Source organism: Streptomyces sp. NBRC 110035 (assembly GCF_000829695.1).
GTDB lineage: Bacteria > Actinomycetota > Actinomycetes > Streptomycetales > Streptomycetaceae > Streptomyces.
The window spans coordinates 341,952-399,358 of sequence record NZ_BBNN01000016.1 but is presented as its reverse complement, the minus strand read 5'-3'; the positions used below and the strand labels follow the sequence as shown (position 1 = coordinate 399,358).

Sequence of the window (57,407 nt, the reverse complement as noted above, 5' to 3'; positions counted from 1 at the left end):
GATGTCGAAGGCCACCTCGATCTGCGGGACGCCGCGCGGGGCCGGGGGCAGACCGGTCAGGTCGAAGTCGCCGAGCTTCTTGTTGTACGCCGCGATCTCGCGTTCGCCCTGGTAGACCTGGATGCCGACCGAGGGCTGGTTGTCGGTGGCGGTGGTGGTGGTGGTGAAGGTGAAGGTCTCCGAACGCCGCGTCGGGATGGTCGTGTTGCGCTCGATCAGCGTGGTCATGATGCCGCCCTTGGTCTCGATGCCCAGGGACAGCGGGGTGACGTCGAGGAGCAGCACGTCCTTCACGTCGCCGCGGATGACGCCCGCCTGGAGTGCCGCGCCGACGGCGACGACCTCGTCCGGGTTGACGCCCTTGTGCGGGCGGTCGACGTTCGTCACGGCCTGCCGTTTGGCCACCTCGCCGACCAGCACCTCCCCGTTCTTGGCGAAGGCCACGACGGAAGGGGTCGTTCTGGCGCCCTCCGCGTTCGTGACGACCGTGGACTCACCGCCTCCAGCACGGCCACCACCGAGTTCGTGGTCCCCAGATCGATTCCGACCGCACGTCCCATCGCTGTCCCCTTCCGCCAGGGCACCCCCCTTCGGACTTCCGGACTTCCAGCAGAAAACTTGAGCGCGCTGTTGTCAATAGTGCGCCCGGGTCGTTCGTCACCCGCCCTCAACCGCCCCCTGCGCGCAGTTCCACGGCGCGGCGGGGGCGGTCGGTGACCAGTACGTCCACGCGCGGGTCGGTGAGGAAGGCGCGCATCGGAGCGGCGTCGTTGACCGTCCACACCATGGTGAACAGTCCGTTGCGGGCCGCCTCGCGCAGCGCCCCGCCGCGGGCGAGCCGCTGGTGCACCGCGATGCCGTGGGCGCCGCAGGCACGGACCCGCCGCATGGGCAGCAGTTCGCTCAGCCGGGTGCGCGCCAGCCGGGCCCGCGGGACCCCGGTGCCGTCCCGGCCGAGGGAGAGCGCGGTGCGTACGCCGGGGAAGGCCGCGGTGATCGCGGCGACGGAGCGGTCCTCCAGGCTGGTGGCGACGAAGCCGTCCCGGCCGAGCAGGGCGATCGCGCGGTCGATCAGCTCCCGCTCGTGACCGGTCTCCTTCAGGTCGAGATGCCCGACGAGCTTCCCGGTGATCAGTTCCATGACGTCGTCGACGACGGGAACGGGGTACGCGACACGCGCGCAGAGTTCGGCGTGGGTGAGGGTGGCGAGCGGCGGGCCGGTGCGTCCCGCACGGGCGTCGTGGTGGACGACGAAGAACCCGTCCGCCGTGCGCCGTACGTCGAACTCGACGTACTCCGCGCCGGACCGCAGGGCGTCCTCGTAGGCCTCCCGGGTCGCGGGCGCGGCGTGTTCGGAGCCTCCCCGGTGCGCGGAGACGGCGGGCCGTGACGTCATGCGGGGCGGCTCCCTGTCCTCGGGGTCCTCGGGATCTCCCTCTTCGGCTCCCCGGGGCGTCGGGGCAAGGGACGCGGACACCCGCAGGCCGCCCCCTGCGGGGCGGCCTGCGGGTGTCCGTACGTCCTCCACGTGCAGGGCAAACGGGTCAGGAGAGCTTCGCCGTCAGGGTGATCTCGGTGCCCTTCAGCGCCTGGCTGACCGGGCAGTTGACCTTGGCGTCCTCGGCGGCGGCGAGGAAGGCCGCCTCGTCCAGGCCGGGGACGGTGGCCTCGACGGTGAGGTGGATGCCGGTGATGCCCGTACCGGGCACGAAGGTGACGTCGGCGGAGGTCACCAGGCGGGTCGGCGGGTTGCCGGCCTTGTCGAGAATGTTGGAGAAGGCCATCGAGTAGCAGCTGGAGTGCGCGGCGGCGATCAGCTCCTCGGGGCTGGTCCTGCCGTTCGCCTCCTCGGCGCGCGACGCCCACGTGACCGGCTGCTCGTCGATGCTGCCGGAGGAGTCGAAGGTGACGACCCCGCTGCCCTTGATGAGATTGCCTTCCCAGACGGTGTGTGCGGAGCGCGTGGCTGCCATGACGCATCCTTTCGAAGAAGTCCGGCCGTGTGTGCGGCCGGGGAGGAAAGCGGTCGGGAGACTCCCGGGCCACCGGGTTCCCGGCCCTATCCGATCACACTACGGCTCGACGCGGTCGTAGGACCGGCGCCCTCACGGTGAGGGAGGGCGGCGGCGCCGCCGCGCCTCCGTGCGGGCCCGTCACACGGGTGCGCCCGGACCGTCCACCGCCGAGCGTGCCGTGCGGAGACGACGCATCGAGCGGCGGCGCATCCAGACGGCCCACCAGCAGAATCCGAGCGTGCCGGCCGCGAAGGCCACCGAGGGGACCACGGAGCCGCTGACCACGCCGAGGACGAGCAGGCCGACAGCGACGAGCCCCATCAGGGCGAGCCAGTAGGGGAACCACCGGCCCGCGCGCTGCATGCGGCCGAGCTGGTCGTCGGCCAGCCGCCGCACGGCCGCCCGTTCCTCCGGGTCCTGCGGCACCTCACCACGCCGTATCCTGCGGTGGAGGTCGGCGACCGCTCCCGGCCCCACGCCCGCGGCCCGTACGGCACGGCGACGCTGGACGGCCAGGACCGCCACGGTGACACCGGTGTAGAGCGCGCCGTGCGCGACCCAGAGCACGGGATGCTCGTCCCTGCGCAACAGGGCGGCGATCCCCACCCCCGACAAAAAGACCACCATCGCCTGGGCGGAAAGACTCCGGTCGAGCCAACGCTTGACGGCGGGCACGGCACGTACCTCCTCGGACGGTCGGGACAACCACGATCCGCCTTCATGTACCCCGTGTCCGGCGGCACATGGGCGGTCTGTCCCGCCGGACGGGGCTGGGGCCGGTGGCGGAAGGGGCACCTGCCGCGCGACCCGCTCTCGCCGCAGGCCTAGGCCGCCTGTTCCCGGTCCTGCTCCGGCTTCGGCACGGAGTCGTCCGCCTCCTGCAGCCAGCGGCGCAGTACGTGGTGGACCTGCTCGGCGCCGGCGAGTTCCTCCCCGTCGGGGACCGGCGGGGACAGGACGACCGGGGAGAGCAGGAAGGGACGGGACTGGTCACCGCCGAGGCCGCCGTGGGAGCCGATCTGTTCCTCGAAGGCGAGCACCTCGCCGTCGGCGGGGTCGTGGAAGGAGTTGACCATGATGTCGGCAGTGTGCGGGAAGGAGTGGGTGCGGCGTACGGTGTCGGCGGCGCCCGGACCGAACACGTCGAGCGGCCCGGGGTCGTCGTCGAGTTCGTCCAGGGGGATCTCCGCGCCGTGCGCGCCGAGCACGACGCCGTCGTGCCGTTGGCTGCGGACGAGCAGGAAGCCGATGCCGGGGTGGTTGGCGAGGGTCGGCAGCAGGGCGGGGTGGCGGGCGTCGATCTCCTCCTTGGTCATCCGGTGCGGCACGTCCGGGAAGGAGACCAGCCCGAGGTTGCCGGAGGCCAGGACGAGGGGCTCGGAGCCGCGCGAGGGGCGGTGCTGCTCGATGTGCTCCTCGACCGGGCGGTGCAGCGCCGCCCGGACCGCCGCGCGGGCCTCGGCGCCGCTGTGGGTGCGCCGGGCGCGGCGCGGCACGGGCAGTCCGCAGCCGGCCCGCACCAGGTCGCCGAGGGTGAGGCCGTAGCGGGAGCGGAAGGTCTCTCCGGGGCTCTGGCCGTGGTCGGAGAGGACCACGATCCGGTAGGGGCGGGGGGCGTGTTCGGCGACGTGCTCGACCAGGGCGAGGGAGCGGTCGAGGCGTTGCAGGACCTTCTCGGCGTCCCGGCCGGCAGGCCCGGAGTGGTGGGCCACCTCGTCGTAGGCGACCAGGTCGGCGTAGACCGAGGTACGGCCGGCGAGCAGGTCGCCCATGACGGCGGAGACGACCACGTCCCGTTCGACGACGGTCGCGAAGGCCCGTATGAAGGGGTAGAGCCCGCCGCGGGAGACGCGCGGGAGCTGTCCGGTCCACCGGGCGCGGGTGGACTGGCCGATCTCGCGGATCACCTCGGCGGCGAAGGACAGGGCGGTGCGCACGGCGTTGGCCGGGTCGGAGAAGTAGGCGAAGTAGCCGGAGCGGGAGCGGTTCTCGCGGCTGCGGCGGCGGGCGGCGATGGACAGCACCAGGGCCTGTTCGTCGGCGCCGCCGCTGAACAGGTTGCCGCGGCTGGCGCCGTCGTCGGCGAGCAGTCCGGGGTGTCCGGCGTACCGGACGGCCCGCTGCTGGAGTTCCACCGCGCTGGTGGGGCGGTTGCAGACCATCACCTCCCGGCGGTCCTTCTCGTACCAGCGGAAGGCGGGGACGTCGTGGTTGCTGCCGTGCAGGATGCCGAGCTGGCTGGCGCCGGTCTGGCTGGACCAGTCGGTGCGCCAGGGAGTGAGCCGGTGGGAGTGGGGAAGGCCGGCGTCGTCGGTGCCGAGCCAGCGGGCGACGGTCGGCATCAGGCCGTCGCCGACGGCACGCAGCAGGACGTCGTGGCCGACGCCGTCCAGTTGCAGGAAGACGGTGCCGGGGGTGGCCGGGACGGGCGGTGTGGTGCGGCGGCGGCGGTCGGCGAGGCGGTAGAGGCGGCGGCGGTAGGCGTCGTCGTCGCGCACGGCGAGGGCCGCTCCGGTGGCGGAGGCGACGGCGGACATCACGGCGGCGACCACGACCGCGGTCTCCCAGGCGGCGGTGCCGCGCTCGACGGGGTTGAGCCGCAGCGCCACCAGCAGGAGCGCGCCGTTGAGGAAGAACACCAGCAGGCCGAGGACGAGCGCCGGTACGAGCAGCAGCAGGCGCACCAGCAGCGGCCACACCAGTGCCGACAGCAGGCCGAAGGCGCCGGCGCCGAGCGCCGCGGTGACCGCGATGTCGGTGGCGCTGTCGCCGTCGGCGGAGCGCAGCCGGAAGTCGGGGAGGATGCCGGCGAGCACCAGCATGGTGAGGGTGGCGACCGCCCACACCGTGACGCTCCGCCCGATCTGACTGGCGATCCGCCGCCACCGCACGCCACTCACGTCCAGTCCACCTCACGTCCCGGCCCGTCTGCCGCCAGGGCGGCCTGCGAACCGGCCCCCGTCCGTACCCACACCCTGCCACAACGCCCGGACGTACCGTTTCGTCTCCCACAACCCGCGGGCGGCGCCCCGGAGCCGGGCGGGCGGGTCTCAACGGCCGTCGTAGCCCGCGGTCGGCATGGACAGGCGGCGGTGCACCCGGGCCTTCATCGCGGCGTCGTACAGCGGTTCGGCGTGGCCGACGGTCTCCACGCGCACCCCGCGCCGCGCGCATTCGGCGGTGAACTCCTCGACGCAGGACAGGGCGCTCTCCAGCACCCGGCGGCTGGGGGCCACGAACAGGTCGGAGCCGGGCCGCACGCCGTCCCACAGCACGCCGTGGTCGGGGCGCAGGCCGCGCACCAGCAGCTCCCGGGTCACCACGTACCCGCGCTCGTCGGCCCAGCGGGCGCACATGGCGTGCTGGCTGCGGGAGTCCACGAGGAAGGGATCGGCGTCCAGTTCCTCCAGCGGCGTCAGACTCGCGATCGCGATCACCCGCACCGTCCCCATGGCACCCCCTCACCTCCGGACCCGGCCGCCGACCCTACTCCTGCGCGTAGGCTTCGGGGAGTCGCAGAAGGAGGCGGAGCGGTGCCGGTGGAGGTCACCTGGTGGGGTCACGCCACCTGCACGGTCGAGGATGCGCGCACGCGCGTGATCACCGACCCTCTGTTCGCCCGCCGGTTCGCCCATCTGCGGCGCCGACGCGGCGCCCTGCCGCCGCCGGATGCCCGGCACGCGGACCTCGCGCTGGTCTCCCACCTGCACGCCGACCATCTGCATGTGCCGTCGCTGGCCCTGCTCGCCCCGGGCACGCACCTGCTCGTGCCCCGGGGCGCACGCCGTGCGGTGCCGGCGCTGCGCCGGCTCACGCATCTCAGGGTGAGCGAGGTGGGGCCCGGTGATGTCCTGACGGCGGGCGACCTGGTCGTACGGGCGGTGCCCGCCCGGCACGACGGGCGGCGGCTGCCGCTCGGGCGGCACCGCTCCCCCGCCCTCGGCTACGTCATGGAGGGCGAGGCACGGACCTACTTCGCCGGTGACACCGGGCTGTTCGACACGATGGCCGAGGAGGTCGGCCCCGTCGACGTGGCGCTGCTGCCGGTGGGCGGCTGGGGCCCGTACCTCGGCGAGGGACATCTGGACGCGGTCCGCGCCGCCGAGGCGCTGGCCCGGCTGGGGGCGCGCAGCGCGGTGCCGGTGCACTACGGCACGTACTGGCCGATCGGCATGGACGCCGTGCGTCCGCACGAGTTCCACTCGCCGGGCGACGAGTTCGTGCGGCGGGCGGCCGAGCGGGTGCCCGGGGTGCCGGTGCACCGGCTGGGGCACGGGGAGAGCGTGCGCCTGGAGGTTCCACGGTGATCCTGCCCGCCGCCCTGACGCAGACGGCCGTGCCGGTGACGGTGGCTCCGGACACCACCCAGCAGGCGATCGGGTACCCCTCGCTGTTCCTGCTGGTGCTGATCGGGGCGCTGGTGCCGGTGGTACCGACCGGGGCGCTGGTCAGTGCGGCGGCGGTGGTCGCCTTCCACCGGGCGGCACCGGTCTCGATGGTGCTGGTGTTCGCGACGGCCTCGCTGGCCGCGTTCATCGGGGACACCGCGCTCTACTGGCTGGGGCGGCGCGGGATGCGGTCGCGGAACGGCTCGCGCTGGCTGAAGGCGATCCGGGCGCGGGCGCCGGAGGAGCGGCTGAGTCAGGCGCGGGAGAAACTCGCCGACCACGGCGTCTCGGTGCTGGTGCTGTCCCGGCTGGTGCCGGCGGGGCGTCTTCCGGTGATGCTGGCCTGCCTGATAGCCGACTGGCCCGTCCGCCGCTTCGTCCGCGGCAACCTGCCGGCCTGTCTGGCCTGGGCGGCGACGTACCAGCTGATCGGCGTCCTCGGCGGCTCGCTGTTCGACGAGCCCTGGCAGGGCGTGCTCGCGGCGATCGTCCTGACCGTCCTGATCAGTACGGCTCCGGGCGCGTGGCGTTACCTGCGGGGGCGGGCGGCAGCGCGATGACCGCCCGCCCCCCGGGGACGACGGGCGGGCGGCGGTGGGCGCCGGGCGGCTCCGCTCACTCCAGGACGCGGGAGCCGCCGACGGACAGGTCCCAGAGGTGCTCGCGGGGCAGGCCCGCCCGGTCCCAGGCGGCACGGACGCGGGTGAGGGGCTCCAGCACCGGTTCGGCGGAGAGGACGAACGTCGCCCAGTGCATCGGCGCCATCCGGCGCGCGCCGAGGTCACGGGCGGCAAGGACCGCCTCCTCCGGGTCGCAGTGGACGTCCCTGAGCCACCAGCGCGGCTCGTAGGCGCCGATGGGCAGCAGGGCGAGGTCGATGCCGGGGTAGCGGCGCCCTATCCGGGAGAACCAGTGGCCGTAGCCGGTGTCGCCGCCGAAGTAGACGCGCTGCCCGTCGGAGTCGGTGAGCACCCAGCCGCCCCACAGGGAGCGGCAGGTGTCGGTGAGGGTGCGCTTGGACCAGTGGTGGGCCGGCACGAAGTCGAAGCGGACGCCCTTGAGCTCGGCGGCCTCCCACCAGTCCAGCTCGGTGACGCGGGTGAACCGGCGGCGGTGGAACCAGCCGGCGAGCCCGGCCGGCACGAACACCGGGGTGTCGCGCGGGAGCCGGCGCAGCGTGGGGGCGTCCAGGTGGTCGTAGTGGTTGTGGCTGATGACGACCGCGTCGACGCGGGGCAGGGCCTCCCAGGCGACGCCGACGGGGGTGATGCGGGCCGGGGTGCCGAGGATGCGTCGGGACCAGACGGGGTCGGTGAGCACGGTGAGTCCGCCGATCCGCACCACCCAGCTGGCGTGCCCCGCCCAGGTGGCGGCGACCGTGCGGGTACCGACACGGGGCAGCGGGCCGGGGGCGTAGGGCAGTCGCGGTATGTCGGCGAGACCCTGCGGGCCGGGCCTGGTGGAGCCCTCGCGGGCGAAGCGGGCGAGCCCTTTCAGGCCGGGCAGCGGGGAGGTGAGCCGGTCGTGGAAGGTGCGCGGCCACACCCGCCGTTCGGCGAGCGGACGGGGTTCGGCAAGCGGAGGGTACGGGTCCGGGGAGGAACCGGCCACCGGGCCGGCAGGGTTCGGGCCGGCGGTGTGCGGGGCGGTGCTCGTGGTCGGCTCGGAGTGCTGCGTCATCGATCGGGCTCCCCTCGCTGGGCGTCATCGCGGAGATCGTCGAAGACCGTTTTCAGGTGGATCAACCTGCTTCGCAGGTACGGGAGTTCCAACGGCGCGGAGGACCCGAGGCATTCCGCGCGCCGCTCGGCGGTGTCGCCGAGCAGAGGCGCGGTGGACAGCCGTACGCGGGGTGCTTCGAGGTCGTCGCCGAAGCGGTGACCGCCCGCCGCGGGCATGCCCAGCCGTCCGGTGAGGAAGTCCTCCAGCTCCTGCGCGTCGCCGACACCGTGCGCGGCGAGTGCCGGGGCCAGCGGCGCGAGGTCGACGTACAGGTGCCGCCCGGCCTGCGGGGGCCGGACCAGGGCTCCCGCGGGGACCACCGCGTCGCGCGCGGCCGCGGCCACCCGGGCGTGCAGGCGGACGGTGGCCGCGACCCGCGTGGTGACCGGTTCCGGTTCGGACAGCGCGTAGGCGGCGGCCGCGGCGACCGGGGTGGCGACCCGCGCGTCGAGCGCGGTCAGGACGTCGAGCACGCGCGCGTGCAGCGCGCCGCCCGCCGCGCCCACCGGGAAACGGGCGACCGCGGCGGGCCAGCCGGGCGGGAGCAGGGCGCCCGCCAGGTCGGTGACCACGGTGACCCGTTCGGGCAGCATCTCGGCGGGGCTGAGCAGCACGGTCTCGTGCGGTGCGTGCAGGGTGTCGCGCCAGGTCTCGTCGCTCACCAGGTGCAGCCCCTCGCCGACGGCGGCCTCGAGGGTCTCGTGCAGCAGCTCGGGCGGGGCGACGGTGGCGGTGGGGTCGTCGGCGACGGAGAGCACCAGCAGACGGGGGTCGCCGCCCTCGGCACGCAGCCGCCGCACGGTCTCCAGCAGGGCGTACGGGTCGGGGACGCCTCCGCTCTCGGCGGGCGTCGGCACATGGAAGGCGGGGCGGCCGAGCAGCCGGGCGTAGGGCGCCCACCAGGCGGCGCAGGGCCGGGGCACCAGCACGCCCCCGCCGATCGCCGCGGTGAGCGCCACGAGCAACGCGGGCGCGCCGGGCCCGGCGGCCACCCGGTCCGGCGCTGCGGGCAGGCCGCGCCGGTCGCCGTGGCCGCACGCGGCGTCCAGCAGGACCGGGCCGCCTCCGACCGGCTCGGCCTCCGGGCGGGACACGGCGGCGGCGAGGACGGCGGCCAGTTCGGGCAGCACGGGCAGTCCGTCCTCGGGCAGCGCCGGCCCGAAACGGACGGGGCCGTGGCCTTCGGGGTCCGTCCGCCGCATACGCACCTCCACGCAGTGTCCGGTGTCAGTACCCACGGTTGTCAGTACCCACGGTGCCCGTCCCGCTCCGGTCCATGCCCCGGCAGGGAGGACCGGGTGCGGGGGCCGGCCGGTCGTGGAAGGCCGCCCGGGGAGGCATCAGCGGTCCGTACGCGTGCCCCTGGCCCGGTGGAGCCGGTGGGCGGCGGCGCCGAACGCACCCGCGACCAGCAACCCGCCCGCGACCAGGGCGGGGACGGAACCGGTGGATCCGCCGCCCGCTCCCGCGTGGACGCCTCCCGGAACGGTGGGACCACTGCAGTGGGCGTGCCCGGACGGAGGGCAGGGCGAAGGGGACGGCTTGTGGGAGGGGGACGGTTTGCGGGGGTGGGACGGGGACGGCGCGCGGGAGGGGACGCCGGAACCGCCCGGGTGGCGGGCGACGACGGTGAAGGTGACGCTCCACGGCTCGCCCTTCCCGCCGGGTGCGGCCGGGCACGTGCCCTCGACGGTCCACGTGGAGCCGCCGCCCTCCGTGCCGACGGCGCCGAGCGCGCCGAACGCTTCGGGGGTGAGCGCGTCGAACGCACCGTCGGCGGGGCTCGCGGGGCCCTCCGCCTCCTCGGTGTTCTCGGTGTTCTCGGCATCTCCGTCGACGGCGCCTCCGCCGGTCCCCCCGCCGAGTTCCTCGTTCGGGTCGCCGTCCAGGCCCTCGTCCCGGTCCTCGTGGAACACCTCATCGAGTTCCTCGTCGATCTCCTCGTCGAAGGGTTCGTCCTCCCGGGTCCCTGCCGTGCCCTCCGCGGCCAGGACGTCCTGGATGTCCGCGGTGCCGCGGTAGGCCGGGCCGGACTCCTCCTCGTCGGCGCCGGTGGCCTTCCTCAGTTCGACGACCTCCCCGTCGAAGGCCGCCGAGGTCGCCTCCAGGGTCTGCGGCGGGGGCCCGTCGGTCGGGTCGCAGGAGACCGAGACGGTGACGGTGCCGCCCGGGGCCACGCTGCCCGGACTGACCTCGGCGGACGGTTCCGCGGACGCGGCGGGCACGAGTACGTTGAGGACGGCACCGACGGCTGCGGCGAGGGTCAGGGCACGGGCGGTGCGGCGCATGGTGCGGGCTCCTTCGGGCGACGGCCGGGGCACGGCGTCCCGTTCGACGGCCGCGGGGGTGATCCCACGTCGGCGGGCACGGGGGTCACGCCCCGCATCCATCACAGTCCCCCGGCCACCGCATCGCGCGCGGCCGGGCCCCATTCGCGGGACGCGCACGCCCGAGCGGGTGAAACCCTGGTACGCCGGAACCCGTACGGCGGACCAAGAGCGGATCAAGAACCGCCGGGAACCCGCCCCGGTCCCGCCCGGACGGCCGGCGCGGCGAGCGTGGCACCGGCCCGGGTGCCCGCGTCGCCCGGTGGAGCGAGGCCGTCGGGGGCCCGCTCGGGCGGGACGGGCAGCAGGAGTTCCTCGTAACGGCCCAGCATCAGCACGACGCCGAGCATGAGCGACGGAATGAGCACGGCGAGCACCGCCATGACCGGTCCCTTTCCAGGAGACGCGTGGGGGGCACGTAGGAGCGAGCGAACCGGGTCTCCCGCAGCTCCCGGCGCAAACCGGCGGCGCGCGAGGCTCCTGGTGGAGGCGATGACGATCCGCCCGGCGAACCCCGTGTCGGTCTCCGCTGTCCGGGTACGCGGTGCGCACCCCGAACCATCTGGAGGGAAACATGCAGCGAGGCAGTAACCGGCTGAGCGCTCACCGCGACGACGAGATGAAGCACGAGCTGCAGGGCCTGCTGAGGTCGGGGCGCCCCACCCGGACCGAGGAGTGGAACGATCCGGAGCCGTCCGCCGAGGACGACCCGGAGGTGGCGCACGGCCCGGTGACGCCGAGCCGCGCACCGACGTCACTGGAGTCGGTGCGGCTGGAGCTGGCCAGGATCCTGGGCCGCGGGGCGTTCCCCGCGGGCCCGCGCGAGCTGATGCGCACCCTGAGCCGGCGGCACGCCCCCGACACGCTCGTCGAGGCGCTGGAGCGGCTGCCGCGACAGGCCCGCTACGACAGCGTCCAGGAACTGGCCGAGGCGCTGACCCGGTCCCGGGAGACGGAGAACGCGTAGGCGTCCGGCTCCCCCCACACGACATCCGAACAACTCATACGGAAAGGACGGAGCGCACCATGCGCATCGCATTCCTCGTCGCGCCCGAAGGTGTCGAGCAGGTCGAGCTGACCGAGCCGTGGCAGGCGGCCGTGGACGCCGGTCACGAACCCGTGCTCGTGTCGACGCGGTCCGGCAGCATCCAGGCCTTCAACCATCTCGACAAGGCGGACACCTTCCCCGTGCAGGAGGTCGTCGGCGACACGTCGGCCGACGCCTTCGGCGGGCTGGTGCTGCCGGGCGGCGTGGCCAACCCGGACCTCCTGCGCACGGACGAGAAGGCCGTCGCGTTCGTGCGGGACTTCGCCGGGCAGGGGCGGCCGGTCGCTGCGATCTGCCACGCGCCCTGGACCCTCATCGAGGCGGACGTGGTCCGCGGCAGGGAGCTGACCAGCTGGCCCAGCCTCGCAACCGACCTGCGCAACGCCGGTGCCACCTGGGTCGACGAACAGGTGAAGGTCTGCGACCACGGCCCCGGCAAGCTGGTCACCAGCCGCAAGCCGGACGACCTCAAGGCGTTCTGCGAGACGTATCTCGAGGTCTTCGCCGCGGAGGCGGACGCCGGGGCCGCCTGAGGCCGGCGGCCGTCCCGGGCAGGAGTCCGGGACGGCCGCACCGCGCCCGCACGAGGGGCCGGCCTCCCGCCCGGACGAAGGTCAGGTGCCCGGGGCCGTGGGGGTCGCCCCGGCCGCGCCGGTCCGCTCGCGGGCGCCCTCGCGGGTGCGGGCCGCCGCCACCCGGCGGCGGGGGTTGCGGCGCAGGTACTCCCCCTCCAGTTGCGCCATGCGCTCGTTGTGGGCCCGCAGCGCGCCGTTGGAGGCGTACAGCAGTGTGTCGTGACGCGTGCGGTGGATGGTTTCCAGCTCCTTCATGAGCTGCTGGTCGTCCAGGCGGTTCGGCTCGACTCCGGTCATCGTGTGCCCCGCTCGTCGTGTGCGTCCTGCGGTCCGGGTACCCGCCGGGGAAGGCCACGGGCCCCGCGTCCCTGCATCCACTCTACGAACATCCCGGCCACCGGGCCCGTTCCGCCTACCGGGCCCGTTCCACCCGGCGCTCGTCCCACACCGGTTCGGAGGTCTCCCGGACCCTGCCGTCGCTGCCGAAGACCAGGTAGCGGTCGAAGGAGCGGGCGAACCAGCGGTCGTGCGTGACGGCCAGCACCGTGCCCTCGAACGCCTCCAGGCCCTCCTGGAGCGCCTGGGCCGACTCCAGGTCCAGGTTGTCCGTCGGCTCGTCGAGCAGCAGGGCCGTGACGCCCCGCAGCTCGAGGAGGAGGATCTGGAACCTGGCCTGCTGGCCGCCGGAGAGCCGCTCGAAGGTCTGCTCGGCCTGGCCGGTCAGTTCGTAGCGGCGCAGCCGGGACATGGCGGCGCCCCGGCCCTGGGCGTGCTCCTTCCACAGGATGTCCAGGAGGGTGCGGCCCTCCAGTTCGGGGTGCGCGTGCGTCTGCGCGAAGTGTCCGGGGACGACGCGGGCGCCGAGCCGCCAGCCGCCGGTGTGGCCCACCTCCTCCCCGGCGAGCAGGCGCAGGAAGTGCGACTTGCCGGAGCCGTTGGAGCCGAGCACGGCGACCCGCTCCCCGTAGAAGACCTCCAGGTCGAACGGCTGCATCAGGCCGGTGAGTTCGAGCTGCTCGCAGGTGATCGCACGGACTCCGGTCCGGCCGCCCTTCAGGCGCATCCTTATGTCCTGCTCACGCGGTGGCTCCGGTGGCGGGCCGGCCTCCTCGAACTTGCGCAGCCGGGTCTGCGCCGCCTGGTACCGGGACGCCATGTCGTGGCTGACGGAGGCTGCCTGGCGGAGGTTCAGCACCAGCTTCTTCAACTGGGCGTGCTTCTCGTCCCACCGTTTGCGCAGCTCCTCGAAGCGTGCGAAGCGTTCGCGGCGGGCCTCGTGGTACGTGGCGAAGCCGCCGCCGTGCACCCAGGCGCCGGCGCCGGCGGGGCCCGGTTCGAGGGAGACGACGCGCTGGGCGGCGCGGGCGAGGAGTTCGCGGTCGTGAGAGACGAACAGCACGGTCTTACGGGTCTGTTCGAGCCGCTCCTCCAGCCAGCGCTTGCCGGGCACGTCGAGGTAGTTGTCGGGCTCGTCGAGGAGCAGGACCTCGTCGGTGCCGCGCAGGAGCGCCTCGAGGACCAGGCGTTTCTGCTCACCGCCGGAGAGGGTGCGCACCTGGCGCCACTGCGCCTGGTCGTACGGGACTCCGAGCGCGGCCGTCGTGCACATGTCCCAGAGCGTCTCGGCCTCGTAGCCACGTGCCTCGGCCCAGTCGGCGAGGGCCTGCGCGTACTCCAGCTGCGCGGCCTCGTCGTCCACGGTGAGGAGGGCGTGCTCGGCCTCGTCGACGGCGCGGGCCGCTTCGCGGATCCGGGGTGCGGCGACGGAGACGAGCAGGTCGCGCACGGTCGTCCCGTCCCGTACGGAGCCCACGAACTGGCGCATGACGCCGAGGCCGCCGCTGACCGTGACCGATCCGCCGTGCGGCTTCAGCTCGCCCGAGAGGAGACGCAGGAGCGTCGTCTTGCCCGCGCCGTTGGGCCCCACCAGGGCCATGACGGCCCCTTCCCCCACCCGGAAGGACACGTCGCCCAGAAGCGCCCTCCCGTCGGGAAGGAAGTACTCCAGATACGCGGCTTCGAGGTGACCCATGGGAGGCGATTGTCCGGGGCGTCGACACGGGTGGCAAACCGTTTTGACCGCCGGGCCCGCGCACGCCCGCGGCCGCGACCCTTCGCCCGACATGTGAAACACGGGTCTCACAATACGGTCGGATCGCCTACCGTGTCGGTCACGCACGGCACCCCGGAACGCCGGAACGCCGGAACGCGACAGGAAGGGACGGGCCCTCTCATGTCCGCACCGCAGGAGACAGCCGTCTACACCCACGGGCACCATGAGTCGGTGCTCAGGTCGCACACCTGGCGGACGGCGGCCAACTCGGCGGCGTACCTCCTCGGGGCGCTGGAGCCCTCCTCGCGGATCCTGGACATCGGCTGCGGGCCCGGCACCATCACCGCGGACCTGGCCGCGCTCGTCCCCGACGGACACGTCACCGGGCTCGACCGGGCACCGGGTGTCCTGGAGCGGGCCCGGTCGACGGCCGCCGGGCGGGGCCTGACGAACACCGCGTTCACGGTGGGGGACGTGCACGCGCTGGACTTTCCGGACGACACGTTCTCCGTGGTGCACGCCCATCAGGTGCTCCAGCACGTGGGCGATCCGGTGCGGGCGCTGCGCGAGATGAAGCGGGTGACCGCGCCGGGCGGCGTCGTCGCCGTCCGCGACGCGGACTACGCGGCGATGACCTGGTACCCCCTGTCCCGGGGCATGGACGACTGGCTGGACCTGTACCGGCGGGTGGCACGGGCCAACGGGGGCGAGCCGGATGCGGGGCGGCGGCTGAAGGCCTGGGCACTGGCCGCCGGGTTCACGGACATCACCGCGACCTCGGGCACCTGGACCTACTCGACCTCCGAGGAACGGGCCTGGTGGAGCGGTCTGTGGGCCGACCGCACGGTGGCGTCGGAGTATGCCGGGTCGGCCACCGGGCAGGGCCACGCCACCGGTGAGCAGCTGAGGGCGGTGGCGGACGCCTGGCGGGAGTGGGGCGCGCGGGACGACGGATGGTTCAGCGTGCTGCACGGAGAGATCCTCTGCCGCGAGGACGCGTGAAACGAGAATTCCGGGCAACCAGTAGTGCAGGAGGTCGAGACAATGGTTCCTGTTCTGCTCGTACTGCTTCTGGTTCTGGTTCTTTTCGGCGCCGGATTCGCCGTGAAGGTGCTCTGGTGGATCGCGCTGGCGGTCCTTGTCCTGTGGCTGCTGGGATTCTTCATGCGCGGCACGTCCGCGAGCGGCGGCAGGGGCCGTTGGTATCGGTGGTGAGATGAAGAAAACCCCCGGGCCCGGTGCGAAGGCCGAGCCCTCGAAGCCCCTCGGGCTCCCGGAGTGCAGACCCCTTTCCAGGGGTCTGCACTCCGGGCCGTTCAGGCGCCTTCCCCGGCGAACGAATACGCCGCCCACGGTCCGGTGAGGTCCACGCGGATTCCGGGCACCGCGCCTTTGGCCCGCTCCACCCTTTCCACGAACTTCTCGGATTCCGCCCGGGGTACGAGAAAAGCCGCGTCGAGCACACTGCGTCCCGGGGTGCGGTCGTCGTGGAGCGCGGGATTGCGTGACGCGTACGGACGGGAATCCTCGGCGTACCCGGACAGCGTCTCGAACAGCCGGTTCGCGAGAACCTCGGCCTGCCGCGGGGACACCGGTGGGACGGCGGAGGTCTCGGCCGGCTCCTCCACGAAGACCCTGACGCCCCATTCCACCCGGCCCTCCAGCCGGTCCAGCGTCCGCAGGAAGTGCTCCTCGCGCGTCTCCATCATCGTCCGTACGCCGCTGTCGTCGGGGAACACGCTGCCCAGCCTCAACGGCAGCGGGGTGGTGACGGTGGTGAGCGCGTCGACGACGCCCTGGTGGGCGCGGGCGACCGCGGTCAGCCAGTCGGGGTCCTCCCGGCGCGCGGGGAACGCCTCCTCGGCGAAGTCGGCCTCCGGGACATGGCTGACGACGGCCACCAGGCCGTGGTGCGGCAGCAGCCGGGGCGGATAGCCCGCCACACCGGACAGCTGCGCCTGGAGCGGCGTGCCGTAGGGACGGCATATGGCGTACACGTACCGCAGTCCGGTCACGAAGCCTCCTTCGGGGCACGGCCGCCGGCCGGCCGCCGTGTCGGCGTCCTGTTCCCACCGCCCGGGGCGCTCAGCCGCCGGCGGGCCGGTCCCCGTGCGCGGCCCCGGCGCGACAGTCCGGCCCGGGGGCCGGTACGCAGGTGCGGCAGCAGGAACGGGGCGACGGCCCGGTGGTGTGCGACGAGGTCGCCCCCGGTGTGCTCCCGGGCGCCCCCGCCGCCGGGGAAGAGCACCTCCCCCGGCCGGTGGATCCCCACCCTGCGGCGGCCGGTCCGCGCCGTCCGCACACCGTCACGGGCCCCGCCGTCACGGCCGTCGCCGCCGCTGTCGGTCACGGCACGATCGCCCCCTCCGCCAGCAGCCGTCCGGCCGCCGCGATGGAACCGGCGTCGATGCCCGCGGCCCGCAGCTGCTCCTCGGGCGAGGCCGAACCGGGCATGTCCCGGACGGCCAGCCGTACCAGGCGCGGGACGGGCCGCCCGTCGGTGAAGGCGTCGAGGACCGCGTCCCCGAGACCGCCCTCCGGGTGGTGGTCCTCCACGGTCAGCAGGCAGCCGGTCTCCTCCGCCGCCCGGCGCAGGGTGTCCCGGTCGACGGGCCTGACCGAGTACAGGTCGATCACCCGGACCGCGATGCCCTGCTCGGCCAGGGTGTCCGCGGCGACCAGCGCCTCGGACACCGTGACACCGGCCGCGAGCACGGTCAGCCGGTCCTCGGCCGAGGAACGCAGCACCTTGCTGCCGCCGACGGGGAACTCCTCGTCGGGGCCGTAGATCACCGGGCTCCCGCCCCGCGAGGTCCGCAGGTAGCGGATGCCGTCGAGGTCCGCCATGGCGGCCACCAGGCGCGCGGTCTGGTTGGCGTCACACGGGTACAGCACGGTCGATCCGTGCACCGCCCGCATCATCGCCAGGTCCTCGAGACCCATCTGGCTGGGCCCGTCCTGGCCGATGGCGACGCCGGCGTGCGAGCCGACGAGGTTGATCCCCGAACCGCTGATCGACGCCATGCGGACGAAGTCGTACGCGCGGGTCAGGAAGGCGGCGAAGGTGGTCGCGTACGGCACCCGGCCCCGCGCCGCGATGCCGGTCGCCGCGGCGACCATCTGCTGCTCGGCGATGTAGCACTCGACGTAGCGCTCGGGGTGCTCCTTGGCGAAGAGCTCCGCGCGGGTGGAGTCGCCGACCTCTCCGTCCAGGGCCACGACGTCGCCGCGCGCGGTGCCGAGGGCGGCCAGCGCCTCGCCGAAGGCGTCGCGCGTCGCGACCTTCCCGCCCTTGTCCCACCGGGGCGGTTCGGCCTGCCCGGTGGACACGGCCTGCAGGACACGTGCGTCGGACGGTTCCCGCACCCGGACGCGCAGGTCGCGCGGGCCGCCGAGTTCGGCGATCGCCTCGTCGGCCTCCGGCAGTGGCTTGCCGTGCATCCCCTCACGGTCCTGGACGGCCGCGACGCCCTTGCCCTTGAGGGTCCTGGCGAGGATCACGGTCGGCTGCCCCCTGGTGGAGGCCGCCTCGCCGCAGGCGCGGTCGACGGCGTCGACGTCGTGTCCGTCCACCTCCACGGTGTGCCAGCCGAAGGCCTGGAACCGGCGGGCGTAGGCGTCGAGGTCGTGCCCGTACCGGGTGGGGCCGCGCTGGCCGAGCCGGTTGACGTCCACGACGGCGGTGAGGTTGTCGAGGTTCTCGTAGGAGGCCTGCTCGGCGGCCTCCCACACCGAGCCCTCGGCCAGTTCGCTGTCCCCGCACAGCACCCACACCCGGTAGCCGGTGCGGTCGAGCCGTTTACCGGCCAGCGCGATGCCGACGCCGACGGGGAGCCCCTGGCCGAGCGACCCGGTGGCCGTCTCGACCCAGGGCAGCCGCCGGGGAGTGGGATGCCCTTCGAGACGGCTGCCGAGCTCGCGGAAGGTGAGCAGTTCCTCGTCGTCGATGGCTCCGGCCGCCTTGAAGGCGGCGTACATCAGGGGCGAGGCGTGTCCCTTGGAGAGGACGAGGCGGTCGTTGCCCGGGTGGTCGGGGCGGTCGAAGTCGTAGCGGTAGTGGTGGGCCAGCAGGACGGCCATCAGGTCTGCCGCGGACATGGAGGACGTGGGGTGCCCGGAGCCGGCGGCGGCCGCGGCGCGGATGCTGTCCACGCGCAACTGCTGTCCGAGCTCGACGAGTTCACCGGTGTTCATGAGTCTCCTTGAGCGGGAGGGATGGGGTCGTCGGGATCACGGGGGTACCTGGGTCCGGTCGCGTCGGCGTGGCCTGCCTCGTTCCCCGGGGTGTCGGTGCGTTTGACGGGGCCGGGGGCGATGTCCGGGCCGGTGGGCGGCCCTGGGGCCGGCCGGCCGCCCTTCGCGGGCTCACCACCGGGCTGGTTCCTCGCGGGCTCACCACCGGGCTGGTTCCTCGCCGGCTCGGTGGCCGACTGCGATGCGGCGGGCCGCCCGGGGGCCGGCCGCGGTCCGGCGGGCTCGTCGTCCTCGTCGGCGTGGTGCTCCCGCCCCGGGCCGGACGGCACCCGGGCCAGTTCCGGGGAGGCCGTGTCGAGCGGCACCGACCACGACCGTACAAGCCCCAGCTGGACCGCCTGACGCGGCAGTACGGCGTCCAGCAGCCAGTCGGCGGCGACCCGGACCCGGTTGCCGGGCATCGCCGCGAGATGGTAGCCGCGGGCGACCGCGCCCGCCGCCGGACCGGACAGGTTGACGCCCAGCGGGTTGGCCGCCGCCTTGACGCCACCGAGGTCCACCACGAAGCCCAGGTCGCGGTGGCGGTAGGCGCGCGGCTCGCCGTCGCCGAGGGAGGCGGCGACGTTGTGGGCACAGACCTTGCCCTGCCGCCAGGCGTGCTGCGCGGTCATCGGGGTGTACTGCCCGGGCTCCTCCAGGTCGGGGACGGCCGCCGCGTCGCCGCAGGCGAACACCTCGGGCCGGCCCGGTACCCGCAGCTGCGGGTCGACCAGCAGCCGCCCGCGTTCCATGGGCAGCCCGAGCGACTCTGCGAGCGGATCGGGCCGTACTCCCACGCACCACACCACCGTCCGGGTGTCGACGAACTCGCCGTCGGTCAGCAGCACCCCCTCGTGCGTGGCCTCCTTCACGGAGGTTCCCATGCGCACCTCCACGCCCCGGTCGCGCAGGACCCGGTCGGCGGTGCGGGAGAGCCGCTCGTCGAGTTCGGGCAGCACGCGGTCGGCGATGTCCAGCAGCAGCCAGCGTGGCCGCATGCCGGTCCGCATGGGGTGCTGGTGAACCTGCGCGTCGCTGAACAGTTTTCCGTGCGCGGCGACCTCGGTTCCGGTGTAACCGGCACCGACCACGACGAAGGTGCACCGGGCGGCGCATGTCGCGGGATCGTCGGTGGCGGCCGCGAGCTCCACCTGCCGGGTCACGTGGTCGCGCAGGTACAGCGCCTCGGGCAGACCCCGGAAGCCGTGCGCGTGCTCGGCGACGCCGGGAATGGGCAGCAGCTTGTTGACACTGCCGGCGGCCAGCACCAGCCGGTCGTACGCGAGGGTGCCGCCCTCGCCCTCGGGGCCGGTGTAGCGCACGGTGCGTGCGTCGAGGTCGATGCCGCCGGCCTCGCCCAGCACCAGCCGTACGTGCGGGAGCGTGCCGGAGAGGGAGACCGTGACCCGGCGGGGCTCCAGGACTCCGGCGGCGACCTGGGGCAGCAGGGGCAGGTACAGGAAGTAGTCGGTCGGATTCAGCAGGGTGATGTCGGCCCGCCCCCGGGACAGCCGGGACAGGGTGCGGGCGGTGCGGTAACCGGCGAAGCCGGCACCGACGATCACGATGCGGGGTCGCCCCACGGCTCGCCTCCAACGCTGTCGTCACGTGCTTCGGGAGACTTCCGCGTTTCCCCGGACCGGGGGGCCAAACGTCCGCCGGTCCCCGATCCGGCCGGGCACGAGGTGGGGCGGGCCGAGGTACAACCGCCGCAGCGGGCCAACTAGGCTCGTCGTCATGGAGATTCTGGGTGCCACACTGCGCGTCTGCGTCGACGACATCGAGACCGCGATCCCCTTCTACGAGCGGCTGGCGGGAGGCAGGGCCCTGCGCTTCGAGCGGGCCGGTGTCCAGGTGGCCGCCGTCGGCTGCTTCCTGCTGATGAGCGGCCCCGCGGCCGAGCTGGACGTGCTGCGCAAGGTGGCGGCGACCATCGCGGTGGAGGACGTCGAGGAGGCCGGTCAGGTGCTGGCCGAGATGGGCGCGGACATCATCGCGGGCCCGCTGCCCACCCCGGTGGGCCGCAATCTCATCGCACGGCACCCGGACGGGGCGGTGTACGAGTACGCGGACCGCCGCGCCGCCTGACCCGCCTGGCCCGCCTGGCCCGCCTGGCAACGGCTGTCTCCGTCCTCCGGACCCGGGCCGCGCCGGCACGATCAGTGCGGCCCGCACATCTCGCGGGTGAGTGCCCAGCGCTCGTGGTCGCGCCAGGCGCCGTCGATGAAGAGCATGTCCGGAGAGAACCCCTCGAGGCGGAATCCGCAGCCGCGGGCCAGGGCGATGGAGGCGGCGTTGGCGGGCTGCACGTTGATCTCCAGCCGGTGCAGCCGCATCGGCCCGAAGGCGTGCCGCACGACGAGGCCGAGCCCTTCGCGCATCAGCCCGCGCCCCGCCGCGTGCGCGAACGCCCCGTACCCCAGGACGCCGCACTGGAACGCGCCGTGCACGATGTTGTTGATGTTGATGAACCCGGCGACGGAGCCGTCGTCCTTCTCACAGACCAGGAAGCCCGCCCTGGCCGGGTCCTCGATCAGCCGCTGCGCGTACGCGGAGTACGCCGAGGAGCTGTCCGGCGGGAACAGCCAGGGGTGGTGCAGCTCCTTGCTCTGCCGGGCGCGGGCGGTGAACTCGGCGCTGTCCGCGTGGGTGAAGTGACGTATCCCCACGTGGGGGCCTTCGGCGAGGTAGCGGGAAGCGGGGTGCGGCACCGTGCCACCCTACGACGGGTGCCCGATGCCCGCTGCCGCGCGCCGGACGGGCTCAGTCCAGCGCCGGTTCGTCGAGCGTCAGGGTGCCCGCGTCCGCGTCCAGTTCGGCCGTCGCGCCGAACGGCACGGTGAGCGCCCCGTCGCAGTGCCCGAACCCGAACTGCTCGGCCACGGGCACGCCGAGACCGCCGAGCCGGTCGGCGAGCAGGGCCCGCACCTTCTCGTACGGGCCGCACTGCGCCCAGGAGCCGAGCAGCAGCCCCGCCACGCCGTCGAGCCGGCCGGCCCGCAGCAGCTGGGTGAGGTAGCGGTCGAGGCGGTACGGCTCCTCCCCCACGTCCTCCAGGCACAGCAGGCCGCCGCGCGCGGAGGATCTGCTGTGCGGGGTGCCGAGGCCGGCGGCGAGCAGGGCGAGGCAGCCGCCGAGCGTGACGCCGCGCGCCCGGCCGGGGACGAGCGCCGTGCCGTCGGAGGTGAGGGTGCGGACGGTCTCGGGGGCGAACAGGGTGGCCTTGAGGTGCTCCTGCGCGCGGGCGTTCTTGAGGAAGTCGACGCCTGCCGCCATCGGCCCGTGCAGGGTGACCAGGCCGAGCCGGGTCGCGAACGCCTCGTGCAGGGCGGTGATGTCGCTGAACCCGACGAGGACCTTCGGTCCGGCCGCCCGCATCGCCGTCCAGTCGAGCAGGTCGACCATGCGCTGCACTCCGTAGCCGCCCCGGGCGCAGATCACCGCGTCCACCGCGGGGTCGCACCAGGCGGCCTGCAGGTCGGCGGCCCGGTCGGCGTCGGTGCCGGCCAGGTAGTCGAACTCGCCGTGCCGGTCCAGGACATGGGGTGCGGCCACCGGGTCGAGGTCCCAGCCGCGCAGTGTGTCGAGACCTGCCTGCAGCCGTTCCTCCGGCACGGGCCCGCTGGGCGCGACGACGGCCACCCGGGCGCCGGGACCGAGCCGGGACGGCCGCCGCAACGGTTCGACCCGGCCCGTCAGCTGCCCGGAGCGGCTCGGCCGCCCGGCCCGCTTCACCGGTTCGCCCGGACTGGTGCGGTCAGTTCCAGGACCGGCAGGCCCGGCACCTCCAGTCCGAACACCTGGGCGTACAGGGACAGTTCGGCCTCCAGCGCGCGCACCACGGTCTCCGCGCGCCGGAAACCGTGGCCCTCTTCCTCGAAGGTGAGGTACGCGTACGGCACGCCCCTGCCCTCCAGCCGGGCCAGGAACCGCTCGCACTGCGCGGGAGGACAGATGCGGTCGTCCAGGCCCTGGAGGAGCAGGAACGGCGCGGTGAGCCGGTCGGCGTGCGCGGCGGGCGAGCGTTCGGCGTACCGCTCGGGGACCTCGGCGCGCGGGCCGACGAGGCTCTCGAGGTACCGGGACTCGAAGTCGTGGGTCTCCCCCGGGCCCCAGCCGGTCAGGTCGAGCACCGGGTAGACGATGGTCCCGCAGGCGTAGAGGTCGGTCGTGGTGAGGGAGACGGCCGTGGTCCAGCCGCCGGCGCTGCCGCCACGGACGGCGAGCCGGTCGCGGTCGGCGGTGCCCTCGTCGGCGAGGGCGCGCGCGACGGCGGCGCAGTCCTCGACGTCGACGACGCCCCACTGTCCGCGCAGCCGGTCGCGGTAGGCGCGCCCGTAGCCGGTGGAGCCGCCGTAGTCGACCTCGGCGACGCCGATGCCGCGCGAGGTGAAGTAGGCGATCTCGAGGTCGAGGGCGAGCGGTGCCCGGCCGGTGGGCCCGCCGTGCGCCCGGATCAGGTACGGCGGCAGCTCGCCGTCGGGCCCGGCGCAGCCGGGGTTGCGCGGCGGATACACCTGGGCATGGATCTCGCGGCCGTCCGGTCCGGTGAAGGTACGGATCCGGGGTTCGGGGTAGTGGGCGGGGTCCACGGCGTCCTCGTGCGGGGCGCCGATCACCCGGGTCCTGCCGGTGCGGGTGTCCAGCTCGACGACCTCGTGGGCACTGCGCGGGCTCGCTCCGACCGCGACGACGCGCTCACCGTGGGCCGCGAGCGTGGGCGGGAACTCGGTCCAGGGTCCCGCCGCGTCGACGACGTCACCCGTCTGCGGGTCGAGTATGCCGAGCGTGGCGGCGCCCCGGCCGTGCACGACGGCGATCAGACCGCTGTCCAGCGGGGTGAACCAGCGCGAGCCCGGCTTCCACAACGGCCCGCCGAACTCCTCCTCGCGCGGGCAGACGGGTTCGCCGTCGAGGTAGAGGTTCCACCAGCCGGTGCGGTCGCTCGAGTGGAGCAGCCGGCCGTCGTGGGTCCAGTCGGCCTGGGCGACCGACTCGCCGGGGCCGCCGGCCACGGTGCGGGCGTCGTGCAGGGCGCCGTCGGGGGCGACGTCGGCGAGGCGGAGTTCGGTGCCGTCCCAAGGCATGCGGGGATGGTCCCAGGCCAGCCAGGCGACGAGCCGCCCGTCGGGCGCGAGGCGCGGCCCGGTGACGAACCGGTACCGGTCGTCGGTGAGTTCGCGCACGGCCCCGCGGTCGTCGGCGGCCGAGCCGTCCAGGGGGACGGCGGCCAGGACGCGGCGCACGTCACCTGGTCCGTCCCCGGTGAACTCCTCCAGGACGCACCACACCTCGCCGCGGTCCGGCAGCAGGGTCGGCTCGGCCCAGCGCAGTCCCTGCCCCACCGGGGAGACGGGGGTCAGCGGACGCGGCTCACCGCCCGGTTCGTACCGGTAGAGGCGCTGGTCGGCGAAGTCGACGAACACCACGAGCGGGTCGTCGTCCCGCACGAACCCGGCCCAGGGCCGTCCGCCGTACTCGTGGAGCCGGCTGCGCACGTTCCACGGGGCGGGCAGGACGGGCTCCTCGGCGCCGTCGGGGTGCCGGCGCACCAGGGTGCGGCGGCCGCCCTCGGCGGGCCGGGGCTCGGTCCACCACACCTCGTCCCCCACGAACCCCACGTACTCGGGGCTCCCGTCGTGCGCCGCGGCCGTGGCCGCGTCGACGGGCGAGGGCCACTCGCCGTACGGCAGGGTCCGCACCGTCTCCCCCATGTGCTCCCCCATCCGCTCAGGCCGTCCGCAGGAACCGGTCGAGGACACGGACACCGAAGTGGAGCGCCTCGACGGGGACGCGCTCGTCGACCCCGTGGAAGAGGGCCTGGTAGTCGAAGCCCTCCGGCAGCCTCAGCGGGGCGAAGCCGTAGCCGGTGATGCCGAGGCGGGAGAACTGCTTGGCGTCCGTGCCGCCGGACATGCAGTACGGCACGGGGTGCCCCTCGGGTGCGAACTCCCGCACGGCGGCCCGCATCCGGGCGAACGTCGTCGAGTCCACCGGCGACTGGAGGGCCGGCTCGCGATGGTGGAACTCCCAGTCCACGTCGGGCCCGGTGAGCCGGTCCAGGGTGGCGCGGAAATCGTCCTCGCCACCGGGCAGGATCCGTCCGTCGATGTACGCCTCGGCCTGGCCGGGGATCACGTTGACCTTGTAGCCGGCGTCCAGCATCGTCGGGTTGCTGCTGTTGCGGACCGTGTGCTCGACGAGTTTCGCGGCCGGGCCCAGCTTGGTGAGCAGCGTGTCCACATCGGACAGGTCGGGGTCGACGCCGTAGAGGGCGGCGAGTTCGGTGAGTGCCGCGCGGACGGTCGGGGTGAGGCGCAGCGGCCACTCGTGCTCGCCGATGCGGGTGACGGCGGCGGCGAGGCGGGTCACCGCGTTGTCCCGGTTGACCTTGGAGCCGTGGCCGGCCCGCCCGCGCGCGGTGAGCTTGAGCCAGGCCGTGCCGCGCTCCCCGGCGGCGATCGGGTAGAGCTGCCGGCCGGCGCCGTCGTGGACGGTGTAGGCGCCCGACTCGCTGACGCCCTCGGTGCAGCCCTCGAAGAGTTGCGGGTGCCGGTCGGCGAGGAAGCCGGAGCCGTCCTCGGCGCTGGCCTCCTCGTCGGCGGTGAAGGCGATCACGATGTCGCGCCGGGGCCGCACTCCCTGGCGGGCCCAGGCCCGCACCACGGCGAGGACCATCGCGTCCATGTTCTTCATGTCGACGGCGCCGCGCCCCCAGACCACCCCGTCGCGCACCTCGCCGGAGAACGGGTGCACGCTCCAGTCGGCGGCCTCGGCCGGTACGACGTCGAGGTGGCCGTGGACGAGGAGCGCGTCGGCCGTCGGGTCGGTGCCCACGAGGCGCGCGACGACGTTGGTCCGGCCGGGGGTGCGCTCGAGCAGCACCGGTTCCAGGCCCGCTCCGGCCAGCCGCTCCGCCGCGTACTCGGCGGCGGGCCGCTCCCGGCAGTCACCGCCGCCCCGGTTCGTGGTGTCGATCCTGATGAGGTCGGACGTGAAGGTCACGACCTCGTCCAGGGCGCGTTCGTCAGCCATACTGCTCCTCCACCGCGGCCGAGGCGATCGTGGTGACCGCCTTGAAGGTGCGGATCCCGTCGTACATGGTTCCGCTGGTGTACGCCACTTTCCGCTCGCCGGTCCGGGCCACGCCCGGCACGACGGTGGCGGCCATGGCCAGATGCTCTGCGTCGAACTCCACCACGACGGTGAAGGGGCTCTTGGCCACCGGCTCGTGGCGCACCGCGAGCGCGGCGGCGTCCTTGGCCGCCGCGCGGATGTCGGAGGCCGTCCGGGCGGGCGTCCGGCACACGGCCGCGTACCGCGACACGTGGTCCTTGACCGCGACCTTCAGCGCCCCGGGCGCGTAGCCGAGTGCGTCCTCGCAGGCCACGTCGTCACCGGTCACCAGGACGACCGGCACTCCGTACTCGGCGACGACGGCCGCGTTGAGCAGGCCCTCGCTCGCCCGTTCGCCGTTCAGCCACACGCCGGTGACGGAGTTGGCGAGGAAGGTGTGGGCGAGGACGCCCTCCATGCCGGCGCCCGCGTGGTAGCCGACGAACGCGATGCCGTCCACGTCTCCGTGCTGCACGCCTTCGACCATGGACAGGGACTTGTGCCTCCCGGTGAGCATCTCGGCCCGCTCGTCGAGCCGCTCCAGCAGGAGATTGCGCATGCTCCAGTGCGCCTCGTTGATCAGCACCTCGTCGGCACCGCCGTCGAAGAAACCGCGCACGGCGGCGTCGACATCGGAGGTGAACATGGACCGGCAGCGCTCCCACTGAGGGGTGCCCGGCAGCACGTCGGCCGGCCAGGTGACACCGGTGGCGCCCTCCATGTCGGCGCTGATGAGGATCTTCATGCGCCTCACGCTACGTCGTGCCGCCAAAGCTCTGCCAGACCTGTGGAAAACTCCCACCGGCCCGGACCAATGACGGTACAGAACGCACGGAACCGCCTCCCACCGGCCCTTATGTCTCCAGCGCCTATGCCTGCATGCCCTGTGCCGCGCCCCGGGTCATCCGGCGCGCCCGGTCACATACCAGGCGGACGGCAGTTCGATACGGGAGCCGTCGGGCGCGTACTCCGTCGTGGTGAGGGGCGCGGTGCCGCTCGCCAGCAGGGTCAGCCCGGCCGCAGCCAGGAACTCCGGCACAGCGTCGTCGGCCACCTCGACGGGGGCTATGCCGTGCCGGAAGACCGCCACCACCTTGGGCGGCGGCCCGGCGGGCGATGCCGTGAGGCTCTGCAGCAACGGCCCGGCTGCCTCGGAGGGCTCGACGAGGAACGCACGGCCGCGGTCGCCGATCAGGGTGGCGACGCCGTCCGCCAGGGACTGCCGGTCGTCGGCCTCGCACTGGTGCAGCACGCCCCGCACATAGACGTTGACGTCGCCGAGTTCCGCGTGCAGGTCCTGCGCCCCACCCTTGCCCGCGGCGTCCAGTTGCCGGTAGGCGGCCCGGCCGGCCGCGTCGGCACGCCGGGCGTGGTCCAGGGCGGCGGCGGACAGGTCGGCGCCGACGACATGCGGGAAGCGGTCCGCGAGGAAGCGGGTCTGGGTGCCGTTGCCGCAGCCCAGGTCGACCAGGGGCAGACCGGGATCGGACAGATACGGTTCGAACAGGGCCAGGTGGCGGGCCACGGTCAGGGTGGGTTCCGCGTCCCAGAGCACTCTCCCCTGCCCGTCCGGCGCCTCGCGCCAGAAGCCCTCCCACGCCTCCCGGTACCGACTGGTCACGCTCATGCCCAACTCCCCAGGGTGTGAAGCGAATCCGCCCGTGTGGCGGGCCAGTACGGTGTATCGCGCGCCGGGGCGCGCCGACAAGGACACGGCGCGTTCCTTCACGCCTCGTTCGCCTCGGGTGAGCCCCCGTTCGTCTCGAGTGCGCCCTTGTTCGCGTCGCGTGGACCCGCTCGCGTCGGGTGAGCGGTGAGACCGGAGAGCCGAGGTGCGGGACGGGGAGTGTGCCGGATCAACGGCGCGGCAGCGTCAGTTCGAACCAGACGCTCTTGCCGGACCCGGTCCGGCTGGTGCCCCACTCCCGTGCGAGCCTGCTGACCACCCGCAGCCCGCGGCCGGCCTCGTCCGTCGGTCCGGCGCTGAGGAGGGTGGGCAGTTCGTGGTCGTCGTCCTCGACCTCGCACAGCAGGGTGTCGCCGCGGACCAGGCGCAGCGCCACGGGCCGGGCGTGGGCGTGCCGCACGGCGTTGGTGACGAGTTCGCCGACCATCAGTTCGGCGTTGTCGGCCTGCTTCGCAAGGCCCCACTCGTGGAGCTGTTCACGGACCATGGCGCGGACCCGGGGGACCTCCGACGGGTCGGGGACGAGCCGCCACTCGGCTACGTGGCCCTGCTCGATGCCGCTCAGGCGTGCCATCAGCAGGGCCACGTCGTCCTTGCGTCCGCCGCCCCCCGCTTCTGAAAATGTCGCAGCGAGGGCACGGATGATGGTGTCGCAGGCGTCGTCCATGGACGCGGCCGGGTGGGCCGCCGACTCGCACAGGGTGGCGAGGCCGACACCGATGTCCTCGCCGCGCATCTCGACCAGTCCGTCGGTGCACATCACCAGCCGGTCCCCCGGCTCCACCCGCACGCGCACGGACTCGAACGGCACGCCGCCGACGCCGATCGGGGCGCCGGTGGGCAGGTCCAGCAGTTCGCTGCGGCCGTCCGCCGCACGGACCAGGACGGGCGGGATGTGGCCGGCGTTGGCGAGGCGGAGTTCGCTCGCGATGGGGTCGTAGACGGCGTACAGGCAGGTCGCCAGGTGGGTGTCGCCGAGTCGCTGGGCGAGGTCGTCGAGGTTTCGCAGCAACTGCGCGGGAGGCAGGTCGAGCCCCGCCATGGTCTGCACTGCGGTACGTAACTGCCCCATCATAGCGGCGGAGTTGAGGCCGTGGCCCATGACGTCGCCGACGACGAAGGCGGTTCGGGCGCCGGGCAGTTTCACCGAGTCGAACCAGTCGCCGCCGACCCGGCCGAGCAGCGTGCCCGGCAGATAGCGGGTGGCGATGTCGCAGCCCGCCATGCGCGGCGGGATGTGCGGGAGCATGCTGTCCTGGAGCGTCTCGGCGACGTTCTCCTGGTAGGTGTACATGCGCGCGTTGTCGAGCACCAGGCCCGCGCGGGCGGCGAGTTCGGCGCCGGTGACGCGGTCCATGTCGTTGAAGGCCTGCCGGCTCGGGTGGCGCAGCAGAATCATGAAGCCGAGGACCACCTGACGCGCCTTCAGCGGCACGACGAGCATCGAACGGCCGGTGATCAGCGGGCGGATGTCACGCTTTTCGAACTGCGAGGCGACGGCATGCCCCATCTGTTCGCTGATGCGCGGCACGAGCACGGGCTCACCGGTGGTCATGCACCGGAAGAACGGGGTGTGGGCCGGGAAGGGCATGGCCTCGCCGACGGGCACGACGTCGTCCCAGCGACCGGGCTCGTCGGTGTGCTCGAGGGCGACCCGGTGCCACATGGTGGTGGTGTCGGGCACACCCGCGTCGAAGCCTTCACCGGCGACGACCTGTTCGCGCAGATAGGTGCCGGCGACGTCGGTGAAGCGGGGTACGACGGCCTTGCCGACCTCGACGACGGTGCGGGAGAGGTCCAGGGAGGTGCCGATCCGGGAGCTGACCTCGTTGAGGAACTCCAGGTGCTCGCGGACGGCGGCGTACTCGAGGTCCTCGGCCTCGTCGCGCAGGTCGTCGGGCACGGGTTCGCCGGCCGCGCGGGCGCGGGCGGCCCGTTCCCGGCGCGCCTCGCGCCCGGCACGGCGGGGCACGCCCCAGTCGGGGGTGACGGGAACCTGCTCGCTCCGGCTGAACTCCATTATGGGGTAACCCAGTTCAAGAATCTGGGCGACGATGCGGGCACTCTCCCCGACGCTCATGCTGGGCAGGATCTCGGGGAGCCGGCGGGCCAGGTCCGCTGAGCCGGGGAAGTCGGTGTGCAGGGCGAATCCGGGGGCGACCCGCTCGAACGCCTCTGCCCCGTCGCCCTGCAGCGCGTCCGCGTCGGCGGCGAGCACCAGCAGCCGCTCGCTGCCGGGACCGACCAGCGGGTAGGCCCACCACAGCACGTCGACGCGGCCGGCCCCGGGCTCTGCGGCGGACTCGGGGGCAGGGGCGGTGAGGCGGGCACGGCCCGCGGCCGGATAGGAAAGGCCCCGGTCGAGGAAGGATTCGAGACCGGGGCCGAGACCGTCGTGGTCCGCGTACGACGTGTACGCGCCGTGCCACCCGGCTCCCCGTTCCCCCTCGTCCTCGGGGAGGGCGCCGGAGACCGGCAGCAGATCGACGGCCGGCCGGCCGAGGGCGTCCTCCTTCGGGAGCCCGAACAGGCGCCGCGCGCCCGTACTCCAGTGCGAAACCAGCCCGACGCGGTCCACGACGACGACAGCCAGCGGGATCCGGCCGGCACCGAAGCCCCCGGCCGCCGTGCCGCCCTCGGCTCCATGGCCGGCCGGCGCGTCCCGCTTGGTGCCATGGTCCATGGCCCAGACCCTCTCTCCCCACGGATCCCAAGATCTGTACCGCTCCACCACCGTACGGGCACGGCTTGTCGCGATGGGTGGCAATACGTGAATTGACCGCCGTTGTTCGCACCGGAGTGCGCTCCACCGCACGGATGTCCGTTCCGGATTCCTCCTCACCTCGCGTGACCCACGCCGTGAGGGGGCCGGCCGCCTCACGGCACCGCCGGCCCCCTCCCCTCACCGCACCGGTCTACTTCTCGACCTCGACGGCGAGCCTGGCCAGCAGCGCGTCGTGGATGCGGGCGAGCCCCTTGGGGGCGAAGGTCTTCTCGAAGAAGCCGCCGATGCCCCCCGCGCCGGTCCAGGTGGTGGTCACGACGACCCGGGACTTCCCCTCCCCGGCCGGGGTGACGCGCCAGGTGGTGACCATGGACGAGTTGCGGTCCTTCTCGACCAGTTCGCCGTCGCTCGGCTCGGTGACCTCCAGGAGGCAGTCACGGACGCGCTTGCTGGTGGCCTGGAGCTTCCAGTGGACGAGGCTGCCCTCGCCGTCGCCGCCCTCGCGGACCTCGTACTCGCTGTACTGCTCGGGCATCAGCTTCGCGCGCGTGCCGCTGTAGTCGGCGAGGGCGTCGAACACCGTCTCCGCGTCCGCCGCGACGACCCGCTCCGTAGTGGCCTCGACCTGCGCCATCGTTTTCCTCCAGGACATGGGTTCTCGGGGGTGGCGGGGCAAGCCAACCACCCCCTCGCCCGGCCCCCCAAATCGGGGGTCCGGAAGTGATCGGGAGTGCGACCGAAACTGTCGTTCGCACGATCAAGGGAACATCTGTTCTATTGTGTGGGCCAGTGCTACCGAGGAGGCGTCATGCGCTGGGAGAACCTCAACCCGGACTCCGGACACAGCCGGGCCGACGCCGCGCTGTTCGGCGCGGAGGCGGTGACCACCCGCACCTTCGACACGCCGGAGTTCGCCGGAAGCACCTTCCACGAGATCCGGAACCGGGCGCCCGGGGCCTCCCGCATGCCCTTCGAGTGGACCGTGAACCCCTACCGGGGATGCACACACGCATGCGCGTACGTCACTTCATGACCCTATTGAGCCCGGGAGGGCCGATGCTCAGCACTCCGAACGCGGACAAGGCCTGGAAAGGCATGACGAGGTCATTCCCGACCCCGGAGGCGCCAGGCCAGTATGCCGCCCCGAGCAAGGCGGAGAGGACGGCTTACGCCGTGCTGCTGCATGGACCGGCAGCGCGCTCAGGCGGCACCGACGCGAGTCAGTGGCTGCTGCTGCGCGACCGCACAGCGAAGCGCCCGTGACCGACGCAGCAGCAGCCACACCTCGAGGAACGCGCCAGTCGCCCAGGACACCTCCGCACGCGATGTGCTGGCCGAATGAAGCCTGTGATCCGGCCGTCGTCGGACCGCCCAACGAGCCGAACGCCACGTCACCCCTCGTCTCCGAGGTAGAGCCGGGCGATCGTCACGGCGCTGGTTCCACGTGGACACCGCCGCGCTGAAGTTCCCCGCGAACTGGACAGCGGGTGTTTACGCTGCCGGGACGAGGTTCCGCCTGAGCAGGGATCTCGTTTCGAGCGGGGCGACGTACCCGTTTCCTCCGGGATCACCCGTCCCGGCATGAAGCTGCCCGGCCGGCAGGGGAACCTCAAAGACGGCCTCCACCTCGGCGACGGCAGGTCCGCCCTCGCGGGCGACGGCCCCCGGGGTCAGCCCTGCGGGGCCCGGTTTCACCAGCAGTGGGCGCGTCGGCCCTGCGCGGAATCGAGTCTCCTCTCGGCCCCTGGGCGGTTACGCGGGGTTGACGCTCCCCTACCCGTCCAGTACATCTGATTCAGGAGTGCACATTTAAGCGATTCTGAATATTCATTCAGCTCGTGACGGTCGGCGTAGCCGGCCGAGGCTCTCGGGTGTGGCCCGTGACGAGGGGTTCCGTCCCCGGGGTTCGCGGTGGCGGGTGGCGGGGCGGTGTCGGTCGGCCACGCGCGGATCTTCACGTCGGGCGTGCCCTTCGGAGTACACGTAAACGCGACACAAGGGAAAGGAGTGAGTGTATGTCCAGAACGATGCATGAGCGCTTGCTGGCCTTATGCGCCGGCTTGCTCGCAACGGTGCTGCTCCTGTCGTTGGGCGCCCCGTCGGCGTCCGCTGCGGGCAGCGACGGCTGGGCTCGGATCGAGGCGGAGGGCCACGACAGTTCCGGTGGTTCGCTCCAGGTGTGCGGCGGGGCCCTGTGTCACGTCAAGGCCAACGCCTGGGTGCAGTACGACAGTGTGGACCTGCACGCGGCCACGGACGAGGTCCGGTTGAGTGTCGCCAACGGCGGCGGCGACACGGAGATCCAGGTGTGGGTGGGCGGGGCGAACGTCGGCACTCTGACCGTGGGCAACACGGGGGGCTACAACGCCTACCAGACCAAGTCGCTGACGCTGCCGAAGCAGAGCGGTGTCAAAGATGTGAGGCTGGTCTTCGTCGGCGGCAACGTGAACGTCGACTGGCTGCAGTTCGCCGGGACGCTTTCGCCTCCGCCGGGAGGGGCGGTGTGGGCGGTGAACCCGGGTGGCGGTGCGTTCACCGGCTCGGACGGAACCGCTTACGCCGCGGACACCGGCTTCTCGGGTGGATCGACGTACTCCAAGGACGTCGCGATCGCCGGGACCACTGACGACACGCTGTTCCAGAGTGAACGCTACGGCGATTTCACGTACGCGGCCCCGGTCGACAACGGGCACTACGCGGTGACGCTCTACTTCGCCGAGGTGTACCACACCGCGGCCGGGGCGAGGAGCTTCGACGTGCTGATGGAGGGCGAGGAGCAGATCAGTGACCTCGACATCTACGCCGAGGCCGGATCCAATACCGCGTACGCGACCCGGACCGACGTCACGGTCGGCGACGGGACCCTCAACCTGCAGTTCGTGTCCAACGTCGAGAACGCCAAGGTCAATGCGATCAAGGTGACCCCGGTGGAGAACCCCGGCGATCCGGTTGCCTCCTTCACCGTGACGCCGAGGAACCCGGAACCCGGTGACACGGTCACCGTCGACGCGTCGGCCTCCTTCGACCCGGACGGCACGATCACCAGCCACCACATCGACTTCGGCGACGGCGCCACCGCTACCGGCAAGGTCGCCACCCATGAGTACGACGCCGAGGGCACCTACACCGTCGCGGTCACCGTCACCGACGACAGCGGCCGTACCAACACCCTGGCCAGGACAGTCACCGTACGGACGGCCGCAGCCACGGCCAAGCCGCGGGTGATCAACATGACCGACCTCGGTGCCGACCCCGACGACCTGCAGTCCCTGGTCCGCATGCTGGTGACCTCCAATGAGGTCGATCTCGAGGGTCTGATCGGGACGACCAGTTGCTGGAAGCCCACCCAGAGCGCAAGCAACATGGCCAACTTGTTGAACCCCAGGCTCAACGCGTACGGCCAAGTGCTCAGCAATCTCCAGAAGCACGCGGAGGGTTACCCGAGCCTCGCGTACCTGCAGTCCGTCTCGAAGCTCGGTCAGGCCGGCTACGGCATGGCCGACGTGGGTGCCGGCAAGGACAGCGCCGGTTCGGCACTGATCATTGCGGCGGTGGACAGGGATGATCCGCGCCCGGTCTGGGTCAACGTCTGGGGCGGCGGCAACACGCTGGCGCAGGCACTGTGGAAGGTGAAGAACACGCGGTCCCCCGCCGAGGTGGACCGGTTCGTGAGCAAGCTGCGGGTGTACGACATCCTGGGCCAGGACGACGCCGGCGCGTGGATGACGAAGAACTTCCCTGATCTGCTCTACATCCGTGCGAAGGACATGGTCTACAGCTGGCAGCCCTCCGACAGCTGGCTGGATTCGAACGTCCAGAACCACGGCCCGCTGGGCGCCCAGTACCCCGACCGGAAATACGCGACCGAAGGGGACACCCCGGCTTTCCTGTACCAGATGCCCAACGGCCTCACCGACACCGAACATGTGGACTGGGGCAGTTGGGGCGGCCGTCTCGACCCCGGGGAAAAGGCCGGTGTGCGAGGCATGTCATGCAGTGGCAGGCTCGGCAATGAGCCGTCCTTCGACCCCTACCGCATGTACAGCGACGCCTCGGAGGGCGGCAGTTCGATAAACCGCTGGAGCTCCGGCATTCACAACGACTTCGCCGCCCGGATGGACTGGGCCACCTCCGGAAGCTATTCCGGTGCGAACCACCACCCGGTCGCCGTGGTCGAAGGTGACACGACCAAGGAAGTCCTGGAGATCTCCGCCATGGCCGGCTCCCGGGTCAGTCTCAGCGCGGCCGGTTCGAGCGATCCCGATCGTAATGCGCTGGCGTACTCGTGGAGTTTCTACGATGAGCCCAGCTCGCACAATGGCGCTGTCACCATCGAGAACAGCACGTCCGCGGCTCCGACGGTGCACGTCCCCTCCAATGCCGGCGGCAAGACCCTCCACATAGTCCTGACACTGCGCGACAACGGATCCCCCAACCTCTATTCCTACCGTCGCGTGGTCATCAACGTGAACTGACACCGATCGCGGTGTGATCACGATGTGCCGGCAGCGTTGCGGCACACCCCGGAGGCGCTGTCCCGAGGCAGCGCCTCCAGGCGTTTTCACCTGCCGGAAGCAAGGAGTTCCCACGGTGGGGACACCGTGGGAATCTGCATCCGGGAGGTACCGGTCCGGCTTCGCCGCACCACACGGCGTGCTGATGCAGACCGGCCGCACAGGTTCCGCTGCCGGAGTGATTGACACCCCTGTCACCCCCACTTAACATCGCCGCATGTCTGATCGGTGGCGCATAAAAATGCAGAGTGACTCGGCTGAGCCCACCTACGGTGCAGGGATCTGGCACTTCGCCACCTACGTGGACCGGTACGCCACCGACGGGTACGGCGAACCGCGAACGGTGCTCGACGCGATCGAACTCGCCGGCAGGGTCGGGAACCTCTCCGTCGTCGACCTGAACTGGCCGTTTCCCCCGGGAGGCATCTCCACGGCAGAGGTAAGGGCGGCCTTGGCGCGGGAAGGGCTGAGCGCGATCGCGGTGACGCCCGAGATCTACACCGGAAAGTTCGCCAGGGGCGGGTTCACCCACCCCGACCCCGCGGTCCGGCGCGACGCCATCGAGCTGGTCGCCGCGAGCGCCGAGGTGGGCCGGGAGCTGGGCGTCGACTACGTCAAGCTGTGGCCCGGCCAGGACGGCTACGACTACCCGTTCCAGGCGGACTACACGGATCTGTGGGACAAGTCGGTCGGCGCTGTACGGGAGCTCGCCCAGCAGTTCCCGGACATGCGGTTCGCCATCGAGTACAAGCCCCGGGAGCCGCGCAACCGGATGGTGTTCTCCTCCCTCGCCCGCACACTGCTGGCGATCGAGGACATGGATGCGGACAACGTCGGGGTCCTGCTGGACTTCGGCCACTCCCTGTACGGCGGCGAAACACCGGCCGAGGCCGCGCGCATGGCCATCAGGCGGGACAAGCTGTTCGCGATCGACGTGAACGACAACTTCCGCGGCTGGGACGATGACATGGTCGTCGGTTCGGTGCACCTGCTGGAGACCTTCGAGTTCTTCTTCGCTCTCCGGGACGCGAACTGGGACGGAGTCTGGCAGCTCGACCAATTCCCGTTCCGGGAGAACCCCGTGGAGGCGGCCCGGACCGGCATCCGCACCATGCGGGCCTTCCACCGGGCACTGGCCTATCTCGACCACGAGGAACTGGCCTCCGCGCAGTCACGCCAGGACGCCCTCGCCGCTCAGAGCATCGCCAAGCGGGCCCTGTACCGCGCGCTGGCCGAGAGTGAAACCGCCTGACCGGCACGCGGGCTGAGCGGGACGGGCCCGGAGCCCAGCAGGGGCTCCGGGAGTGGGGTCGCCGGACCAGTTACCGATCGAGGCGGCGACTGCGGTTCGCACGGCAATGCGCACTGCAACAGGGATTCACCACCGGCCGCATCCATGGGTCGGCGTACGCGAGAACAAGAGGGTTGTCGTGATAACTGTCCAGGATTCGCATGACGGCCGGAACGCCGGGCGCGGCCGATGGCTCACACTCGGCCGCGGCAGCCTCATCGCGCTCGTGCTGCTGGTCACAGCGATCGCGGCCACGACCACATACCGTTCGGCAGACTCATCCGCCGCCGGAGGGCCGGCGAAGTTCGACGCGGAGGAGTACGGGGCCGCCACCTACCCCAAGGCCGTGTCGGCCATCGAGAAGCGCGCGGTCGACATCGTCACGCTGCAGCGTGCGATCGCCGCCGACAGCGACGCCGCAGGGGCCCGCTACGGCACGCGTGAGGGAACCGGCCCGTACAGCTACGCCGTCAGGCTGACCGGAACCGCCGGCGCGGTGCGCGGCGGCCTGCTCCCCGTCACGGTGCCGGGAACCGGGAAGGCCCGTGTCAGTGTCCAGGTCGGACCCGCCGTCAACGGCGCCGCCCTGCGGGATGCGACAGGCTTCATCACATTCGGCCAGTTCACCAACCAGGTGGAATACGCGGATGCGGGTACCGCACTGAACAACCAGCTGAAGAGCGAGGTACTGGCCGGTCTCCGGCCCGGTTCGCTGGACGGCCAGAAGATCACGGTCGTGGGTGCGATGACGCCGCTGACCGGCGATGTCCTGACCGTGACCCCCGTGTCTGTCGAGGCGTCGTCATGACGCCGCCCGCTGCCGTGGACGCACATGACGAGCCGGTGCTGCGGGCGGTCGAGATCACCAAGGTCTACGGCGGCACCCACGCCCTCAGGGGGGTGTCCCTGGACGTCGCCCCCGGCCGCGTCACGGTTCTGTTCGGAGAGAACGGGGCGGGTAAGTCCACGCTGATGAAGATCCTCAGCGCCGTCGAGCCGCCGACCACCGGGCTGATCGAGCTCGACGGTTCAGTGGTCCGGTTCGGCAGCGCCCGGGACGCCGCCGACCGGGGCATCTCGATCATTCACCAGGAATTGAGCCTGTGCGCGAACCTGAGTATCGAGGACAACCTCTTCCTGGGACGGGAACGCACCCGGCGCGGACTCGTCGACAACGGGGGGCAGCGGGATCTGGCCCGGAAAGTGCTGCGGCGCTTGGACGGCACGATCGACCCGGCCACGCGGGTCGGGGAACTCCGCCTGGGACAGCAGCAGCTGGTCGAGATCGCCCGGGCGCTGCTGCAGAACGCCCGGGTCCTGATCATGGACGAGCCGACCTCGGCCCTGAGCACTCCCGAGGTCGAGGTCCTGTTCAAGGTCATCCGTGACCTGACGGCACAGGGGGTCGCCGTCGTCTACATCTCTCACCACCTGGAGGAAGCCCTCGACATCGCCGACGACGTGGCCGTTCTGCGGGACGGCTCCATGGTGGCCACCGCCAGGGCCGAGGACGTGGACCTGGCCTGGGTGGTCCGCACGATGGTCGGCCGCGAGCAGGAAGGGCTGTTCCCCGGCCGCGGGACGCATACCGGTGCGGTGGCGCTGGAGGCTCTGGAACTCTCCGTCGCCGACCCGGGGAGCCCGGACCGGCTCGCCGTGGACCAGGTCTCGTTCAGCGTGCGCGCGGGCGAGACGGTCGGCATCTTCGGCCTGATGGGCAGCGGCCGTACCGAACTCCTGGAATGCCTGGCCGGCCGCATCCCGGCCGCCTCGGGCACGGCGCGTCTGCACGGCAGGCCGGTGACTGGCCCGGTGCGCGGCCGCATCCGCGCGGGACTGGCCCTCGTGCCGGAGGACCGCCAGCGTGACGGCCTCGTGCAGACCATGACCGTGGGGCAGAACCTGTCCCTGGCCGCGCTGACCGGGTTCGTGCGACGACTGGTGGTCGACCGCCGCGAGGAACGTTCCGGCATCGATTCCATGATCGCTGACGTGACCGTCAAGACATCCGGGCCCGACGCCCCCATCGGCTCGCTGAGCGGTGGCAACCAGCAGAAGGTGGTCATCGGCAAGATGCTGATGACCGGCCCCCGGGTGCTGCTGCTCGACGAACCGTCACGCGGAGTCGACGTCGGCGCGAAGGCGGACGTCTTCGCACTGATGTCACGGCAGGCCGAGCGCGGCCTGGCCGTCCTGTTCACCACGTCCGAGGCAGAAGAGGCGCTGCACATCCCCGACCGCCTCCTCGTCCTGGTGCGCGGCCGGCTGGTGGCCGACCTGCGCGCCGGCGAGGTGACCCGCGACCGGCTGATGAGTCTCGCCGACGGTGCCGACACCACGGAGAAGGCAAGCGATGACTGACACCCCGACAGACGACCACGCGGCCATCGAGGCTCAACGTCGCCGAGCCGCCGTGCAGGCCAGGCGGATGAAGGCACTCGACTCGGTCTTCGAACTGCGCGCGTTCATCGCCCTGGGCGTCCTCATCCTCGTCTTCAGTCTGCTCTCCGACTCCTTCCTCACCGCCGACAACGTGATCACGATGACCAAGCACGTGTCCATCAACGCGGTCCTGGCCCTGGGCATGCTGCTCGTCATCCTCAAGGGCGGCATCGATCTGTCGGTCGGCTCCACCGTCGGACTGTCCGGAGTCATCGCGGGCGAACTGCTCAGGGGCGTCGGTATCGGGGACTTCGTCGCCTACCCGCAGGTGTGGGCCGTGGTGGTCCTGTGCATGGCGGCGGGCACTCTGGTGGGCCTGGTGAACGGTCTCCTGGTCACCCGGATGAACGTTGCCCCCTTCATCGCCACGCTCGGCATGATGTACGTGGCCCGTGGTGCCGCTCTTCTGATATCCGGCGGTACGACGTACCCGGATCTCGGGGGCGACCCAGGGACGCACAACACCGGCTTCGGATGGATCGGCTCCGGCCGCCCCCTCTGGCTGCCGGTCCCCGTGTGGATCATGATTGTCCTCGCCGCCCTGGTGGCGGTCGTACTGCGCTCGACGCCGTACGGGCGCTGGCTCTACGCCACCGGAGGCAACGAGCGCGCCGCGGAACTGACCGGCGTCCCGGTGCGGCGCGTGAAGACGACCGCCTACATGGTCGCGGGAGCGTTCGCCGCCCTGGCCGGCGTGATCATCGCCTCGGAGCTGACATCGGCGGCCCCGCAGGCCGGTGAGAGTTTCGAACTGAACGCCATCGCGGCCGTCGTCATCGGCGGAGCCGCGCTGACCGGAGGCCGCGGCACCGTCCGCGGCACCCTCGTCGGCGCGTTCGTCATCGGCTTCCTCGCCGACGGTCTGGTGATCGTGGGTGTCTCCACCTTCTGGCAGACCCTGATCAAGGGCGCCGTGATCATCGTCGCGGTCATTCTCGACCAGAGCCAGCAGCGCTTCAAGAAGCGCGGCGTCGCGGCCTCCACGGCAGCCGTCGCCGTCGAGCCGTCCGGAAACGAACCAGTCAAGGTCGGCTCCGGCACCTGAACCTGCATCCGGCCACCACGGCCGGCTGTCCTACCCAGCCGGGCGAGGCACGTATCCCGCTTCGGGACCGTTCGCCTCGCTCTGGACAAACCCACAGGAGGTCCCCGTGTCCCCTCTCAGAACACCCGCCTTCCGCACGACCGCCGCCGCACTGTTCAGTGTCCTGGCTCTGACGCTGTCCGCCTGCGGCTCATCCGACGGGGCGGACAAGCCGCAGGCGGAGGGCGAGGCGAAGAACAACCTGATGGCCATCATCACCCCCTCGCCGGACAACCCGTTCTTCAAGGCGGAGGGTGACGCCGCGCGGCAGAAGGCGGAAAGCCTGGGCTACCGGACTTCCGTTGCCTCGCACGGAGACGACCCGAACAAGCAGAGCGAGCTGATCGACGCGGCCATCTCCCGCAAGGCGGCTGCCATCATCCTCGACAACGCCGGTGCCGACGCTTCGATCGGGGCGGTACAGAAAGCGACGGATGCGGGCATTCCGGTGTTTCTGATCGACCGCGAGATCAACAAGACCGGTGTGGCCAAGGCGCAGATCGTCTCGAACAACTCGCAGGGTGCGCAGATTGCTGCCCAGGAGTTCGTGAAGGCGATGAAGGAGAAGGGCAACTACGTCGAACTCACCGGAAAGGAGTCCGACACCAATGCGGGCGTCCGGTCGAAGGGGTTCGCGGACGTCATCTCCCAGTACCCGGACATGAAGAGGGTGGCGCAGCAGACCGCCGACTGGGACCAGCAGGAGGCGTTCCGCAAGATGGAGACGATCATCCAGCGCAACCCCGACATCCAGGGTGTGATCGCTGGAAATGACACGATGGCGCTCGGGGTGGTCGCGGCACTGAAGTCCGCGCGCAAGTCCGATGTCGTCGTGGTGGGCTTCGACGGCAGCCCGGATGCCGTCGCCCAGATCAAGGCCGGGAACATGGCCGCCACCGCCCTCCAGCCGGCCGCCCTGGGAGCCGAGAGGGCGGTGGTCCAGGCCGACCAGTACATCAAGACCGGCAAGACCGGTCAGCCGGAGAAGCAATCGATCGACTGCGTGCTGGTGACGAAGGAGAATGCCGACCGGATCAAGAACTTCGCGGAGATCTCCTAGACCTCCGGCGGCGGGGGAGGCGGCGCGGTGCGGGGGCCCGCGCCGCCTCCCCCGCCGCCCGGATAAACTGCACGCTGATGACCGCGGTGCCGGACTGCCGCAGTTCGAGAAGACAAGGGAAATCCGTTGGTCCTCACCTCGACCCCCAGCGCCGACCATCTGCGGCTGCTGGTGAAAGTGGCCCGGATGTACCACGAGCGGGGCATGCGCCAGCCGGAGATCGCGGCGCAGCTGAGCATGTCCCAGCCGCGGGTCTCGCGCCTGCTGAAGGAAGCGGTGGACCGTGACGTGGTCCGTACCGTCGTGATCTCACCCGACGGTGTCCACTCCGAGCTCGAGGACGCCCTGGTGGAGCAGTACGGGCTCCGGGACGCCGTCGTCGTCGACACCGACGGCGCGGGCACGGCCGTCATCCCCGCGCTGGCCGCGGCGACCGCCACCTACCTGGACGCCACGCTCAAGGGCGGGGATGTCATAGGCATCTCCTCGTGGAGCGCCACCCTGCTGGAATCCGTGAACGTCATGGGCGCGAAGACGACGCCGGTCGCCGAGGAGATCGTCCAGATCGTCGGCGGATCCGGGAGCCCCGAAGTGCAGCTGCACGCCACACGTCTCACCAGTCGGCTCGCGGAACTGACCGGGGCGCGGCCGGTGTTCGCGCCGTCGGCCGCGCTCGTGGGCAGCAGGGAACTGCGCGACCTGCTGTGGCAGGAGCCGGCGGTGGCGGCGGTGGTGAAGGCGTGGTCCCGGCTCACCGTGGCGCTGGTCGGTATCGGCGCGTTGGATCCCTCCCCGCTGCTGCGCCGTTCCGGCAACGCCATCGCACCCGAAGACCAGCGGCAGCTCGAGACGCTCGGCGCGGTCGGCGATGTCTGCACGCGCTTCTTCGACGCCGGGGGACGGCCCGTCAACGCCGACTTCGATGCCCGCATCATCGGCATCTCTCCCGAGCAGCTCCGTGAGGTGGACCGGCGCATCGGCGTCGCCGGGGGAGTGGAGAAGATCGCCGCGATCCGCGGTGCGGCGCTCGGCGGCTGGATCAACGTCCTGATCACCGACATGGAGGTCGCGCGCGCCTTGGTGAGTCGCGGCTGACCCGCCTCGTCGGCGCCGCGGCGGCATCGACGCGCCGGAAGAGCCCGCGGCGGAGCTCGTCCGCTGGGCAGTGCCCGGTGTCGGGACCGGTGACCAGCCGCTGTGGTCCACCGGCCGGCCCCGCCGCCCGGAGGGCCCTGTGCTTCGGTGCCGCCCAGAGGGGTCACCCGGCTCCTCCCCCGCCCCCGGGCCGGGCGCGTGCGCGCCGGACGGCGTCGTGCCAGGCGGCGATGCGCGCGCGGTTGTCCCCCGGGTCACGCCGCGGGCTGTAAATGTCGCTCTCGCGGTACAGGTCGGCCGGCTGTCCGGCCGTGAACAACCCGAGAGCGCGCCCGGCGAGGTGGGCCGCGCCGAGGGCCGACAGGTCACGGGCATGGGGGCGCCGTACGACCCGTTGGGAGGTGTCGGCCTGTATCTGCATAAGGGCCGCGTTGTCGGTCGGACCGCCGTCGGCCAGGATCGCCGAGACGGGACCGGTGACCTCCTCGACGGCTGCGATCACATCCTCGACCTGGAAGGCTACGGACTCCAGCGCCGCGCGGGCCAGCGCCGGAAGGTCCGTCCCGAAGGACAGGCCGCTGATGACGCCCTGCGCCTCGTTGTCCCACCAGGGCGCGGCCAGTCCGCCGAACGCGGGCACCACATGTGCTCCGCCGGCGTCCGGGGCGGCGAGCGCGGCGAGTTCGGACTCGGTGCGGCCGACCAGCCGGGCCAGCCAGCTCAGCGTGGCGCCGGAGGAGCGGATGTTGCCTTCCACGGCATAGGCGGGGCTGCCGTCGTCCCACGCGATGGTCAGACACAGCCGTCCGTCCTGCGCGGCCGTCACCGGGTCGCCGACCAGTCCCATGATGGACGAGCCCGTGCCGTAGGTGGCCTTGACCTGACCCGGTGTGAACACCCCGTGTCCGAACAGGGCGGCGTGCGAGTCGCCGAGCACCGCGGTGACCGGTGTGCCGTCCGGTACGGGCGCGAAGCCACGCAGCGGCGGGAAGGGGCCGATGGAGGGGGTGACGGCCGGAAGCACCTGTGCGGGGACCCCGAACAGAGCGAGCAGGTCCGGATCCCACTGACGGCTGCGTACGTCGAGCAGTTGCGTGCGCGCCGCGTTGCCCGCTTCGACGGTGTGCGCAGCGCCGCCCGTGAGCTGCCACAGCAGCCAGGAGTCGACCGTGCCCAGGCACAGTTCGCCGCGTCTGCCGCGCGACCGGTCGGGGTCGTACGCGTCCAGCAGCCACTGCGCCTTGAGGGCACTGAACATGGGGTCCAGCGGCAGCCCGGTCACGGCCCGGACCCGTGGCCCGGCGCCTTCGTCGAGCAGACGGCCGCACCGGTCGGCGGTACGGCGGTCCTGCCACCCCAGGAGCGGTCCGACCGGGGTCCCGGTGGCCCGCTCCCACATCATCACCGACTCACGCTGGGTACTGAGTCCGACGCCGGCGATCCGCCCCCGGGGGGCGCGTTCCACGCAGACGCGCACTGCCCCGCGCACACTGCGCCAGATGTCGGCCGGGGACTGCTCCACCCATCCGGGGCGGGGATGCGACGCCTGGACGGGGGCGGAAGCGGTGCCGACCACGGAACCCCCGGTGTCCAGGAGAAGGGCCTTCGTGGCGGAGGTTCCCTGGTCGATCGCCAGAAGCAGCCCGGTCTCGTGGGATTGCCCTTCCTTCATACGCCCGCGGACCCCAGTACGTCCACGACGGCCTTGCGGATGCCGTCGGCGGTGAGACCGAAGTACTCGAGGAGAAAGGCGGCGTCGCCGGTGGGTGCGAAGCCGTTGACGCCGAGCAACCGCAGGGGCACGGGGTGCCGTTGACCCACCACCGAAGCCACCGCCGCCCCCAGACCGCCGCTGAGGGTGGCTTCCTCCACCGTCACGATGCCGCGTGTCTCCCTTGCGGCGCGGAGTACGGCCTCCTCGTCGAGCGGATCGACGAACGGGCAGTTGATCACCCGGGTCGAGACCCCCTCGGCCCCCAGGGTGTCGGCGGCCTCCAGCGCCCTGGAGACCATCGTGCCGATCGCTGCCACGGTGACGTCGCCGCCGTCGCGCAGGGTCACCGCGCGGCCCGGCTCGAAGGGCGCGTCCACCGGGAGGACGTCCGGGACCTTGAAGCGGGGGATGCGCACGTAGCAGGGGCCGTCCGAGGCATAGGCCCACCGTATCGCCGCCCGGGTCTGCTCACGGTCTGTCGGGACGATCACCGGAAGATCGGCGATCGCCCGCAGCCACGACAGGTCCTCCACGGAATGGTGGGTGGGGCCCAGTTCGCCGTAGGCCATGCCGGGGCTCTGGCCGCACAGGATCACCTTGTGCCCGCTGTAGGCGCAGTCGGCCTTGATCTGTTCCAGCGCGCGGCCGGTCAGGAAGGGCCCCGCCGCGGAGACGAACGGGATCAGGCCGCCGTTGGCGAGGCCCGCGCCGACGCCTACGAGATCCTGTTCGGCGATCCCCACGTTGATCAGCCGATCGGGGAACTCATCGCGGAAACCGACGAGGTTGCTGGAGCCGACCGAGTCGTTGCACACCACCACCACCCGCTCGTCCGCCCGTGCGAGGGCGATCAGCTCCTCGGCGAACACCTGGCGGCAGTCGTGGGTCGGCACGGCGACCGGCGCGGAGGTCTGTGTCACCGGGACAGCTCCGCGACCGCTGCGCGCATCTGCTCGGACGTGGGTACCTTGTGATGCCATTCCACCCGGTCCTCCATGAACGACACTCCCTTGCCCTTGACGGTGTTGGCCACCACGGCCACGGGCTTGCCCGTGACGGAGGGCCGCACGGCCTCCAGCAGCGCCGTGTGATCGTGGCCGTCGGTCACGCGGACTTCCCAGCCGAAGGCCGCCCACTTCGCATCGAGCGGGTCGAGGGTGACGGTCTCCTCCGTCCGGGCGCCCTGCTGCAGCCGGTTGCGGTCCACGATCGCGGTCAGCGAGGACAGTCCGTGGTGCCCGGCCGTCATGGCCGCTTCCCAGTTGCTGCCCTCCTGCATCTCGCCGTCCCCCAGCACCACCACCGTGCGGCTGGTGGAACCGCGCAGTCGCGCGGCGAGCGCGCAGCCCACCGCCACTGGAAAACCGTGCCCCAGCGGGCCGGTGTTGGTTTCCACGCCGGGAACCTTCCGCCGGTCCGGGTGGCCGTTGAGAGCGGAGAGAGGCGCCATGAAGGAGCGGAGCTCCGACTCGGGGAAGTAGCCGCACCAGGCCAGAGTCGAGTACAGGGCGGCGGCGCAGTGTCCCTTGCTCAGGATGAAACGGTCGCGGTCCGGCGCCTGCGGCTGTTCGGGGTCGACCTCCAGCACGACGCCGAACAGAGTCACGAGGATGTCCGTGACGGACATGTCGCCCCCGACGTGGCCCAGCTGTGCCGTGTCGATCATGCGAAGGATACTTCTGCGGATGTCGGTCGACACGGACTGCAGCGAACGGGCCACCTCGTCCTGTCCGCCCTCCCGAATGGCCTGCCGTGCAGCGCGGAACCGCGCCGCGGCGGAGGCGTCTGCCCTCAGCATTGAATATCCATTCAGCCTTGAATTGTTTCTGTGGGTGATGCTGGGCCACGACCCCACGGCTTGTCAAGGCATCACGCATGTCCTTCTCATGCCTGTGTACGGTCATGTGCTCGACGTGCCACGTCCGCCCGGACCCGCCGCACGATCCCGGTGGCGCGAGTCGGCCACATATCCGGTCGACGATGAGGGATTACTGGCTCTTCGAAGTTGGTGGGGGTGATCGTCGGCCGACGCGCCTCGGCCGCCCCACGGAGCGCCGCCCGACCAGGACGTTCGACGGGCAGTCGGCGCGTGCCGAGGTGCCGGCGGTCGGCGGTACCCCCATCAAGTTCGAAGACCCGGGTTACTGACCGATGTCGGGTTTCCGGCCGCGCAGGGGCTCACTCACGGCAGTCGGTGGCTCCCGCTGTCGCCGCCGCAGGCTGTGTCCGTGCAGGTGGTACCCCGGGGGGCCTCGTCCCACGAGGGCGTCCCACTGTCTGGTGCAGGGGATCTCTGGAGCCGGGCCGGAGACGAGCCTGCGAACTGCTCATCGCTGAAGAGAACACCCAGCTCATCCCGCATTCGGATCGCCGGCCTCCCCTTCGGGAAGGCCGCCCGCGCCACCCGCACCGTCCCCACTGGGACCTCATCAGGCACCGTCCGGCCGCATCGACACCCCCATACGGCGACGTCGGCTCCCAGGACCACAACCAGGTCTTGGGAGCCGACATCACGCGAAGGCCCGAACCGACCAACGGCGTCGTGTCCGGCGCCGGGCCGCGGAGTCAGCCGTCGTAGCAGATGTAGACCCTCGGAGCACCGCCCTCGTCGGGGATGTCATCCGTATCGCCGGTGCGCACGCCCCTGCCGGTGGTCTCGCCCGTGCGGGGGTCGATCACACGGTACGCGCGGGGTACCTGAGCGCCCGTCAGGTCCCTGATGCCCAGACGGCCTCCGCGCTCGCAGTACGCGATGAACAGCACCCCGGGACTCAGCAGGCCGCGCGGGGACTTGGAGATCTCCCAGTCGGGGCGCATGTCCGTCGTGGGCAGGCCGTCGAGAATGCGGCCGACGAGTCCGACGTACCGTGAGCCTTCAAAATCCAGCGCCTCGCGCCAGCCCGCCTCCTTGGCCAGGAAGTACGCGTGGTGCCCCGGTTCCCCGGAGTGCAGACGCCACTGCCACAGGCTTCCCGCGCCGTAGACCACGCCCATGGTGCCTCCGGCACAGAGGTTGCTCCATGCCTCGTGGCCCTGCCACCAGCCCACCGCCTTGTCCGGTACGCCTCCACGCTCGTAGGTGGGCTCCCCGTTCGCCACGGCTTTGGCGGGCGTGTTGCGCCACATGTCCGTCAGCCGCTCGGGCACGTGCTCGCCGCGATGGCCGGTCTGGCACCACTGGAAGTCCAGCCAGTCCGCTTCCTGACAAGCCCGGTTACCGGAGAACGGCGCGTAGTGGATGCCGCAGGGCTGCCGGTACGCGTCCCACCGGCCGATCTCCGCGCCGCCGGCCGCGACCTGCGGCTCCTTGCCGGAGCCGTCCGCTCCGACCAGCCAGACCGCCGGCGAGGCACCGTAGCGGGCGACGAGGTAGCGGCAGTAGCGCGCGTACTCCCCGGGCGGGACGACCGCCCCGGAGTCGCCCCGCTGTCCCTTCCAGCCCCATCCCTGGAAGACGGGCTGGAGGACCGGCACCAGTTCGTGCTCCGCCAGGATGTTCGTCAGGCGGTCCAGAAACCGGAAGTACGCGGGGTTGAGCTCATTGAGGTGTCCCTCGGACAGGTCCTCGAACGCCACGTCGAAACCGTGGTCGGCGGTGCGGTCCCGTGGCCCCCGTGCGTCCCTGTCGGGCTGGACGCTCATCATCAGCACGGCGTTGAAACCCTTGGCCTGCCGGTCGGCGGCGTAGACACGGACAGCGTCCTCGGTGGCCCGCCAGGGCAGCGCCCACGCGGTGTCGCCCACCAGGACGGCGGGGGTTCCGTCGGCGTGGACGAGACTGCGGCCCTGCGGAGACATCCGCCAGAAACCGTGCCGGTGAAAACGGTTGCCGACAGCAGAGTGGTCGGCGACGGTCAGCTCTCCCCGCTGCCCGTCGAGTCCGGGATCGGCCGGGTCGGCGACGCTGCGCCAGGTCCAGCGGCCGCCCGCGAACGGTGCGGCGAACCGGAACCGCCAGGTGGACCCCCCGTCCCAGAAGCCGGGGCGGCGTACCACCGCCCCTGAGCCATGGGTGAACTCGGCCCACACCTCCACGTCCGTGTAGGGACGGGCGTACTGCCGCTGCGCGGCCAGGGTGATCTCCACCGGCATCCAGGCGTGGACCCGCTCACCACGTGAGCCCTCTTGTGTCTCCGTCATCTGCCGTGCTCCTGTCGTCCGGGCGGTGGTGCCCTTGAGACGAGGCTTCGGGCCCGTCGGCCGAACCGTACCTTGCACGCAGTGTCATGCCCGAGGGCCCGGCCGTCCAGATCCCTCGGAAGACACGGGATGGACGGGTGCGCGGCAAGTGTGACGTCGGTACCTCGATTTGACCTTGCGGGTGCTCACGCGGGGGCGGCGGGACGGCAGGAGTGCGGCCAGGACGCGGCGTCCGATGGTGCCGACCGGGCCGGTGGCGTCCACGATGATGACGGCGGCCTGGATTACCTGGTCACGGGCGGTCTGGGGGGGGGCGGTGGCGAAGCCGCAGCGGTCCGGGTCGGCGCCGGGGCGGGACTCGGCGGCATCGGCCATCGCTGTGCGCAGGAGTTGGCAGAGCGTCAGCAGCGACCACCTCTCCTGCTCGACGCCGGCGCGATCGCCCGAGCGCAGCACCCGCCCGTCCATGGTCGTGTGGCGGGGTGGGCAGTATGCCGATTCGTGCTCCCACCGCTGGTGATACAGGCTGACCAGGGCGGCAGCCGGATAGCGGCGAGCGTCACTCGGCATAGTGGTCAGCCGGTGGGCGGCGGTGAGTACCGTGTGGCCGGCGCAGGTCACGGTGATCTGCGCGTCGCTGATCCGTGCCGGGTTGGTGCCGATCATCGGCAGGTAGGAGCCATCGGTCAGGCGGACGAGGACGGGGGTGCGCCGGTGGCGGTCGCCTGGGGGAGGAAGTCGTTGCCGTCGAAGCCCTTGTCCCACAAGGCCGGTGTGTCTGGCGTCGGCGGGTGCAGCGGGCGCCGGGCATGGCCTGTCTCGCCCTCGCTGGTGGGGCCGAAGACTGCGCCGGTCAGAGCCCTGGTTCCGGTCTCGACCAACGTCATCAGCTCCACAAGGGGGTATCCGCCCTGGCCCGGAGAGCCGAGCCAGGCTCGGTTGCGGTCGGTGTCCGGGACCCTGATCGAGCTGCGGCCGGCCGTCGAAGGAGACCGTGCGATACCCGCCGAACCGCACCCCGGGCGTCCTCGGCTGAGCCAACGGCCCCGACAACCCCTCACACAGCCCGCGCATGGGCTCGCTGCCGACCCTGCGCCGCAGATCACGCAGGGCCTTCGCGGTCGGCTCGGCGACCGGCACGCCGACCAGACCCGCCGTCAGCTTCTGCCACACCAGCCGATAGCCGATCTCCGGGAACAGGCGCATCGCCCGCAGGAAGTACACACCGACCCGTGAAGGCAGGTCTCGCAACCGACGCTGCACGGTACGGGTTTCCTCGAGGACCGCGTCGACCAGTTCGAACGGCACGACCCGGGTCGGCCCAACGAGATGACCCGGAACAGTATGGCCCCTCCGGTCGCCGTGAACACGCGGGAGACGGTCCTCGGACCAGGCGGCAGGGCACAACGACGTACCGGCGACGGAACTCCACAGGCAGCAGACAGTCCTGGCGGACTACCTGCTTCAACAAGGCTCCGTCGCTCACGTTCCCGTCTGGTGCCCGAGTCACGTCAAGTGGCCTGCCACCAGAGCGAATCCGTCACCTACCCGGCCCTGGGACAAGGCCCGCGCTCGATCCGCGTTCTCGTGCTGCGTCTGGCGCGGGAGAATCCCGGCCGGGGCTACCGGCGCAGTCCACGGCGAGCCGCTGGTCCTGCGTGTACTGCTTCGCACGCAGGACGCACAGCTATCCGGACCTCGACACGGGCGCCGGCTTCGGCAGCCAGAGGGTGGTCAAGGTGAACGCGCCCGAGGTGCTGCGCCGTCAGCTCGCCGCCCGGCGTCGGCAGGGCGTGCCCATAGCGATCGGCACGAACGTCGACTGCTGCCAGCGCGCGGAGGGCCGCTGCCGGCTGATGCCGGGCATCCTCCCTCTCCGCGCTGCGCGACCACGCAAACCCCCTCTCGATCCTCACCAGGGGCACGCTGCTCCTGCGCGACCTGGAGCTGCTGTGGCAGGCGTCCCGGGTCACCGGCGTCGGCATCTCGGTCTCCGCCGGTTTCGCCGACACCGGGCTGTGGCGCACCGTGGAGCCGGGCACACCGGCCCCGGAGCGCCGGCTGGGGGGTGCGGACGCTCGCCGCGCACGGGACCGGCTGCGGAGTGCTGACGGCAGCGGTGATCCCGTTCCTGCGCGACCGGCCGGCACAGGTGCGGGCCACCGTGCGGGCGATCGCCGCAGCGGGCGCCACCTCCGCCACGCCGCTGGTGCTGCACCTGCGGCCGGGGGCCCGTGAGTGGTTCACGGCCTGGCTCGGGCAGCGCCATCCGTACCTCGTGAGCCGGTACAAGCGGCTGTACGCGGAGGCTGCCTACGCCCCGAAGTGGTACCACCGCCGGATCACCCGTCAGGTACACGACCCGGTGCGCGAGTACGGCATCGGCCCCACCCGCGCGGAGGTGCCCCACCGCCTGGGCCCGCCGATCCGGCCGAGCCCTCCGGACCCGCGGCGGCCGCCGCGGGTCCGGTGCCCGGTCCGGCCCAGCTCTTACTTCTTCAGAAGCATTCGAGGGCATCCGACGCCCCGATCGGGTCAAGAGCCGGCAGAACACGTTCATCCGGCGGCTCATTCCGGGACGATGCCGCGTGGACCGTGAGCCCGCGGTTCACCGACCTCCGTCCTGGGAGGACCCATGAGGAAACGCGCAGCGGTGCTGTGCAGTGCCGCCGCCGTCATGGCCGGGAGCCTGACGGCCCTGCCCGCCGGGGCGACCGCACCGAGCGGTGCCGGCACGTTCCGCGCGGCGAAGCCCGCGTGGAAGGACTGCGGCACCGAGGACCATCCGACGCTGCAGTGCGCGTCCGTCGGAGTGCCGCTCGATCACGCCCGCCCCGAAGGGCGGAAAATCACCCTCGCGCTGTCCCGCGTGCCGCACACCGCGAAGAAGTACCAGGGCCCCCTGCTGGTCAACCCGGGCGGCCCCGGTGGCAGCGGGCTGGCGCTCGCCGGGTTCGTCGCGGCCTCGCTGCCGAAGGAGGTGGCAGCCCAGTACGACGTGATCGGCTTCGACCCCCGCGGGGTGGGCGCGAGCAGGCCGGCCCTCGACTGCCGGCCGGGCTTCTTCGACCCGGTACGGCCGAACCCGGTGCCGGGCACCCCCGCGGTGGAGCGGGCCAACCTCGAGCGCGTGAAGTCGTTCGCGGACGCCTGCGGCAAGAAGCACGGGGATCTCCTGCCGTACGTGAACACCACCAGCGCGGTGCGTGACATGGACGTGATCCGGCAGGCACTGGGCGCCGGGAGGATCAATTACTTCGGCTACTCCTACGGCACGTACCTGGGCGCCGTGTACGCCAAGCTGTTCCCGGAGCGGGTGCGGCGCATGGTCCTCGACTCGGTCGTCGACCCCACCGAGGTCTGGTACGAGGCCAACCTGAACCAGGACCACGCCTTCAACGACCGTCACCGCGCCCTGATGGCCTGGATCGCCGAGCACGACGGCGCATACCGGCTGGGCACCGATCCGGAGAGGATCGAGGCCGAGTGGTACGAGATGCGCGCGACCCTGGCGAAGAAGCCGGCCGGCGGCCGGGTGGGCGCGGCAGAGCTGGAGGACACCTTCCTCCCGGGGGGCTACTACAACGGGTACTGGCCCTACCTGGCGGAGGCGTTCGCCGCGTACGTGAACGAGGGCGACGCAGAGCCCCTGGTCGAGACGTACGAGACCTTCGGCGCGGTCGACGCCGCCGGCGACAACGGCTACAGCGTCTACACGGCGGTCGAGTGCCGGGACGTGTCCTGGCCGCGGGACTGGCGGCAGTGGCGCAAGGACCACTGGGAGGTGTACGAGCGGGCGCCGTTCATGACGTGGAACAACGCCTGGTACAACGCGGCGTGCGCGTTCTGGCCGACCGCGTCGCAGCGGCCGGTGAACGTCGTCAACGCGAAGCTCCCGCCGGTGCTGCTCTTCCAGGCCACCCACGACGCGGCCACCCCGTACCAGGGCGGTGTGACGGTCCACCACCTGCTGGCCGGCTCCAGCCTGGTGGTGGAGCGGGACGGCGGCAACCACGGCATCACGCTGAGCGGCAACGCCTGCCTGGACGGGCATCTGACGGCCTACCTGACCGACGGCACCGTGCCGCGCGGCCGCGGCGAGGCCGACGCGGTCTGCGCACCCCTGCCCGACCCGGCCCCGCGCACGTCGAAGGCGGCGTCCACCACCTCCCGCGGCTCGGCCCTGCACGGCCTGCTCGGCTTCCGAAACTGAGCAGAGGCGTTAGTCGGGGACGGGAGCCGGGGCGGGGCACGTGTCGCGCCGCAGGATCCCTGGTCCACCATGGAGCCCATGAGTGAGCCGACGGGGCCTCCCGCCCCCGACCCGGTCCTTCCCGCCTTCCCGGCGGGCATCGTCCCGCGTCCGATGACGGCGGACGACTGCGGTGGCGTGGCCGGGATCCGCGTACGCGGCTGGCAGTACGCCTACACGGGCCTGGTCCCCCAGCCGTATCTCGACGGGCTCGACGTCGCGGCGGACGCCGACCGGCAGCGTGCCCGGCTGCTGGACGGCGACGGGAGTGTGCGGAACCTGGTCGTCGACGCGGACGACGGGGGGCTCCTCGGCTGGGTCGCCTTCGGCCCCCACCGGGACGGTGGCACCCGCACCGGGGACGCCGAGCTGTACGCCCTCTGCCTCCGCCCCGACCACATCGGCCGGGGCGTGGGCAGGGCCCTCCTCGCGGCGGCGACCCGGCACTGCGCCGACGCCGGGCACGCGCGCATGTACCTGTGGGTCGTCAAGGGCAACACCCGGGCCCGCCGCTTCTACGAGCGCGCCGGCTTCGCCGCGGACGGCGCCGAGGATGCCTTCGAGGCGGGCGGGGCGGTGGTGCCGGAGGTGCGGTACGCGAAGGAACTGCTCCGCGGCTGAGCCGGCGGCCGGCCCCGCCCCGGGGGCCCTCGACCGGCCCTGCGTCCGGAGTCCCGGAGGGGTCCGGCGGGTCTCCCCGGGAGGAGGAGTGGCGTTCGGTGCGTGCTCCCGGCGTGCCGGGCGTCGCGACGCGACGGAGATCCGGCGGGACCCCTCCGACGCTGTCCGGAAGGAGCCCGCTACCGCTGCCCGGGAATCCGCGGCGGCCCCGGCGCCTGCCGCTGCCCCGGGATCCGCGCCAGGGCGTGGACCGCCGCCTCGGCCAGGGCGGGGTGGGCCAGGGCCTCGTTCAGGACGGGTGCGGCGCGGGCGTCGCCGAGTTCGCCCAGTCCCTCCACACAGGCGAGGGCGACCCTGCGGTACGGGTCGTGCGGGCGCAGCCGCCGCTGCAGCGTGGTGATCAGGGCGGGCACCGCCTCCGGGGCGCGCAGTGCGACGAGCAGGCGTACGGGGTGCAGTGCGTAGGCGACGCGGAGTTCGTTGGTGGCGAGGGCGGCGGCGGCGCGGGCGGTGCGCGGGTCGCCGAGGCGGGTCAGGGCGTGGGCGGCGGCGGCGCAGCGCGGGGGGTCCCGGTGGTTGAGGAGGAGGACGAGGGACTCGAAGGCCCGCCGGTCCCCCGCGAGCCCGAGGCGGAAGGCGGCCAGCTCCCTGGCCCACAGCGGCTGCCCGGGTTCGGTGAGTACGGCGGCCAGGGCATCGGGGTCCTCGGTCGCCAGAAGCCGGTCGAGGGCCGCCGATCCGGCCGGTCCGGCCGCCTCGCTCCGTAAGCGTTCCGTGAGCGATCGCACCTCTTCGTCCATGTCCCGAGGTTAGACGGATCACCCGCGCCTCGGGACGTACATCACGAACACCGGAGGCTGGCGCGCTCATTACCGACGAGTTAAGCTCAATCGAGCGAGTTACCCACTCGCGTTCCCGCTGTTCGTTTCTCCTCACGGTGGTTTGGTGACGCAGCCACGGTGAGTGCAGTCGGTTCGGTACTCGTGTACCGCAGTACGGCTCGGCCTCGGGACAGGGCCGGCCGGAACCGCCGTTCCCGGGCGTGTGCACGCCCGTCGTGACGGCACCGGGCGTGTGCGCTCGCAGCCCGGCATCACCCGCACTCCGTACGCACGCTCCCGGTATGCCCTTCGGCGCACCGGGGCGCGTTCTCCGTCGTCACCCTCATTCCTGGAGTCCCTCGATGGCCACTCCCCTGTCCCCCCAGTCCGGCACTCCCGTGCCCCCGCTCCGGACCGTCGCCGTGGTCGGCCTCGGCACGATGGGCACCGGCATCGCCGAGGTCCTCGCCGGGGCCGGCCGCGACGTCGTCGGCATCGACATCAGTGCGGCCCGGGCCGCGCGGTGCGTCGCCGCCCTGGAGTCCTCGACGGCCCGCGCCGTGGAGCGCGGCCGGCTCACCACGGAGCAGCGAACGGAACTGCTGGCCCGCGTGACCACCTCCACCGACGTCGCGGCGGCAGCCGGCGCCGATCTGGTGATCGAGGTGGTGCCGGAGTCGTACGAGGCCAAGCAGCAGGTCTTCCGGGAACTCGACGCCGTGGTGCGGCCGGAGACGATCCTGGCGACCGGCACCAACGCCCTGTCGGTCACCCGCCTCGCCGCCGACTCGGCCCGCCCCGAGCGCGTGCTGGGCCTGCACTTCTTCAATCCGGCCCCGGCGATGAAGCTGGTGGAGGTCGTCTCCTCGGTGCTGACCTCGCCGGCGGCCGTCACCGCGGTCACCGACCTGGCCCTGGACCTGGGCAAGGAGCCGGTCGTGGTCGGCGACCGGCCCGGATTCGTCGCCGACGGGCTGCTGTTCGGCTACCTCAACCAGGCCGCCGCGATGTACGAGGCGCACTACGCGTCCCGTGAGGACATCGACGCCGCGATGCGGCTGGGCTGCGGTCTGCCGATGGGCCCGCTGGCGCTGCTCGACCTGATCGGCGTCGACACCGCGCGCACGGTCCTGGAGGCCATGCACACGGAGTCCCACGACCGGCTGCACGCGCCGGCCCCGATCCTCGGGCAGCTGAGCGAGGCGGGCCTGACGGGGCGCAAGGCGGGGCGCGGCTTCTACACGTACGAGGAGCCGGGCAGCGCCGCCGTCGCGCGGGACGCGCTGACCCCGCCGGAGGGCGGCCGGCCCACCGGGGGCCGGCCGGTCCGTTCGGTGGGCGTGGCCGGCTCCGGCACCATGGCCTCGGGGATCGCCGAGGTGTTCGCCAAGGCCGGCTACCACGTGGTCCTCGCCGCACGCAGCGCGGAGAAGGCGCAGGGGGCCAGGGCCCGGATCGGGAAGTCGCTGGCGCGCTCCGTCGACAAGGGGCGGATGACCGCCGAGGCCGCCGCCCAGGCTCTGGAGCGGGTCCGGCCGACGGGCTCCTACGACGACTTCGCCGACGTGGATCTGGCGGTCGAGGCGGTCGCCGAGGACCTGGAGGTCAAGCGGCAGCTGTTCGGGACGCTGGACAAGGTGTGCAAGCCGGGAGCGGTGCTCGCCACCACCACCTCCTCGCTGCCCGTGATCGCCTGTGCCCGCGCGACCTCACGTCCGCAGGACGTGGTCGGCATGCACTTCTTCAACCCGGCGCCGGCCATGAAGCTGGTCGAGGTGGTCCGTACGGTGCTGACCGGGGACGACGTCCACGCGACGGTGCGCGAGGTCTGCCACGCGATCCGCAAGCACCCCGTGGACTGCGGCGACCGGGCCGGGTTCATCGTCAACGCGCTGCTGTTCCCGTACCTCAACAACGCGGTCAAGATGGTGCAGGAGCACTATGCCGACATCGACGACATCGACGCCGCGATGAAGCTGGGCGGCGGTTATCCGATGGGTCCGTTCGAGCTGCTGGACGTGGTCGGGCTGGACGTCTCGCTCGCGATCGAGAAGGTGCTGCACCGCGAGTTCCGCGACCCGGGGCTGGCCCCGGCACCGCTGCTGGAGCACCTGGTGGCCGCGGGCTGCCTCGGCCGCAAGTCCGGCCGAGGCTTCCGCGAACATGCCAAGCGCTGATCCCCCGCACCGCCCGGCCGACCGGCACCGCGGCGACGGCCAGTGGGGCGGGCTGCTGGAACCCGGCCGGTTCCCGCCCCCCGCGGACCGCACCGCTCCCCCACCCCCCGGGGGCGGGGGAGTTCCCGGCCGGGCGCGGCGAGCTGCGCGCATGCAGTACGTTCGGGGCATGTCCCAGCCCGTCAGGTCCTCCCGTACACCCGCCACGACCGAGCCGCCGGAACGCGCCGCAGGCACGCGAGCCGCCGCCCAGCGGCTGAAGATGCGCCGGGAACTGGCGGCCGCCGCGATGGAGCTGTTCGCGACCAAGGGGTACGAGGCCACCACCGTCGACGAGATCGCGGCCGCGGCCGGAGTCGCCCGGCGTACCTTCTTCCGGCACTTCCGCTCCAAGGAAGAGGCGATCTTCCCGGACCACGACGACACCCTGGTGCGCGCCGAGGCGGTGCTCAACGCGGCGCCGGCGCACGAGCATCCGCTCGACACGGTGTGCCGCGGCATCAAGGAGGTCATGCAGATGTACGCGGCGCGGCCGGAGATCTCGGTCGCCCGCTACCGGCTGACCCGCGAGGTGCCCACCCTGCGCGAGGCGGAGATCGCGTCGGTGGCCCGCTACGAGCGTCTCTTCACCCGGTACCTGCTCGGCCACTTCGACGAGCACGCGCACGACGAGGACGCGGGCGACGACCCGCTGCTGGCGGAGGTCGCCGCGTCCGCCGTGGTCACCGCGCACAACCACGTGCTGCGGCGCTGGCTCAGGGCGGACGGCCGGGGCGATGTGGAGGCGGAGCTCGACCACGCCTTCTCGATCGTCCGCAAGACCTTCGGGGGCGGGATCATGGCGGGCCGCCGCACGGTGCCGCCGAGCCCGGTCGCGTCGGTGTCCACCCAGGGCGAGGTGCTGGTGACGGTCGCCCGCACCGACGCCCCGCTGGACGAGGTGATGCGCACCATCGAGCGGGCTCTGAAGGAGCGCTGAGCACGCCCTCACCGCTGTGACGACGGCCACCCCACGGGGTGGCCGTTTTGCCGTGTCAGGACCTCTTTTCGCGCCCTCTGCTGATGTCGTTCGATCGATCATCGCTCATTTGTTACGTAAAGATTTCATCTGAGATTGATTCATGGCACCCAGTGCCTTGCGTGCTGTCACGGCGTGCCATACGTTGAAGGAGTCCGGGCGGCCGGCGCGCAGAGACCCTTCGTGCGCCGGCTGTCCCAGCAAGCCGGAAGGCCTGCCCGCCCGGACGCCTGCGTCACAGGCACCCTCCCGCGCCACCAAGCGCTGCCGAAGCACCACCGCCGAACCGACGGCATCCCCTCAAACCCTCAGCAGCAACGACGTAACCCTCAGCGCCCCTCCCTCAGGGTGCTCACCGCCGGAGGCAACACCGTGACCGTCAAGGACATCCTGGCCGCGATCCAGTCGCCCGACTCCACGTCGGAGGACTTCGCCGCCCTGCCGCTGCCCGAGTCGTACCGTGCGATGACCGTGCACAAGGACGAGACGGAGATGTTCTCCGGGCTCGCCACCCGCGACAAGGACCCGCGCAAGTCGCTCCACCTCGACGACGTGCCCGTGCCCGAACTCGGCCCGGGTGAGGCCCTGGTGGCCGTGATGGCCTCCTCGGTCAACTACAACTCGGTGTGGACGTCGATCTTCGAGCCGATGTCGACCTTCGGTTTCCTGGAGCGCTACGGCAAGCTCAGCGAGCTCACCCGGCGCCACGACCTGCCGTACCACGTCATCGGCTCCGACCTCGCGGGCGTGGTGCTGCGCACCGGCCCCGGCGTCAACGCCTGGCGTCCCGGCGACGAGGTCGTCGCCCACTGCCTCTCCGTCGAGCTGGAGTCCAGCGACGGCCACAACGACACGATGCTCGACCCGGAGCAGCGGATCTGGGGCTTCGAGACCAACTTCGGCGGCCTGGCGGAGATCGCGCTGGTGAAGTCCAACCAGCTGATGCCGAAGCCGGACCACCTGAGCTGGGAGGAGGCCGCCGCCCCCGGACTGGTCAACTCCACCGCCTACCGGCAGTTGGTCTCCCGCAACGGTGCCGGCATGAAGCAGGGCGACAACGTGCTCATCTGGGGTGCGAGCGGCGGGCTCGGCTCCTACGCCACCCAGTTCGCGCTGGCCGGCGGCGCCAATCCGGTCTGCGTCGTCTCCAGCGAGCAGAAGGCGGACATCTGCCGGTCGATGGGCGCCGAGGCGGTCATCGACCGCACCGCCGAGGGCTACAGGTTCTGGAAGGACGAGCACACCCAGGACCCGCGCGAGTGGAAGCGCTTCGGCAAGCGCATCCGCGA

Annotated in this window: 47 protein-coding genes and 7 pseudogenes (2 of these 54 cut by a window edge); 21 read left to right on the top strand and 33 right to left on the bottom strand. The window is 72.2% G+C overall.

Annotated elements, in window-relative coordinates:
- The 6 genes and pseudogenes from TU30_RS04340 to TU30_RS04315 form a co-directional block, all read right to left on the bottom strand.
- Positions 1-420, bottom strand: a pseudogene (locus TU30_RS04340) (Hsp70 family protein) (its annotated part extends 565 nt beyond the left edge of the window); the annotation flags it as partial.
- A gap of 247 nt (positions 421-667) precedes the next feature.
- Positions 668-1,396, bottom strand: coding sequence for a glycerophosphodiester phosphodiesterase family protein (locus TU30_RS04335; protein WP_042164658.1), 729 nt, complete (start codon positions 1,394-1,396; stop codon positions 668-670).
- A gap of 148 nt (positions 1,397-1,544) precedes the next feature.
- On the bottom strand, positions 1,545-1,973 hold the full coding sequence (locus TU30_RS04330) for an OsmC family peroxiredoxin (RefSeq protein ID WP_042164656.1): 429 nt from the start codon (positions 1,971-1,973) through the stop codon (positions 1,545-1,547).
- A gap of 180 nt (positions 1,974-2,153) precedes the next feature.
- Positions 2,154-2,690: a hypothetical protein gene (locus TU30_RS04325; RefSeq protein ID WP_078878100.1), complete on the bottom strand. Its 537-nt coding sequence runs from the start codon at positions 2,688-2,690 to the stop codon at positions 2,154-2,156.
- A 149-nt stretch (positions 2,691-2,839) separates the two neighbouring features.
- Complete coding sequence (locus TU30_RS04320; protein WP_042164654.1) at positions 2,840-4,915, bottom strand: phage holin family protein; 2,076 nt, start codon at positions 4,913-4,915, stop codon at positions 2,840-2,842.
- A gap of 150 nt (positions 4,916-5,065) precedes the next feature.
- The gene (locus TU30_RS04315) at positions 5,066-5,467 is read right to left on the bottom strand and encodes a hypothetical protein (RefSeq protein WP_042164652.1); all 402 of its coding nucleotides are present in this window, start codon (positions 5,465-5,467) and stop codon (positions 5,066-5,068) included.
- An 81-nt stretch (positions 5,468-5,548) separates the two neighbouring features.
- On the opposite strand from TU30_RS04315, the gene TU30_RS04310 reads away from it, so the two are divergent.
- Both TU30_RS04310 and TU30_RS04305 read left to right on the top strand, forming a co-directional pair.
- Complete coding sequence (locus TU30_RS04310; protein WP_042164650.1) at positions 5,549-6,322, top strand: MBL fold metallo-hydrolase; 774 nt, start codon at positions 5,549-5,551, stop codon at positions 6,320-6,322.
- On the top strand, positions 6,319-6,963 hold the full coding sequence (locus tag TU30_RS04305) for a DedA family protein (protein WP_234307766.1): 645 nt from the start codon (positions 6,319-6,321) through the stop codon (positions 6,961-6,963). Before TU30_RS04310 ends, TU30_RS04305 begins: the two co-directional genes overlap by 4 nt.
- A gap of 55 nt (positions 6,964-7,018) precedes the next feature.
- Here TU30_RS04305 and TU30_RS04300 read toward each other — a convergent pair whose 3' ends face one another.
- From TU30_RS04300 to TU30_RS04285, 4 genes are all read right to left on the bottom strand, one after another.
- Complete coding sequence (locus TU30_RS04300) at positions 7,019-8,083, bottom strand: MBL fold metallo-hydrolase (protein ID WP_042164647.1); 1,065 nt, start codon at positions 8,081-8,083, stop codon at positions 7,019-7,021.
- Positions 8,080-9,327: an aminotransferase class I/II-fold pyridoxal phosphate-dependent enzyme gene (locus tag TU30_RS04295; protein WP_042164645.1), complete on the bottom strand. Its 1,248-nt coding sequence runs from the start codon at positions 9,325-9,327 to the stop codon at positions 8,080-8,082. The genes TU30_RS04300 and TU30_RS04295 overlap by 4 nt, the downstream gene beginning before the upstream one ends.
- A gap of 138 nt (positions 9,328-9,465) precedes the next feature.
- Entirely contained in the window at positions 9,466-10,413 is a 948-nt protein-coding gene (locus TU30_RS04290) for a hypothetical protein (protein WP_042164643.1), read from the bottom strand.
- A 215-nt stretch (positions 10,414-10,628) separates the two neighbouring features.
- Positions 10,629-10,835 (bottom strand): hypothetical protein, encoded by a 207-nt coding sequence (locus TU30_RS04285; protein ID WP_042164641.1) that lies wholly within the window; start codon positions 10,833-10,835, stop codon positions 10,629-10,631.
- 191 nt (positions 10,836-11,026) lie between these two features.
- On the opposite strand from TU30_RS04285, the gene TU30_RS04280 reads away from it, so the two are divergent.
- Positions 11,027-11,419, top strand: a complete 393-nt coding sequence (locus tag TU30_RS04280) for a DUF2795 domain-containing protein (protein WP_042164639.1) — start codon at positions 11,027-11,029, stop codon at positions 11,417-11,419.
- A gap of 59 nt (positions 11,420-11,478) precedes the next feature.
- Positions 11,479-12,033, top strand: a complete 555-nt coding sequence (locus TU30_RS04275) for a type 1 glutamine amidotransferase domain-containing protein (RefSeq protein ID WP_042164636.1) — start codon at positions 11,479-11,481, stop codon at positions 12,031-12,033.
- Positions 12,034-12,114: 81 nt separating this feature from the next.
- Here the strand turns inward: TU30_RS04275 and TU30_RS04270 are convergent.
- Both TU30_RS04270 and TU30_RS04265 read right to left on the bottom strand, forming a co-directional pair.
- Positions 12,115-12,449, bottom strand: a pseudogene (locus TU30_RS04270) (DUF6158 family protein).
- Positions 12,450-12,487: 38 nt separating this feature from the next.
- A complete protein-coding gene (locus TU30_RS04265) occupies positions 12,488-14,107 on the bottom strand; it encodes an ABC-F family ATP-binding cassette domain-containing protein (protein ID WP_042164632.1) in 1,620 nt (539 codons plus the stop codon).
- Positions 14,108-14,308: 201 nt separating this feature from the next.
- Between TU30_RS04265 and TU30_RS04260 the strand changes: the two genes are divergently transcribed.
- Entirely contained in the window at positions 14,309-15,130 is an 822-nt protein-coding gene (locus TU30_RS04260; RefSeq protein WP_042164629.1) for a methyltransferase domain-containing protein, read from the top strand.
- A 42-nt stretch (positions 15,131-15,172) separates the two neighbouring features.
- Positions 15,173-15,343 (top strand): hypothetical protein, encoded by a 171-nt coding sequence (locus TU30_RS04255; protein ID WP_042164855.1) that lies wholly within the window; start codon positions 15,173-15,175, stop codon positions 15,341-15,343.
- Positions 15,344-15,444: 101 nt separating this feature from the next.
- On the opposite strand, the gene TU30_RS04250 is transcribed toward TU30_RS04255, so the two are convergent.
- The 4 genes and pseudogenes from TU30_RS04250 to TU30_RS04235 form a co-directional block, all read right to left on the bottom strand.
- Positions 15,445-16,143: a GvpL/GvpF family gas vesicle protein gene (locus TU30_RS04250; protein WP_042164626.1), complete on the bottom strand. Its 699-nt coding sequence runs from the start codon at positions 16,141-16,143 to the stop codon at positions 15,445-15,447.
- A 125-nt stretch (positions 16,144-16,268) separates the two neighbouring features.
- Positions 16,269-16,478 (bottom strand): annotated as a pseudogene (locus tag TU30_RS36870) (ATP-dependent DNA ligase); the annotation flags it as partial.
- Entirely contained in the window at positions 16,475-18,322 is a 1,848-nt protein-coding gene (locus TU30_RS04240; protein ID WP_042164621.1) for a transketolase, read from the bottom strand. The gene TU30_RS04240 and the pseudogene TU30_RS36870, both read right to left, overlap by 4 nt.
- The gene (locus TU30_RS04235) at positions 18,319-19,944 is read right to left on the bottom strand and encodes an FAD-dependent oxidoreductase (RefSeq protein ID WP_078878099.1); all 1,626 of its coding nucleotides are present in this window, start codon (positions 19,942-19,944) and stop codon (positions 18,319-18,321) included. The genes TU30_RS04240 and TU30_RS04235 overlap by 4 nt, the downstream gene beginning before the upstream one ends.
- Before the next feature lie 154 nt (positions 19,945-20,098).
- On the opposite strand from TU30_RS04235, the gene TU30_RS04230 reads away from it, so the two are divergent.
- Positions 20,099-20,449, top strand: coding sequence for a VOC family protein (locus TU30_RS04230; RefSeq protein WP_042164619.1), 351 nt, complete (start codon positions 20,099-20,101; stop codon positions 20,447-20,449).
- 71 nt (positions 20,450-20,520) lie between these two features.
- Here TU30_RS04230 and TU30_RS04225 read toward each other — a convergent pair whose 3' ends face one another.
- From TU30_RS04225 to TU30_RS04190, 8 genes are all read right to left on the bottom strand, one after another.
- Positions 20,521-21,072, bottom strand: coding sequence for a GNAT family N-acetyltransferase (locus TU30_RS04225; RefSeq protein WP_042164617.1), 552 nt, complete (start codon positions 21,070-21,072; stop codon positions 20,521-20,523).
- 52 nt (positions 21,073-21,124) lie between these two features.
- Positions 21,125-22,096 (bottom strand): LD-carboxypeptidase, encoded by a 972-nt coding sequence (locus TU30_RS04220; RefSeq protein WP_370626552.1) that lies wholly within the window; start codon positions 22,094-22,096, stop codon positions 21,125-21,127.
- A complete protein-coding gene (locus tag TU30_RS04215) occupies positions 22,093-24,075 on the bottom strand; it encodes a prolyl oligopeptidase family serine peptidase (protein WP_042164615.1) in 1,983 nt (660 codons plus the stop codon). The genes TU30_RS04220 and TU30_RS04215 overlap by 4 nt, the downstream gene beginning before the upstream one ends.
- Positions 24,076-24,091: 16 nt before the next feature.
- Entirely contained in the window at positions 24,092-25,396 is a 1,305-nt protein-coding gene (locus TU30_RS04210; RefSeq protein WP_042164613.1) for a M20/M25/M40 family metallo-hydrolase, read from the bottom strand.
- Positions 25,389-26,222 (bottom strand): M55 family metallopeptidase, encoded by an 834-nt coding sequence (locus TU30_RS04205; protein WP_042164610.1) that lies wholly within the window; start codon positions 26,220-26,222, stop codon positions 25,389-25,391. Before TU30_RS04205 ends, TU30_RS04210 begins: the two co-directional genes overlap by 8 nt.
- Positions 26,223-26,378: 156 nt before the next feature.
- Positions 26,379-27,104 carry a class I SAM-dependent methyltransferase gene (locus tag TU30_RS04200; protein WP_042164608.1) on the bottom strand — a complete coding sequence of 242 codons (726 nt, stop codon included), beginning with the start codon at positions 27,102-27,104 and terminating at the stop codon, positions 26,379-26,381.
- A gap of 229 nt (positions 27,105-27,333) precedes the next feature.
- Positions 27,334-29,847 carry a SpoIIE family protein phosphatase gene (locus TU30_RS04195; protein ID WP_042164606.1) on the bottom strand — a complete coding sequence of 838 codons (2,514 nt, stop codon included), beginning with the start codon at positions 29,845-29,847 and terminating at the stop codon, positions 27,334-27,336.
- 232 nt (positions 29,848-30,079) lie between these two features.
- Positions 30,080-30,523 (bottom strand): SRPBCC family protein, encoded by a 444-nt coding sequence (locus TU30_RS04190; protein ID WP_042164604.1) that lies wholly within the window; start codon positions 30,521-30,523, stop codon positions 30,080-30,082.
- 174 nt (positions 30,524-30,697) lie between these two features.
- Here TU30_RS04190 and TU30_RS04185 point away from each other — a divergent pair.
- From TU30_RS04185 to TU30_RS04150, 8 genes and pseudogenes are all read left to right on the top strand, one after another.
- Positions 30,698-30,910 (top strand): annotated as a pseudogene (locus tag TU30_RS04185) (radical SAM protein); the annotation flags it as partial.
- 994 nt (positions 30,911-31,904) lie between these two features.
- On the top strand, positions 31,905-34,364 hold the full coding sequence (locus TU30_RS33630) for a nucleoside hydrolase-like domain-containing protein (RefSeq protein ID WP_078878098.1): 2,460 nt from the start codon (positions 31,905-31,907) through the stop codon (positions 34,362-34,364).
- Between the two features lie 280 nt (positions 34,365-34,644).
- On the top strand, positions 34,645-35,655 hold the full coding sequence (locus TU30_RS04175; protein ID WP_042164600.1) for a sugar phosphate isomerase/epimerase: 1,011 nt from the start codon (positions 34,645-34,647) through the stop codon (positions 35,653-35,655).
- A 52-nt stretch (positions 35,656-35,707) separates the two neighbouring features.
- Positions 35,708-36,502, top strand: coding sequence for a DUF2291 family protein (locus tag TU30_RS04170; RefSeq protein WP_141713722.1), 795 nt, complete (start codon positions 35,708-35,710; stop codon positions 36,500-36,502).
- The gene (locus tag TU30_RS04165; RefSeq protein WP_042164598.1) at positions 36,499-38,055 is read left to right on the top strand and encodes a sugar ABC transporter ATP-binding protein; all 1,557 of its coding nucleotides are present in this window, start codon (positions 36,499-36,501) and stop codon (positions 38,053-38,055) included. Before TU30_RS04170 ends, TU30_RS04165 begins: the two co-directional genes overlap by 4 nt.
- Entirely contained in the window at positions 38,048-39,181 is a 1,134-nt protein-coding gene (locus TU30_RS04160; protein ID WP_052479741.1) for an ABC transporter permease, read from the top strand. The genes TU30_RS04165 and TU30_RS04160 overlap by 8 nt, the downstream gene beginning before the upstream one ends.
- 106 nt (positions 39,182-39,287) lie before the next feature.
- Complete coding sequence (locus tag TU30_RS04155) at positions 39,288-40,280, top strand: D-ribose ABC transporter substrate-binding protein (RefSeq protein ID WP_199816820.1); 993 nt, start codon at positions 39,288-39,290, stop codon at positions 40,278-40,280.
- Positions 40,281-40,406: 126 nt separating this feature from the next.
- A complete protein-coding gene (locus tag TU30_RS04150; protein ID WP_234307765.1) occupies positions 40,407-41,375 on the top strand; it encodes a sugar-binding transcriptional regulator in 969 nt (322 codons plus the stop codon).
- Positions 41,376-41,538: 163 nt separating this feature from the next.
- Here TU30_RS04150 and TU30_RS04145 read toward each other — a convergent pair whose 3' ends face one another.
- The 8 genes and pseudogenes from TU30_RS04145 to TU30_RS38195 all read right to left on the bottom strand — a co-directional run.
- Positions 41,539-43,047, bottom strand: coding sequence for a glycerol kinase (locus TU30_RS04145; protein ID WP_042164592.1), 1,509 nt, complete (start codon positions 43,045-43,047; stop codon positions 41,539-41,541).
- A complete protein-coding gene (locus TU30_RS04140; protein ID WP_042164589.1) occupies positions 43,044-44,009 on the bottom strand; it encodes a transketolase family protein in 966 nt (321 codons plus the stop codon). The genes TU30_RS04145 and TU30_RS04140 overlap by 4 nt, the downstream gene beginning before the upstream one ends.
- Positions 44,006-44,887, bottom strand: a complete 882-nt coding sequence (locus tag TU30_RS04135) for a transketolase (protein ID WP_042164587.1) — start codon at positions 44,885-44,887, stop codon at positions 44,006-44,008. Before TU30_RS04135 ends, TU30_RS04140 begins: the two co-directional genes overlap by 4 nt.
- A gap of 450 nt (positions 44,888-45,337) precedes the next feature.
- Positions 45,338-45,545: pseudogene (locus TU30_RS38200) on the bottom strand (hypothetical protein); the annotation flags it as partial.
- A 109-nt stretch (positions 45,546-45,654) separates the two neighbouring features.
- Positions 45,655-47,229: a DUF4038 domain-containing protein gene (locus TU30_RS04130; protein WP_042164584.1), complete on the bottom strand. Its 1,575-nt coding sequence runs from the start codon at positions 47,227-47,229 to the stop codon at positions 45,655-45,657.
- Positions 47,230-47,313: 84 nt separating this feature from the next.
- Positions 47,314-47,895: a hypothetical protein gene (locus tag TU30_RS36865; RefSeq protein ID WP_052479740.1), complete on the bottom strand. Its 582-nt coding sequence runs from the start codon at positions 47,893-47,895 to the stop codon at positions 47,314-47,316.
- A gap of 20 nt (positions 47,896-47,915) precedes the next feature.
- Complete coding sequence (locus tag TU30_RS36860) at positions 47,916-48,116, bottom strand: hypothetical protein (protein WP_141713721.1); 201 nt, start codon at positions 48,114-48,116, stop codon at positions 47,916-47,918.
- Between the two features lie 187 nt (positions 48,117-48,303).
- Positions 48,304-48,537 (bottom strand): annotated as a pseudogene (locus TU30_RS38195) (transposase domain-containing protein); the annotation flags it as partial.
- 344 nt (positions 48,538-48,881) lie between these two features.
- On the opposite strand from TU30_RS38195, the pseudogene TU30_RS36855 reads away from it, so the two are divergent.
- From TU30_RS36855 to TU30_RS04110, 3 genes and pseudogenes are all read left to right on the top strand, one after another.
- Positions 48,882-49,678: pseudogene (locus TU30_RS36855) on the top strand (radical SAM protein); the annotation flags it as partial.
- Positions 49,679-49,864: 186 nt separating this feature from the next.
- Positions 49,865-51,442 carry an alpha/beta hydrolase gene (locus TU30_RS04115; protein WP_042164581.1) on the top strand — a complete coding sequence of 526 codons (1,578 nt, stop codon included), beginning with the start codon at positions 49,865-49,867 and terminating at the stop codon, positions 51,440-51,442.
- Between the two features lie 153 nt (positions 51,443-51,595).
- Positions 51,596-52,102 carry a GNAT family N-acetyltransferase gene (locus tag TU30_RS04110; RefSeq protein ID WP_042164834.1) on the top strand — a complete coding sequence of 169 codons (507 nt, stop codon included), beginning with the start codon at positions 51,596-51,598 and terminating at the stop codon, positions 52,100-52,102.
- 179 nt (positions 52,103-52,281) lie between these two features.
- Here TU30_RS04110 and TU30_RS04105 read toward each other — a convergent pair whose 3' ends face one another.
- A complete protein-coding gene (locus TU30_RS04105; RefSeq protein ID WP_042164580.1) occupies positions 52,282-52,902 on the bottom strand; it encodes an adenylosuccinate lyase in 621 nt (206 codons plus the stop codon).
- Positions 52,903-53,285: 383 nt separating this feature from the next.
- On the opposite strand from TU30_RS04105, the gene TU30_RS04100 reads away from it, so the two are divergent.
- The 3 genes from TU30_RS04100 to ccrA all read left to right on the top strand — a co-directional run.
- Positions 53,286-55,100 (top strand): 3-hydroxyacyl-CoA dehydrogenase family protein, encoded by a 1,815-nt coding sequence (locus TU30_RS04100; protein WP_042164577.1) that lies wholly within the window; start codon positions 53,286-53,288, stop codon positions 55,098-55,100.
- 169 nt (positions 55,101-55,269) lie between these two features.
- Complete coding sequence (locus tag TU30_RS04095) at positions 55,270-56,079, top strand: TetR family transcriptional regulator (protein ID WP_042164832.1); 810 nt, start codon at positions 55,270-55,272, stop codon at positions 56,077-56,079.
- 411 nt (positions 56,080-56,490) lie between these two features.
- Positions 56,491-57,407, top strand: the 5' portion of a protein-coding gene (gene ccrA / locus TU30_RS04090) for a crotonyl-CoA carboxylase/reductase (protein ID WP_042164829.1). Its footprint extends 427 nt past the window's final position; the window shows 917 of its 1,344 coding nt (coding positions 1-917); its start codon is at positions 56,491-56,493; the stop codon falls past the right edge of the window.

Bases quoted from the DNA above. Each gene is read 5' to 3' on its own strand.
- TU30_RS04335 (WP_042164658.1), bottom strand. From the start codon at position 1,396: ATGACGTCACGGCCCGCCGTCTCCGCGCACCGGGGAGGCTCCGAACAC.
- TU30_RS04330 (WP_042164656.1), bottom strand. From the start codon at position 1,973: ATGGCAGCCACGCGCTCCGCACACACCGTCTGGGAAGGCAATCTCATC.
- TU30_RS04315 (WP_042164652.1), bottom strand. From the start codon at position 5,467: ATGGGGACGGTGCGGGTGATCGCGATCGCGAGTCTGACGCCGCTGGAG.
- TU30_RS04300 (WP_042164647.1), bottom strand. From the start codon at position 8,083: ATGACGCAGCACTCCGAGCCGACCACGAGCACCGCCCCGCACACCGCC.
- TU30_RS04295 (WP_042164645.1), bottom strand. From the start codon at position 9,327: ATGCGGCGGACGGACCCCGAAGGCCACGGCCCCGTCCGTTTCGGGCCG.
- TU30_RS04290 (WP_042164643.1), bottom strand. From the start codon at position 10,413: ATGCGCCGCACCGCCCGTGCCCTGACCCTCGCCGCAGCCGTCGGTGCC.
- TU30_RS04285 (WP_042164641.1), bottom strand. From the start codon at position 10,835: ATGGCGGTGCTCGCCGTGCTCATTCCGTCGCTCATGCTCGGCGTCGTG.
- TU30_RS04280 (WP_042164639.1), top strand. From the start codon at position 11,027: ATGCAGCGAGGCAGTAACCGGCTGAGCGCTCACCGCGACGACGAGATG.
- TU30_RS04275 (WP_042164636.1), top strand. From the start codon at position 11,479: ATGCGCATCGCATTCCTCGTCGCGCCCGAAGGTGTCGAGCAGGTCGAG.
- TU30_RS04265 (WP_042164632.1), bottom strand. From the start codon at position 14,107: ATGGGTCACCTCGAAGCCGCGTATCTGGAGTACTTCCTTCCCGACGGG.
- TU30_RS04260 (WP_042164629.1), top strand. From the start codon at position 14,309: ATGTCCGCACCGCAGGAGACAGCCGTCTACACCCACGGGCACCATGAG.
- TU30_RS04255 (WP_042164855.1), top strand. From the start codon at position 15,173: ATGGTTCCTGTTCTGCTCGTACTGCTTCTGGTTCTGGTTCTTTTCGGC.
- TU30_RS04240 (WP_042164621.1), bottom strand. From the start codon at position 18,322: ATGAACACCGGTGAACTCGTCGAGCTCGGACAGCAGTTGCGCGTGGAC.
- TU30_RS04230 (WP_042164619.1), top strand. From the start codon at position 20,099: ATGGAGATTCTGGGTGCCACACTGCGCGTCTGCGTCGACGACATCGAG.
- TU30_RS04215 (WP_042164615.1), bottom strand. From the start codon at position 24,075: ATGGGGGAGACGGTGCGGACCCTGCCGTACGGCGAGTGGCCCTCGCCC.
- TU30_RS04210 (WP_042164613.1), bottom strand. From the start codon at position 25,396: ATGGCTGACGAACGCGCCCTGGACGAGGTCGTGACCTTCACGTCCGAC.
- TU30_RS04205 (WP_042164610.1), bottom strand. From the start codon at position 26,222: ATGAAGATCCTCATCAGCGCCGACATGGAGGGCGCCACCGGTGTCACC.
- TU30_RS04200 (WP_042164608.1), bottom strand. From the start codon at position 27,104: ATGAGCGTGACCAGTCGGTACCGGGAGGCGTGGGAGGGCTTCTGGCGC.
- TU30_RS04195 (WP_042164606.1), bottom strand. From the start codon at position 29,847: ATGGACCATGGCACCAAGCGGGACGCGCCGGCCGGCCATGGAGCCGAG.
- TU30_RS04190 (WP_042164604.1), bottom strand. From the start codon at position 30,523: ATGGCGCAGGTCGAGGCCACTACGGAGCGGGTCGTCGCGGCGGACGCG.
- TU30_RS33630 (WP_078878098.1), top strand. From the start codon at position 31,905: ATGTCCAGAACGATGCATGAGCGCTTGCTGGCCTTATGCGCCGGCTTG.
- TU30_RS04175 (WP_042164600.1), top strand. From the start codon at position 34,645: ATGCAGAGTGACTCGGCTGAGCCCACCTACGGTGCAGGGATCTGGCAC.
- TU30_RS04165 (WP_042164598.1), top strand. From the start codon at position 36,499: ATGACGCCGCCCGCTGCCGTGGACGCACATGACGAGCCGGTGCTGCGG.
- TU30_RS04160 (WP_052479741.1), top strand. From the start codon at position 38,048: ATGACTGACACCCCGACAGACGACCACGCGGCCATCGAGGCTCAACGT.
- TU30_RS04145 (WP_042164592.1), bottom strand. From the start codon at position 43,047: ATGAAGGAAGGGCAATCCCACGAGACCGGGCTGCTTCTGGCGATCGAC.
- TU30_RS04135 (WP_042164587.1), bottom strand. From the start codon at position 44,887: ATGCTGAGGGCAGACGCCTCCGCCGCGGCGCGGTTCCGCGCTGCACGG.
- TU30_RS04130 (WP_042164584.1), bottom strand. From the start codon at position 47,229: ATGACGGAGACACAAGAGGGCTCACGTGGTGAGCGGGTCCACGCCTGG.
- TU30_RS36865 (WP_052479740.1), bottom strand. From the start codon at position 47,895: ATGATCGGCACCAACCCGGCACGGATCAGCGACGCGCAGATCACCGTG.
- TU30_RS36860 (WP_141713721.1), bottom strand. From the start codon at position 48,116: ATGACGTTGGTCGAGACCGGAACCAGGGCTCTGACCGGCGCAGTCTTC.
- TU30_RS04115 (WP_042164581.1), top strand. From the start codon at position 49,865: ATGAGGAAACGCGCAGCGGTGCTGTGCAGTGCCGCCGCCGTCATGGCC.
- TU30_RS04110 (WP_042164834.1), top strand. From the start codon at position 51,596: ATGACGGCGGACGACTGCGGTGGCGTGGCCGGGATCCGCGTACGCGGC.
- TU30_RS04105 (WP_042164580.1), bottom strand. From the start codon at position 52,902: ATGGACGAAGAGGTGCGATCGCTCACGGAACGCTTACGGAGCGAGGCG.
- TU30_RS04100 (WP_042164577.1), top strand. From the start codon at position 53,286: ATGGCCACTCCCCTGTCCCCCCAGTCCGGCACTCCCGTGCCCCCGCTC.
- TU30_RS04095 (WP_042164832.1), top strand. From the start codon at position 55,270: ATGTCCCAGCCCGTCAGGTCCTCCCGTACACCCGCCACGACCGAGCCG.